The 57,671-nt window shown below is 36.6% G+C and carries 32 protein-coding genes, 3 tRNA genes and 1 pseudogene (1 of these 36 running past the window's edge); 18 read left to right on the top strand and 18 right to left on the bottom strand.

Annotated elements, in window-relative coordinates; genetic code table 11:
• Nucleotides 1-388 precede the first annotated feature (388 nt).
• Entirely contained in the window at nucleotides 389-1,396 is a 1,008-nt protein-coding gene (gpsA, locus tag ACFINR_RS02365) for an NAD(P)H-dependent glycerol-3-phosphate dehydrogenase (protein WP_375652409.1), read from the top strand.
• A gap of 1,940 nt (nucleotides 1,397-3,336) precedes the next feature.
• On the opposite strand, the gene fabI is transcribed toward gpsA, so the two are convergent.
• Genes fabI through fabA form a run of 3 tightly spaced genes read right to left on the bottom strand, consistent with a single transcriptional unit; the run spans nucleotide 3,337 to nucleotide 5,991 of the window.
• The gene (gene fabI / locus ACFINR_RS02370) at nucleotides 3,337-4,155 is read right to left on the bottom strand and encodes an enoyl-ACP reductase FabI (protein WP_375610038.1); all 819 of its coding nucleotides are present in this window, start codon (nucleotides 4,153-4,155) and stop codon (nucleotides 3,337-3,339) included.
• 48 nt (nucleotides 4,156-4,203) lie between these two features.
• Entirely contained in the window at nucleotides 4,204-5,424 is a 1,221-nt protein-coding gene (gene fabB, locus ACFINR_RS02375) for a beta-ketoacyl-ACP synthase I (RefSeq protein ID WP_375628420.1), read from the bottom strand.
• A gap of 57 nt (nucleotides 5,425-5,481) precedes the next feature.
• Nucleotides 5,482-5,991 (bottom strand): 3-hydroxyacyl-[acyl-carrier-protein] dehydratase FabA, encoded by a 510-nt coding sequence (fabA, locus tag ACFINR_RS02380; protein WP_375612836.1) that lies wholly within the window; start codon nucleotides 5,989-5,991, stop codon nucleotides 5,482-5,484.
• Nucleotides 5,992-6,223: 232 nt separating this feature from the next.
• On the opposite strand from fabA, the gene irrA reads away from it, so the two are divergent.
• A complete protein-coding gene (irrA, locus tag ACFINR_RS02385; RefSeq protein ID WP_375612837.1) occupies nucleotides 6,224-6,736 on the top strand; it encodes an iron response transcriptional regulator IrrA in 513 nt (170 codons plus the stop codon).
• Between the two features lie 46 nt (nucleotides 6,737-6,782).
• Here irrA and ACFINR_RS02390 read toward each other — a convergent pair whose 3' ends face one another.
• From ACFINR_RS02390 to ACFINR_RS02405, 4 genes are all read right to left on the bottom strand, one after another.
• Nucleotides 6,783-7,343: an SH3 domain-containing protein gene (locus ACFINR_RS02390; RefSeq protein ID WP_375652410.1), complete on the bottom strand. Its 561-nt coding sequence runs from the start codon at nucleotides 7,341-7,343 to the stop codon at nucleotides 6,783-6,785.
• A gap of 1,060 nt (nucleotides 7,344-8,403) precedes the next feature.
• Nucleotides 8,404-8,637, bottom strand: coding sequence for a 30S ribosomal protein S21 (rpsU, locus tag ACFINR_RS02395; protein WP_012754552.1), 234 nt, complete (start codon nucleotides 8,635-8,637; stop codon nucleotides 8,404-8,406).
• Nucleotides 8,638-8,822: 185 nt separating this feature from the next.
• The gene (locus ACFINR_RS02400) at nucleotides 8,823-10,496 is read right to left on the bottom strand and encodes a formate--tetrahydrofolate ligase (RefSeq protein ID WP_375652411.1); all 1,674 of its coding nucleotides are present in this window, start codon (nucleotides 10,494-10,496) and stop codon (nucleotides 8,823-8,825) included.
• A gap of 754 nt (nucleotides 10,497-11,250) precedes the next feature.
• Nucleotides 11,251-11,327: transfer RNA gene (locus tag ACFINR_RS02405), tRNA-Arg, on the bottom strand.
• A gap of 368 nt (nucleotides 11,328-11,695) precedes the next feature.
• On the opposite strand from ACFINR_RS02405, the gene ACFINR_RS02410 reads away from it, so the two are divergent.
• The 3 genes from ACFINR_RS02410 (at nucleotide 11,696) to pgi (ending at nucleotide 17,820) form a co-directional block, all read left to right on the top strand.
• Complete coding sequence (locus ACFINR_RS02410; protein ID WP_375612839.1) at nucleotides 11,696-12,835, top strand: efflux RND transporter periplasmic adaptor subunit; 1,140 nt, start codon at nucleotides 11,696-11,698, stop codon at nucleotides 12,833-12,835.
• On the top strand, nucleotides 12,832-15,966 hold the full coding sequence (locus ACFINR_RS02415; protein ID WP_375652412.1) for an efflux RND transporter permease subunit: 3,135 nt from the start codon (nucleotides 12,832-12,834) through the stop codon (nucleotides 15,964-15,966). The genes ACFINR_RS02410 and ACFINR_RS02415 overlap by 4 nt, the downstream gene beginning before the upstream one ends.
• A 189-nt stretch (nucleotides 15,967-16,155) precedes the next feature.
• Nucleotides 16,156-17,820, top strand: coding sequence for a glucose-6-phosphate isomerase (pgi, locus tag ACFINR_RS02420; RefSeq protein WP_375612841.1), 1,665 nt, complete (start codon nucleotides 16,156-16,158; stop codon nucleotides 17,818-17,820).
• A gap of 319 nt (nucleotides 17,821-18,139) precedes the next feature.
• Here the strand turns inward: pgi and ACFINR_RS02425 are convergent.
• A tRNA-Ser gene (locus tag ACFINR_RS02425) sits at nucleotides 18,140-18,229 on the bottom strand.
• Nucleotides 18,230-18,514: 285 nt separating this feature from the next.
• Here ACFINR_RS02425 and rplU point away from each other — a divergent pair.
• The 4 genes from rplU (at nucleotide 18,515) to ACFINR_RS02445 (ending at nucleotide 24,586) form a co-directional block, all read left to right on the top strand.
• Nucleotides 18,515-18,994 carry a 50S ribosomal protein L21 gene (gene rplU / locus ACFINR_RS02430; protein WP_375612842.1) on the top strand — a complete coding sequence of 160 codons (480 nt, stop codon included), beginning with the start codon at nucleotides 18,515-18,517 and terminating at the stop codon, nucleotides 18,992-18,994.
• 12 nt (nucleotides 18,995-19,006) lie between these two features.
• Nucleotides 19,007-19,276, top strand: a complete 270-nt coding sequence (rpmA, locus tag ACFINR_RS02435; protein ID WP_100130483.1) for a 50S ribosomal protein L27 — start codon at nucleotides 19,007-19,009, stop codon at nucleotides 19,274-19,276.
• Nucleotides 19,277-20,692: 1,416 nt separating this feature from the next.
• The gene (gene ptsP / locus ACFINR_RS02440; RefSeq protein ID WP_375652413.1) at nucleotides 20,693-23,224 is read left to right on the top strand and encodes a phosphoenolpyruvate--protein phosphotransferase; all 2,532 of its coding nucleotides are present in this window, start codon (nucleotides 20,693-20,695) and stop codon (nucleotides 23,222-23,224) included.
• 1,272 nt (nucleotides 23,225-24,496) lie between these two features.
• Nucleotides 24,497-24,586: transfer RNA gene (locus ACFINR_RS02445), tRNA-Ser, on the top strand.
• Between the two features lie 680 nt (nucleotides 24,587-25,266).
• Here ACFINR_RS02445 and ACFINR_RS02450 read toward each other — a convergent pair.
• The 7 genes and pseudogenes from ACFINR_RS02450 to ACFINR_RS02480 all read right to left on the bottom strand — a co-directional run.
• Nucleotides 25,267-25,837 (bottom strand): annotated as a pseudogene (locus ACFINR_RS02450) (integrase); the annotation flags it as partial.
• A gap of 850 nt (nucleotides 25,838-26,687) precedes the next feature.
• Nucleotides 26,688-27,887, bottom strand: coding sequence for an MFS transporter (locus ACFINR_RS02455; RefSeq protein ID WP_375652414.1), 1,200 nt, complete (start codon nucleotides 27,885-27,887; stop codon nucleotides 26,688-26,690).
• A gap of 385 nt (nucleotides 27,888-28,272) precedes the next feature.
• The gene (locus ACFINR_RS02460; RefSeq protein WP_375632536.1) at nucleotides 28,273-28,443 is read right to left on the bottom strand and encodes a hypothetical protein; all 171 of its coding nucleotides are present in this window, start codon (nucleotides 28,441-28,443) and stop codon (nucleotides 28,273-28,275) included.
• A 920-nt stretch (nucleotides 28,444-29,363) separates the two neighbouring features.
• A complete protein-coding gene (locus ACFINR_RS02465; RefSeq protein WP_375612870.1) occupies nucleotides 29,364-29,453 on the bottom strand; it encodes a YqcI/YcgG family protein in 90 nt (29 codons plus the stop codon).
• Between the two features lie 62 nt (nucleotides 29,454-29,515).
• Nucleotides 29,516-29,824, bottom strand: a complete 309-nt coding sequence (locus ACFINR_RS02470; protein WP_375632537.1) for a YqcI/YcgG family protein — start codon at nucleotides 29,822-29,824, stop codon at nucleotides 29,516-29,518.
• Between the two features lie 23 nt (nucleotides 29,825-29,847).
• Nucleotides 29,848-31,053: an ATP-grasp domain-containing protein gene (locus ACFINR_RS02475; protein ID WP_375652415.1), complete on the bottom strand. Its 1,206-nt coding sequence runs from the start codon at nucleotides 31,051-31,053 to the stop codon at nucleotides 29,848-29,850.
• Nucleotides 31,050-32,240, bottom strand: coding sequence for a hypothetical protein (locus tag ACFINR_RS02480; protein WP_375612887.1), 1,191 nt, complete (start codon nucleotides 32,238-32,240; stop codon nucleotides 31,050-31,052). Before ACFINR_RS02480 ends, ACFINR_RS02475 begins: the two co-directional genes overlap by 4 nt.
• Before the next feature lie 1,126 nt (nucleotides 32,241-33,366).
• Between ACFINR_RS02480 and tmk the strand changes: the two genes are divergently transcribed.
• Complete coding sequence (gene tmk / locus ACFINR_RS02485; protein ID WP_375652416.1) at nucleotides 33,367-33,915, top strand: dTMP kinase; 549 nt, start codon at nucleotides 33,367-33,369, stop codon at nucleotides 33,913-33,915.
• 600 nt (nucleotides 33,916-34,515) lie between these two features.
• Nucleotides 34,516-35,727: an MFS transporter gene (locus ACFINR_RS02490; protein ID WP_375652417.1), complete on the top strand. Its 1,212-nt coding sequence runs from the start codon at nucleotides 34,516-34,518 to the stop codon at nucleotides 35,725-35,727.
• Nucleotides 35,728-36,046: 319 nt separating this feature from the next.
• On the opposite strand, the gene ACFINR_RS02495 is transcribed toward ACFINR_RS02490, so the two are convergent.
• The 3 genes from ACFINR_RS02495 to ACFINR_RS02505 all read right to left on the bottom strand — a co-directional run bounded on the left by ACFINR_RS02495 (nucleotide 36,047) and on the right by ACFINR_RS02505 (nucleotide 37,109).
• Complete coding sequence (locus ACFINR_RS02495; RefSeq protein WP_012754562.1) at nucleotides 36,047-36,316, bottom strand: hypothetical protein; 270 nt, start codon at nucleotides 36,314-36,316, stop codon at nucleotides 36,047-36,049.
• 2 nt (nucleotides 36,317-36,318) lie between these two features.
• On the bottom strand, nucleotides 36,319-36,765 hold the full coding sequence (locus tag ACFINR_RS02500) for a hypothetical protein (RefSeq protein WP_375612874.1): 447 nt from the start codon (nucleotides 36,763-36,765) through the stop codon (nucleotides 36,319-36,321).
• A 104-nt stretch (nucleotides 36,766-36,869) separates the two neighbouring features.
• A complete protein-coding gene (locus tag ACFINR_RS02505) occupies nucleotides 36,870-37,109 on the bottom strand; it encodes a hypothetical protein (protein ID WP_375612875.1) in 240 nt (79 codons plus the stop codon).
• A 149-nt stretch (nucleotides 37,110-37,258) separates the two neighbouring features.
• Between ACFINR_RS02505 and ACFINR_RS02510 the strand changes: the two genes are divergently transcribed.
• The 7 genes from ACFINR_RS02510 to ACFINR_RS02540 all read left to right on the top strand — a co-directional run.
• Nucleotides 37,259-37,765, top strand: coding sequence for a helix-turn-helix domain-containing protein (locus ACFINR_RS02510; protein ID WP_375610047.1), 507 nt, complete (start codon nucleotides 37,259-37,261; stop codon nucleotides 37,763-37,765).
• 980 nt (nucleotides 37,766-38,745) lie between these two features.
• Nucleotides 38,746-45,078: a Vomp family autotransporter gene (locus tag ACFINR_RS02515; RefSeq protein ID WP_375652418.1), complete on the top strand. Its 6,333-nt coding sequence runs from the start codon at nucleotides 38,746-38,748 to the stop codon at nucleotides 45,076-45,078.
• A 629-nt stretch (nucleotides 45,079-45,707) separates the two neighbouring features.
• Entirely contained in the window at nucleotides 45,708-50,432 is a 4,725-nt protein-coding gene (locus ACFINR_RS02520) for a YadA-like family protein (protein ID WP_375652420.1), read from the top strand.
• A 415-nt stretch (nucleotides 50,433-50,847) separates the two neighbouring features.
• Entirely contained in the window at nucleotides 50,848-51,090 is a 243-nt protein-coding gene (locus tag ACFINR_RS02525) for a hypothetical protein (protein ID WP_375612878.1), read from the top strand.
• 238 nt (nucleotides 51,091-51,328) lie between these two features.
• Nucleotides 51,329-51,661 carry a hypothetical protein gene (locus ACFINR_RS02530; protein WP_375652421.1) on the top strand — a complete coding sequence of 111 codons (333 nt, stop codon included), beginning with the start codon at nucleotides 51,329-51,331 and terminating at the stop codon, nucleotides 51,659-51,661.
• Nucleotides 51,658-51,774 (top strand): hypothetical protein, encoded by a 117-nt coding sequence (locus ACFINR_RS02535; RefSeq protein ID WP_375652423.1) that lies wholly within the window; start codon nucleotides 51,658-51,660, stop codon nucleotides 51,772-51,774. The genes ACFINR_RS02530 and ACFINR_RS02535 overlap by 4 nt, the downstream gene beginning before the upstream one ends.
• 383 nt (nucleotides 51,775-52,157) lie before the next feature.
• A protein-coding gene (locus ACFINR_RS02540; protein WP_375652424.1) for a Vomp family autotransporter crosses the window boundary here: on the top strand, nucleotides 52,158-57,671 show its 5' portion. 603 nt of this gene lie beyond the right edge of the window; the window shows 5,514 of its 6,117 coding nt (coding positions 1-5,514); it begins with the start codon at nucleotides 52,158-52,160; the stop codon falls past the right edge of the window.

Genomic DNA, 57,671 nt, shown 5'->3' on the forward strand with positions numbered 1-57,671 from the left:
GGGCAGGGTCTAAGTACGCAAACTCCTGTAGATCAAGCACCTGGTTCAGAAATGCCCATGGGGCAGGGTCTAAGTACGCAAACTCCTGTAGATCAAGCACCTGGTTCAGAAATGCCCATGGAGCAAGATCCAAATACGCAGTTTCCTGTGGAGTAGTTGTTAGAAATATCTACGGAGCTGATGCGGCATGTATCAGCTTCGTAGAAGAAATTTGTAGGATATAAAGCAGGAGATAAGTACAAGATATCAGTGGAATGAGTATCATTATTTTGAATATACTTTTAATTTAAAAGAGAAAGTCCGTGGGGTATTTAGTATAGCATTAAAATTATTTGTAATAATAATATGCAATTGAAATCAAAAATTTAGAGAATAATCAGAAAATTTAATGAAAACCGTTGCAATGACAGTTATAGGTGCTGGTTCTTTTGGTACTGCATTAGCGATAGCTCTTGCCCGTAATGGTCATAATGTTTTACTTTGGGGATATAGTCCTCAACATATCAAAGAATTACAGGAACAACGTTGTAATCAAGTATATTTACCCGATGTTCGATTTCCTGAAAATTTATTACTTGAAGCTTCCCTTGAAACTGCAATAACGGCAAGTCACAATATATTAATCGCTGTTCCAAGCCATGTATTTCATCAAGTTTTGTATAATATTCAGCCTTATTTAGATCAGCATTCACGCGTTATTTGGGCTACAAAAGGTTTAGAACATGGTACTGGACGTTTCTTACAAGAGGTTGCTCGTGAGATTTTAGGTGAAAAAATTCCTTTAGCTGTTTTTTCTGGACCAACTTTTGCGCAAGAACTAGCTATTGGTTGGCCTACTGCAATGACGATAGCAGCTTCTGATGTTGAGTTTGGTAAAGAATTGCAGCAACTTTTTCATTGTGACAAAACTTTTAGAGTTTATAAAAGTTCAGATATGATTGGTGTTCAATTAGGGGGGGCAGTCAAAAATGTTATTGCTATTGGTGCAGGAATATCAGATGGCATAGGTTTTGGGGCAAATGCACGAATAGCTCTTATCACACGAGGACTAGCTGAAATCAGTCGTTTAGGGGGGGCTATGGGTGCTGAGCTTTCCACATTTATGGGAATGACAGGCTTAGGTGATCTGGTTTTGACATGTACTGATAATCAGTCGCGTAATCGCCGTTTTGGAATACTTCTTGGTAAAGGAATAGATATAAAAGAAGCAGAAAAACAAATTGGTCAGGTTGTGGAAGGATACTTAAATACCAAGGAAGTATATACGTTGGCGCAGCGTATTGGGGTAGAAATGCCCATTGTAGAACAAATTTATCAAATTCTCTATTGTGGTAAAAATATAACTGAAGCAGCAAACACATTACTAAGCCGCGCCCTCAAGGACGAAATTCAATGATATCCTGTTTTTTAATAATTCCAATCGTAAAAAATAGAAACATGTTATGATAGACATATAAAATAGATTTTATTGATGGTTGTATAAGGCGGTCATATTCCAGAAAATTATAGATTCATATCATTCGATTCTTTATGAAACATGGCTGAAATATAAAAGTTTTGGCTTTTGTCTCAGAGCTATCTCTTTGAAGATAAATTATCGTTTCCACTTACACATGTTTATGTAATGTAATGAACAAGATATTTTTATTGTCTCTTAAATTCATCTCACAATGATATTTGCAAACAGAATAGTACAAGACTCATTAGGTAGAAGCATCTTATTTATGTAACGTATAAGCTAAGAATATCGGGGCAGGGATATTGTGAATCTCTGTTTTTGTAATTCTTTAAAACAAGAAGACAATCTAATTTGGGAAGAAGATGAAATTTTAAAGCTGAAAATCTGTTCCCATTTCTACAATCATTTTTAAATTCAGTTTTACGCTATCTAAAGCAATATCTTTTAAATAATGGAGATTATCTCACACCTTTATTTTTCTCATTTTCTAATGAAAGCATTTCTCTGACGTGTCAGGTAAAATAGAACGTCCAAAAAAACACGATTGCTGTTATATATTCACGTGCTTGTTTTAAAGAGACCTCTCTTAAAACTCCTAAGTCCAATTTGCGACGGTGACCGTGAATAGTGTAACCGATAAAGCTATTGTGCACATCCCCATCTTTATGTTTATGAAGGAGGAAGACGAGCATCATTACACCCCCAAATGTTGTGAGACAGCTCTTGGCACTTGAAGCTGTTCAGTAGAGATATTTAAGCCTTTTATTTTCTCACATGTCAATTCTGTTTTTTATATGCAAGAAATGATTTTTGGAATTATAACTTTGAAAGTCTAAGATTGAAAAAATGTTATTGTACTTGTTTGTGGCTGTCATTTAAACTGAAAAATAATGTGATTATAAAGATAAAAAATTGATTTATATAAATGATTCATTTTATTTTTGTATTGAGTTAATTAAAAATATATGTTTGCTTGTCACAAGCGGGTTAGTATGTGGATAAAAATTATTAAAGATACTTCTAATGAATCATCTCAAGTGTCAAGGGTTGTTTCAATATTAGAACATGGCAAGTAAAATGACGGTGTCGGTTTGTCATCTGTATAAACATTAAAATGGTGGTAAAAAAAGGATTTTATGTACTTCACAAGGATTTTTTATACGTTCTACAGGTACCATTGTGAAATGGAATGGCGTGCATTGAGAGATATCTTTAAAAAATGCATGAAGGAGCAACAGCTATAGTGTTTTTGGGTGTTCTATTTTACCTGACATATCAGAGAAACGCTTTCATTAAAAAATGAGAAAAATAAAGGTGTGAGGTAAAGAGTAATCTCCATTATTAAAAAAACATTGATGTAGATGCTTTTAAAATCGTAAAGTCTCATTAAAGAATAATAGTAAGATTAATGATTGATTTCTTTACGCCTTCATATTCATCCTAAATTAGATTGTATTTGCGTTTCAAGAATAAATCAAACGGTAGGAATATTTTTTTCAATTTGCTACACAAAAGCTGAAACTAAGGGTTTTAATAATTCTCTAATCTCTGTTTCAAACTGCGGTGGCATGAGGGTTGGATATTGATTTATAAGCAATGGCAAAAGCGTATGCTTTAGTAAGGTAAATAACGTCATAAAATACAAAATTTATCAACCATGGATTGAAGAAATATTCCGGCTTTTATAAAATATTTTGCGAAACAAGGCATCGTACATCTGATTTTGTATTGACTTATTCTTACAAACATTTGCACATATTCCTTACGTCATATTATTATAAGTCAATATACTATTATATAGCTGAGAAAGTACTCAATACCCGATTAAAGCACTATGTACATGATTGATTTTCTTTTTTAGTGCAATGAAATAAATTTTATTCTTCTTGGGAATCGTCACTTTTTTTCAGTTCTTCAAGTATTGGCATAGACATGATGTTATAGCCTGAATCAACATAATGGATTTCACCTGTAACACCTGATGATAAGTCAGAGAGTAGATAAAGAGCAGATTTTCCAATTTCATGAATATCTACGGTACGCCGTAATGGGGCATTACGGCGTTGATGTGAAAATATTGCCCGTGCAGCTGCAATACCATTACCTGCTAAAGTTCTAACAGGACCAGCGGAAATCGCATTGACACGAATATTTTGAGGACCAAAGTCCGCTGCTAAATAACGTACCATAGCTTCTAAAGCTGCTTTAGCAACACCCATGATGTTATAATTAGGCACAACTTGCTGTGAAGCACCATAGGTAAGAGTTAAAAGTGTTCCTCCATTGGGCATAAGCTTACCCGCGCGCTGGGCAATTTCAGTAAAGGAATAAGCTGAAATAACCATCGTGCGTTGAAAGTTTTCACGTGTTGTAACATCAACGTAACGCCCTTTTAGCTGAGTTTTATCTGAAAAACCAATGGCATGGACAATAAAATCAATTGTTTTCCATTCTTTTTCAAGTTGCTCAAAGACGTAATCAATATTTTCACTTTTTTCAACGTCACACTCTAGCACTAATTTGCAGCCAAGTTTATCTGCTAGGGGATGAACACGTTTTCCAAAAGCATTTCCTTGATAAGTCAACGCTAATTCCGCTCCTGCTTGTGCGAGCTGACAGGCAATGCCCCAAGCAATTGAATGGTCATTCGCAATTCCCATAATAAGGCCGCGTTTGCCCTCCATCAAACCTTTCATATTATTCTCCGTAAGACCGTACTTTTTTCAATTACTAAGAGCTTTTGTTTATACATAACGTTGGAAAACAAGCGTTGCATTGGTACCGCCAAAGCCAAAAGTATTCGACAATACGGTATTCAGTTGTTGATGATCACGTCGTTCACGAACGATTGGCATATCAGCAAAAGCTGGATCAAGTTCTTCAATATGGGCACTTTCACAAATAAAATTATGATTCATCATTAACAATGTATAGATTGCTTCGTGAACACCTGCTGCTCCCAAGGAATGTCCTGTTAGAGACTTGGTAGCGGAAATGGGGGGGCATTGATCACCTGCTCCAAAGACACGACGGATAGCTTCTATCTCAGGAGGATCACCAACAGGAGTTGCTGTCGCATGGGGATTGATATAATCAATTTTATTATCGACTGTTGCAAGGGCCATGCGCATGCATCGTTCTGCTCCCTCTCCTGATGGGGCAACCATATCATGTCCATCGGATGTCGCACCGTATCCAACGATTTCTCCGTAGATTTTTGCACCACGTGCTTTAGCAAGTTCTAAATCTTCAAGGACTAAAACGCCAGCACCTCCAGCAATGACAAAACCATCACGATTAACATCATAAGCACGTGAAGCTTTGTGAGGAATGTCATTATATCTGCTGGACATAGCGCCCATGGCATCGAATAAAACAGATAGTGTCCAATCCAAATCTTCGCAGCCACCGGCAAAGATGCGCTTCTGTTTACCATATTGTATCATTTCGTAAGCATTACCAATACAATGATTGGAGGTAGCACAAGCTGAAGAGATTGAATAATTGATCCCCTTTATTTTAAAGAAAGTTGCTAATGTTGCAGATGCTGTGGAACTCATCGCTTTAGGGACAACAAAAGGTCCAACACGTTTTGGACCTTTTTGGCGTGTAATGTCAGCAGCTTCTACGATTGAATGTGTTGAAGCACCTCCAGAACCCATAATAATACCCGTGTGTTCGTTCGATACTTCATGCGGTTCTAGACCCGCATCAGCAATTGCTTGATCCATGGCGATGTGATTCCATGCTGTTCCACGTCCATGAAAACGTAGAGCACGTCGATCTACGAGTTCTTCTATATTAATATCGGGCTTGCCATAAACTCTGCTACGAAAGCCTAATTCAGCATATTGAGGTGCGTAAGAAATTCCGGATTTTGCTTCACGTAAACTGGTTAAAACAGCTCCAGGGTTATTTCCAATTGCGGAGACAATTCCCATTCCGGTTACAACAACTCGACGCATTCATACCTCCTCGTTCCATACAGAATAGTGAAAAGTTCTTTCTGACGGAAATAACGTTCAATCTTCTTTGAATAAAGCAACGCGTAAATCGTTCGCTTTATAAATAGTCTCTCCATCTGCTTTTAGCCACCCATCAGCTATTCCTAAGACTAAATTTCCACGTCGAATACGCTTAAAATCTATTTCATATTCAAGAATTTTGGTTTGTGGAGTTACCATCCCTGATAACTTTACTTCACCTGTTGATATTGCTCTTCCTTTGCCTGGTTCGCCTAGCCAACCAAGAAAAAAACCTGTTAATTGCCACATACCATCCAGTCCGAGACATCCTGGCATGACGGGATCGCCTATAAAGTGACAATTAAAGAACCACATGTCTGGTGTAATGTCAAATTCGGCGCGAACCATTCCTTTATTGTATTTACCATCAGTTTCACTAATTTGAGTGATTCGATGAATCATTAACATTGGCGGTGCTGGCAATTGCGCATTACCTCTACCAAACATTTCGCCGCGAGCGCAGCTTAGAAGCTCTTCATAAGTGTAGCGAGACTTTTGTTCAGCCATTGTTACTCCATTTATTTGCATATATCTTTATTTCTGCGCTTTTCCCAACCTACTTTTAGAGCAAATTTTAAAGAGAGGGAAATGATTTTATATCATTTTTAATGACAAAAGCCTTTTTTTATGTATTCTACATAGGTAATTATTTAAAAATGGAATACAAGATTACACCATACTATTCCCATTTTTTTGTATTTTGATCTTATTTAGCAGGAATATATTTGGGTTTGTAATTATGTCAGTGAGTGCAGACAATTTAGATATGAATGAAGAGCAGCAGTTCACAAAAGAGTGTGGAAAAATTGTGCAATATTATTCCATTTCTATGTTAGAAAAACATTTGCGTCAAAATGGTCTGCGTCCAACACGTCAGCGGTTGGAGCTTGCACATATGATTTTTTCTCAAGGAAATCGTCATATTACTGCTGAAGAGCTCTATGAGGAAGCGGTGAGGGCAGGTGTACCTGTATCTTTAGCAACGGTTTATAATACGCTTCATCAATTTACGGAAGCGGGATTATTACGGATTATTGCCGTAGAAGGTTCAAAAACTTGGTTTGATACCAATACCTCTGATCACTACCATTTTTATATAGAAGGTGAAAATCGTATTCTTGATATTCCTTATAATTTGGAAGAAGCTCCCATTATTAGAAATTTGCCTAAGCCACCAGAAGGTATGGAAATTTCACATGTTGATTTAATCGTGCGATTGAAACCAAAAAATCAATCTTGTGATAGGCAGTGAGGATATTTAATGAGGAATAAAAATTAAACTTGTTGAGTTTGAGTATTCACCAACCTTTTACTTTTTCATCAGGATAGATTCCCCATAACTGGGGTTGCTGAAGCCATCCGCGCGTATTATTAATGTTTAGTTCGCACCATTGTCCATCACATTGGCGGATGTTACCAATGACGTTAGGTTCTACTTCCGCCACAAGTTCTGCGTTGTCGGTGGGGTTTTTTCGTAGCATCAGCCTTTTTGTTTTATCTTTTTGCCATGGAATAGTTATAGCAGTTCGCTTTCCCGATAAAAGCGATTGATACACCCATCCCTCATCGCCTTCTGCATCACGAATTTTGCGCCATTGATCATATTCTTGAATGATTTCAATAGGTAAGCCCTTCTTTTTGTAGGTGAAAATGATAGAATAGTTGCTTCCTGGTCCGACGCGTACATTAACGCTGGTGGGTTTAATCGAAGCAAATCGCGGAAGTGGTAAACCACTGGGCCCTAAATTTTGATTAAATGTTTGTGCATGCAACAAATGAGGTGAACCCAATACAATGACTGTTGCTATTAAGATACATGATATGAGTATTGAAACGCGAAACCAACGAGAATTTTGCACACCGAACTCCTTTATTTCGTCATATATTGGAAATTTAAAATCTGAAAGATAAGACTGGAAACTGATAAAAAGTATGACACATTGCTCGTTAAAGAGATCTAAACGATGAAAAAATTGCTACAAAAATATCAAAATAAGGAAAACAAAAGGTTTGTATTTCTTAGTGCTTATCTTGTTTATGAGGGGGTAGATATAAATAAACATTAGATTTTTATGTAGCTGTAAGCGTGATAAAACAGTAAAGTATATTGGAGCCATAGGCAGTTTTTGTACAGGAAATTAGGGCTAAAGTATTGCATCTCTTTTCTGAGTTTGTTTCTCAAAGTAAAAGTGCATGTATGCATACTATGAACAAAGAGCTGTTCAGAAAGGGATTATTGTGTGGCTTGAAAAGAAGTTTTGAATGAACAAAATAATACGATAAATAAAACATTTAAGCGTAAAAATATGAGCAACATTATAGAGTAGATTGATATATGAAGGGCTAATTTTAACAGGACACTTTTTCGTGATAATTCATTTATAAAATTTTCTACACTCTAATCTTATGCCATGATAATGCTTATCCGTATGGTAGATAAGCTGGCTCCATCGTTCTATTTACCAGCTTTCAATGTTATGCAGTTCCTATTATTTATAGTGTTTATAAGAAGCATTTTTGTTTTGTAATCAGACCTAGGATGATCGAAAGATGTAGAATATTTAATGACAAAAAAGAAATTCATCATGAAATTTGCACATAAGAAGCAGTTATTTAAGAGATATCCAGAAGGAGAAAATTATAGCAAAAAGTGATAATAAAACACCCCGCACTCAATTTACATAGGAAAAAGTCGCTTAAATATCTCAAGTGTAGTTTGTTATCTATTTTTAAAATATAAGAGTGAAATAAAAACCACCTCTATGATAGAAACCTTATTATTTTCAAATAACTAACATATTAGATAACATTGTACATAAAAACCTACACAAGCAATTCATCGCAATTGCCTATGAAGATAAAATTTTCTAGTAGCTTACTATCTATTGCTTATGCAATTATATAATATCATAAAGCACATTACTTTACCGCAACAGTCCGTCCGTTACTAACAAAACCTTCTCTTTGTGCACGCTTACGAGCAAGCTTACGTGTACGACGAATAGCCTCAGCTTTTTCACGAGCACGCTTCTCAGATGGCTTCTCATAATAACTACGCATTTTCATTTCACGGAAGATACCTTCACGCTGCATCTTTTTTTTCAACGCGCGGAGCGCTTGATCAACATTATTATCACGAACGAGTACTTGCACTATTTATCCTGCTTTTTTCAGTGTCACAAATAATAGGAAAACCTACGTCCTTTTAAAGGCATATCCAAAAGGACAGAAACTTATATCATATAAATAAGACATTTGTCTATATCGCTTTTAAAAATTCTATTTTTTTTGTAATAAAATGCTTTTTAGAATGAATGATAGATTTCATGATTATAAACTTATGAAAGTCCTTGTATTTGATCATTTTCGTCAAGATGAATTTTTTCCGCCGTGGGATAATGGGGTAGTCCCGGCATGGTCATAACATCTCCACAAATGACAACAATAAAGCCGGCTCCCGCACAGAGACGAACTTCTCGTATGGGAATTTCAAAATCAACAGGAGCTCCGTATTGCTTGGGATCAGAAGAAAAAGAATAAGGTGTTTTGGCCATACAAATAGGGTAGACGCCAAAACCTTCTTTTTCCCAAGTTTCAAGTTGTTTGAGAATAGGGGCTGAGATGATGGCGCCACGTCCACCGTATAGCTTTGTTATAATACAATTAATTTTTCGAACGAGTGGAATATCATCTTGATAGAGAACTTTAAAATCAGAATCGTGCTTTTCAATCAAGGTAACGAGTTCTTGTGCAAGTTCTATAGCGCCTTTTCCACCTTGTTCCCAATGCTTACAGATAATAGCTTTGTGTCCAGTTGTTGCAACTATTTTTTGTAATGTTTTTATTTCAGCATCGCTATCGCTGTCAAAATGATTGATAGCCACAACACAAGGAATACCGTAGTGCTTCATATTTTTTATGTGTCGTAAAAGATTGGCAGCTCCTTTTTCTAAAGCGGTGATATTTTCTTCTGTCAGGTTATTTTTATCCAGACCACCATTCATTTTTAATGCACGAATAGTTGCGACGATCACTGTAGCATTTGGTACAATACCTGCTTGCCTACATTTGATATTGAAGAACTTTTCTGCTCCAAGATCTGCTCCAAACCCAGCTTCTGTGACAACATAATCAGCAAGTTTTAAAGCAGTTTTTGTTGCTATAACTGAATTGCAACCATGAGCAATGTTGGCAAAAGGTCCTCCATGAACGAGAACAGGATTATTTTCAATTGTCTGTACGAGATTGGGTTGTATAGCATCTTTGAGAAGAACTGCCATTGCACCTTCCGCATTGAGATCAGCAACGGTGATGGGCGTTTTATCATAACGATAAGCAACAATAATTTTTTTGAGTCTTTGTGTAAGGTTTTCTAAATTTTCAGAGAGACAAAGAAGCGCCATAATTTCTGATGCAACAGTAATATCAAAACCTGTTTGACGTGGAAAACCATTTGTTATGCCCCCCAATGAAATGACAATATCGCGCAATACACGGTCATTCATATCAAGAACGCGTTTCCAAACAATGCGACGTGGATCAATGTTTAAAGTATTTCCCCAATAAAGATGATTATCTATCATTGCGGCAAGAAGATTATGAGCAGCTGTAATAGCATGAAAATCACCGGTAAAATGTAAATTAAGGTCATCCATTGGAATGACTTGCGCATAACCACCACCAGCAGCACCACCTTTTACACCAAAACAGGGACCTAAAGATGGTTCTCTCAAGGTAGCTATTGTTTTTTTACCAATAAGATTAAGAGCATCACTTAGTCCAACTGTTGTTGTTGTTTTGCCTTCTCCGGCAGGTGTGGGATTGATAGCTGTGACAAGGATAAGTTTACCATCTGGATTTTTATTAAGCGATTTTATGTATTCAGAAGAAATTTTAGCTTTATCATGACCATAGGGAATGAGATTTTCATGTGAGATACCAATTTTTTGTGCAATTTCAATAATATGTTGCTTTTTAGCAGTGCGAGCAATTTCAATATCAGTTTTAGGCATGGAAAAATTCTTTAAATTCAGCTTTTATTAATGTTTGAGATCTGTATTCCATGGATTAATTAGAAAAATTCATAGAGAACAGAAAAATATTAAGATATCATAGAAATCGATGATATGCCATGCAAGAGATAATGCTAAAGAAGCACAAGAAGAGTTTTATTGTTTTTTAGGAAAAAGAATCTTTTTGCTTTTAAGCAGTAAAAATACGTTTAATTCAATTAAAAATATTGCGAAAAGAAGCTTTGGTTTGCAACAAATGCTGATGACATTAATGGATACCATAAGTGTTTCATAGTAGTACGTTTGAGAAGTAGTTTATTTATTCTTTCCAACAACACACTGAAAAAGTTTCACATGGTGGTAAACCGGAATTTATGGCGGCACATCTGAAGTCCCTCTTAAGATGGGACTGCTAGGAATAAAATATCCAGAAACATCCAGTTATGGAACAATTAGAAATAAGCACGTAAAAAATTACCTAACTGAGTAGAGAGTATAATCCGGAAGAGACCAAAAACAAGCGCATAGATTGATAAAAGAAAACAACAACATACGCTACTCATGCAATCGCTACGATTATAAGCTAATAAAAGCACCTTAGAGCTGAATTGAAGGACTCATAACATCTTATTCTAGCAAATGGCTAAAGAAACGACTCACAACAGAATGAAATAACAAAATACAAAGATAGGTAAAAATAAATCACAAAATAAAGAATTTAAAAAGTCTGACTTTATAAGAAGATATTGATAGATGGCGCACCCGAAGAGATTCGAACTCCTGACCCCCAGATTCGTAGTCTGGTGCTCTATCCAGCTGAGCTACGGGTGCATACATTTCAATTTTTTACATTGTCTAAGACAAAGGGTTCCTAATCGTTTCATTAAAGAAATGCAAGTGAAACTTGAGTCGTCATAAAAAAAATCTCTCTTTTTTTATGATATATTTTAAAAAAGGATATAATATATTATGGCTTCAGTTGGTTTTGATATGAACATTTTTTTGTCATGACCATACAAAGCAATATGAACGATAGTTAACTTGACGTTTTAATCTATGAAAGATAGTCAAGCAGAGATGAGATGTGTTTTTTGCGGTGGGGGTAAGATATATACACCCGCTGTTGGGTTTTTGTGTAAAACGCCGATATTACTGTTGAAAACTATTTCAGATGAACATGACACAGCAAGGGCGGATGTATGGCGTTATTAAAAAAGAGCTTTCCATTAGTGTTTTTAATCGTTGTTTTAACGGTTACTTATTGGGCTGGAAAAAAGAGTGCAGACCAACCCATTTCTATGGTGGATAAAACAAGAGTATCGGATAAAGCTTCAAATGAAAAAATGGGAAGGCCACCGGTAAATGTTGTCGTTGATCTTGTAAAAGTTCAAGATCTTTATGAACAACTTAACGTTCTTGGGAGTGGAAAAGCTCTTGCAGAAGTCGAGCTTACCCCTTTATCCTCAGGTGTTATTGATAAGCTTTTTGTATCAGCGGGTACAAAAGTACAAGCTGATGATGTGATTGCAAAGCTTGATTCTAAAAAAGAAGAAATAGCGGCTGCAAAAGCAAAAGTGCAACGTGATAACAATGCGTTGACGCTTTCGCGTATTCTTAAATTACGCGCCAGCAATACAGCAACGGAAGTTCAAGAAATTATGGCACGCTTAGAGTTGGATAACGCAAATTTAGTTCTGCGTAATGCTGAATTAGATCTCGATCGGCGAACAATTCGAGCACCGATTCCTGGAGTTGTTGGTATTTTGCCCGTTGATGCGGGGAATAACGTGACCCTTAATACTGTAATAGGCCGTATTGAGAATAGAGAACGTATTTTGGTCGATATATGGGCCCCTGAACGATATGTGTCGCGCATCCATAAAGGAGATGAGGTAACGGCAACGTTAATCGCGCAGCCAGATAGATCTTTTGTTGGTCATATTTATGCGATTGATAATATCGTTGATCCAGAAAGTCGCACACTTCATGTTCAGGTTGAAATCAATAATGAAAAAGATACGCTCATGTCTGGTATGTCCTTTTCTGTTTCCTTGCAGTTTCATGGTGGTTCTTTTCCTGTCGTTAATCCTCTTGCAGTTCAATGGAATAGTAAAGGGTCATTCGTTTGGCGTGTGAGAGAAGGAAAAGTAGAGTCTATTCCCGTAACAATTATTCAGCATAAAGCCGATCATGTTTTCGTGAAAGCTCCCCTAGAAAATGGTGATCAAGTTGTCATTCAAGGGGTGCAAATGCTTTATCCAGGAAGTAAAGTAACTATTGATGATCCAAAGTCTCATCAACAGCAATTATCAGTAGGTTATGGAACGGATATACAATGAGCCAAGAATTGAGCACAAAACAGCCTACGTCAAAGGTGGAGCAAGGTGGTCTCATTACCTTATTTATTCGCAGACCGGTTTTTACTCTTGTTTTGAATGCTATGATCATCATTGCAGGATTTGCAGCATGGTTAAATGTTGATGTAAGAGAATTACCCGATGTTGATACTCCTGTAACAACGATTGTGACGATGTTTTCTGGTGCATCGGCAGAAACAATTGATCGTGAAGTTACAAAAGTTATAGAAGATGCTGTTTCTCGTGTTTCAGGTGTTAAGACGATTTCTTCAACGTCTTCTTTTGGACGCTCCCGTGTGAAGATTAACTTTAATGTCGGTGTTGATTTGAATGTTGCAGCATCTGATATTCGTGATGCTCTCTCTCGTGTTACCTATTCTTTACCGAAAGATGCGGATTCGCCTTTGATTATTAAAGCAGATTCGAATGCTGCTGCCATGATGTATTTGGTTGTGACGTCACCAACAATGAGTGTTGATGATTTAACCACGATTGTAAACGATCAGATTGTTGATGCTATTTCTGCTGTTGATGGTGTTGGTGATGTACAGGTCGATAGTGCTCGCACAAAGATTTTTCAGATTGATATAGATCAAGCAAAACTTGCAAGTTATGGATTAACTGTAGCAGATATTTCACGTGTTCTTGCTGATATGACAACAGATGTGCCAGTAGGGTCATTACGCAATTCTAAGCAAACTTTAGTTGTACGTGCTACTGCACGTTTAACAACACCAGAATCTTTTGAACAAGTTGTTTTAAAGCCTCATGTGCATCTTGGTGATGTTGCGCATGTTACTTTATCGCCGGATATAGAAACAGTTATTCTTCGTATCAATGGAAAGACAGGTATTGGATTAGGTATCGTGCGTAAAGCACAATCCAACACTCTTAATATTTCTGAAGGTGTGAGAGCCGTTGTTGATAATCTCAAAAGTATTGTTCCTTCTTCTGTAAATATAGACGTTATTAATGACGATGCAATTTTTATTAAAAGCGCTCTTCATGAGGTTGAAGTTGCGTTGGTCATTGCTATTTTGAGCGTTATCTTGGTCATTTTTCTTTTTCTCAGAGACATTCGTGTAACGCTGATACCTGCTTTATCTCTTCCTGTCGCTTTGATTGGTACCATTGCGGCTATTTATCTTGTAGGGTTTTCATTGAATATTCTCACATTTTTAGGACTTGTTTTAGCAACAGGGCTTGTTGTGGATGATGCCATTGTTGTTCTTGAGAATATTGTTCGGTGGCGCAATATGGGATTAGGTTCCAGAGCAGCAGCGGTGATAGGAACACGTGAAGTGTTTTTTGCTGTTTTAGCAACAACATTGACATTAGTGGCTGTGTTTGTTCCTATTTCCTTTCTTCCTGGGCAAGTTGGAGGTCTTTTTAGAGAATTTGGTTTTGTTTTGGCAATTTCTATTTTGCTTTCTTCAGTTGTTGCCTTAACGCTTTGTCCAATGTTGGCTTCGCGTTTTCTCAAAGAACATATTGAGGAAAAAGAGGAAAAGTCCCATCATTTTGCTTTTTTATATAAATTAGGTACTTTTTTTCATAAGGCATATACTTACAGTTTGCATAAGTGTTTAGAAAAGCCTTGGGCTGTTGTTTTTGCTTCACTTATTTTTGCGGGTCTTTGTGTTGGAGGCTATACGAAGCTACAACAGGAATTAACGCCAGCAGAAGACAGAGCTGTGATCTTTTTGGTTATTAATGGACCACAAGGTATTTCAACACAATATTTGAACGAGCAAATAGAGCAAATTGAAGCAAGTCTACAGCCATTACGTGATGCAGGGGAGATTGCTAACAGTTACTCTATTGCGGGTGCTGGCGGTTCACCCAATACTGCTTTTTTGATTTTATTGCTTTCATCTTGGGATAAACGTTTACGGAGTCAGCAAGAAATCGTGAAAGATATTAATGCAAAGGTTAAACAGTTTCCCGCAGTTTTTGTGTTTGCTGCGCAGGGAAATTCTCTAGGTGTGAGCGGAACTGGGCAAGGGTTGCAATTTGCAATTCTTGGCAATGATTATGCAATATTACAACCCATTGCTGATAAGCTGGTAAGTGCTTTACAAGATGATCCGCGTTTTATTCGCCCACGCCTTACTGTTGATGCAACACAACCGCAATTTTTTATTGAAATCAATCGAAAAAAAGCCTCCGATTTAGGGATTGATATCACCAATTTGGGCGATACATTACAAACAATGTTGGATGGTAAAAAGATTGGTTCCATTAACGTGGATGATCATTCTTACGATGTTAAATTGATATCGCGTACAAATTCTATGAAGAGTCCTAGCGATTTAGAAAATATTTTTTTAAAAACCAAAGACAATCGATATGTTCCTTTATCGGTTATTGCGCGTTTACATGAAAAAGCTATTGCTCCTCAATTAAAACGGGAAAAACGCATGAGTGCTGTTATTTTAAGCGCAAATCTTACTCCAGATATCGCTTTAGGGGAAGCTTACCAAACTGTACAGAAAATTGCTTCTCCTTTGTTATCAAAAGGAACCTATTTGGTTCCCTTAGGGGAAGCCGAAACGCTTAATGAAACATCTTCCAATTTTATGATTGTTTTTGGCATTGCCTTTTTGATTATTTTATTGATTTTGGCTGCTCAGTTTGAAAGCTTTATTTCAGGATTCATTATCATGGCCACTGTCCCATTAGGGATTGGTTGTGCTGTAATTGCTATGCTATTAAGTGGTGTGAGTCTTAATATTTACAGCCAAATTGGATTAATTTTGTTAATTGGTGTTATGGCAAAAAATGGTATTCTCATTGTTGAATTTGCAGATCAATTACGTGATCAGGGAAGAAGCGTGCGTGAAGCCGTAGAAGAAGCAGCAAACATTCGCCTTCGTCCAGTTTGTATGACAATGATTTGTGCCATTTTAGGAGGTATTCCTTTGGTTTTGGCCAAAGGTGCTGGCGCAGAAGCTCGTATAGCCTTAGGTTGGGTTATCGTTGGTGGCTTAGGTTTAGCAACTATTTTTACGCTTTATGTCACACCGGTTGTTTATCTTTTTTTAGGGCGTTTTATAAGACCAAAAGCAGAAGAAGATTTACGTTTAACAAAAGAACTCAATCAAGTTAAATGATGTATATGATAGAAAAGATTTGAAAGTTTATTCTTGTAAAAATATCATTTTCGGATCTTATCCTTTTATTTTGTATATTCCTTCATTTTTATGTGAGCAGTGAAAATAGCGAGCAATAAAGGAGGTGTTTTCTGCTTTGTTATTATTTGGGCATAGATTTCATTATCAATAACCGTATAGGATAAGCTTATGGGAGATAGCTTTTCGATTCGAAATGAAATGGCTTTTGAAGCCACATTAAAAGCTTTAAGAAACCATGCCGCAAAGGATGGGGTCTATGATATTCGTCGGCATTTTGTAGAAGATGAACAGCGTTTTTCCCATTTTTCCCTCAGACTTGATGATCTTCTTTTCGATTTTTCAAAATGTGGTGTGACATTTAAAACATTGCAACTTCTAGATGATTTAGCGGTCGCAGCAGATGTGTTAGGCCGGCGTGATGCAATGTTTTCTGGTAAGGCGATTAATACAACTGAAAAACGCTCAGTTCTTCATATTGCATTACGTTTACCTGCTGATGAAATTTTCATGTTGGATGGTCATAATCTTATTCGCGATATTCAAGACGTCCTTGAAGATATGGAAAGATTTTCTGAAAAGGTGCGTGATGGAAGCTATAAGGGAAGCAGTGGCGAGAGAATAAGTGATATTGTCAATATTGGTATTGGTGGTTCTGATCTTGGTCCTGCAATGGTCACATATGCTTTAAAACCTTATCATGATGGTCCACAGTGTCATTTTGTTTCGAATGCTGACAGTGCCCATATTTCTGATACTCTCTCTATTTTGAATCCAGCAACAACGCTGTTTGTCATTGCTTCTAAAACTTTTACAACGGCTGAAACAATGGTCAATGCTCAAGTTGCACGTCAGTGGATTTGTTCACATTTAGGAGAAGAAGCCGTTTGTACGCATTTTGTTGCTGTTTCAAGTGCGCTTGATAAAGTGGCAGAATTTGGCATAGATTCCACAAGAGTTTTTAAATTTTGGAATTGGGTTGGAGGACGTTATTCAATTTGGTCAGCCATTGGACTTGTTGTTATGTTTGCAATAGGTGGTGGAAATTTTCGCCAATTTCTCAATGGTGCTTTGCAAATGGATCAACATTTTAAAACTATGCCTTTGCATAAAAATATTCCTATTCGTTTTGCTCTTTTAGGATTCTGGCATCGTGTTATTTGTGGTTATTCATCACGTTCGATCATTCCTTATGCACAGCGTTTAATACATTTTCCAGCTTATTTACAACAGCTTGATATGGAATCAAATGGTAAACAAGTCTCGCTGGATGGAAAACCATTAAGTTTTTCAAGTGGTCCAATTGTTTGGGGGGATTCAGGAACAAATAGTCAACATGCTTTTTTTCAGCTTCTGCATCAAGGAACAGATATTATTCCTGTAGAATTTATTTTATTTATAAAAGGGCATGAGAAAAAATTACATTCTATGTATGAGATGTTGCTAGCAAACGGTTTAGCACAATCAAAAGCCTTGATGAAGGGGCGTAGTCTTGAAGATGCTCGGCATATCTTGATAAAAAATGGAGTTGATGAGGGTGAAGCAGACCATTTAGCACGTCATAGAAGTTTTAAAGGAAACCGTCCCAGCATTACGCTGGTTCAAGATTCATTAACACCTTTTGCACTCGGTCGTCTTATTGCGCTTTATGAACATCGCACTTTTGTTGAAGGGATTTTAATGAATATTAATTCATTTGATCAATGGGGTGTTGAACTTGGTAAAGAATTAGCAAACGAGTTACTACCAATTCTTCGTGGAGAAAGTAAAGCGGATAATCGTGATAGTTCAACATTAGGGTTGCTAGCACATATTCAAGCAAGACGTGCAAAATAATATAATTTTACAGTAGGTTTTGTACTAACTAAGCAAAAGTAGAATGAGAGAGAAATATGAGATAATTCTTTAATTTTACTATGCCTGCTCTTATTATCTGGATTAGATTTATGTAACAGAAAATCAAAAAAGTGCAAAAATTGTAAAAATGAGAATTTATTCGCAAAAACGATAAAGACCTTTGAGAGGTCTTTGAAGACCCTTTGAGCTCCCCCTTAAAATCCTTCGAAAAAAATAAATTGGTACAAAACCTAGTGGCAAAATATACAAAACCCGCTGGCAAGCTACAACAGTTTTAATAATATCGCTTTATAAACTGTGGCGGAGAGAGAGGGATTTGAACCCCCGATAGAGTTGCCCCTATGCCGCATTTCGAGTGCGGTGCTTTCAACCACTCAGCCATCTCTCCATAATAAAGTGAAACAAAAATCGGCACTATTTGAGTGTATAAGGGGTAGATAACCTTCAATTGTTTTTGGTACAACCTTTTTTTCTTTTTTATGGGACTTTATTGACAGAGAATAGAAATTCCTTCATATATACAAAATATAAGCGTGGGGAAATCTGCGCATATTTGTGTTGAAGAAGGTTTTATCCTTCTTTGGGATCTATTACGACTGATAAAAAGCAGCCTATTTTCCCTTATTTCAAGGCAGAAATTAAATAAGAGCTGGAGTGAACGGAAGGATAAAAAATGTTCGCAGTCATTAAAACTGGTGGTAAGCAATACCGCATTGTTGCTAATCAAGTGGTAAAAGTTGAAAAAGTTAGTGGAAATGCGGGTGATGTTGTTGAATTCAATGACATATTAATGGTTGGGCAAGAAGGTAATGCGGTTATTGGTACCCCTGTCGTTGCTGATGCATTGGTGACAGCTGAGATTTTAGAACAGGCACGTGGGCGCAAGGTTATCGCATTTAAGAAGCGCCGTCGTCAAAATTCTAAACGCACGCGTGGCCATCGTCAAGAATTTACGAGGCTTCGTGTTTTAGAAATATTAATGGGTGGTTCAAAACCTAAAAAAGTTGCTGCAAAACCGATAAAAGAAGAAGCAATTACACCAAAAGAAACAAAAGCTGCTGCTTCTGTTGAGAAGACGGCTAAAAAAACAGTTGAAAAAAAGACTGCGCCGCAGAAGAAAGCGTCTGTAGCATCAAAGAGTAAGAAAGATTAAAGGAGAGCGTCTATGGCACATAAAAAAGCTGGTGGTTCCTCGCGTAATGGTCGTGATTCAGAATCGAAACGTCTAGGCGTTAAAAAATTTGGTGGTGAAACCGTTATTGCCGGAAATATTATTATTCGCCAGCGTGGTACACGTTGGCATCCTGGTAACAATGTTGGTATTGGAAAAGATCATACGCTTTTTGCATTATCAAATGGAAAGGTTTCTTTTCAACGCAAAGCGGGTAATCGTTCCTATGTTTCAGTCATTCCTATGCTGGAGGCAGCAGAGTAATCTGTAACACTCTCTAGAAATCAACAGGATTTCATTGAATTATAGTTGTGGTTTTATAAGTATTAAAAGGGAAAGATAGAGTCTTATCTTTCCCTTTTTGCGTTGGTACTATAATAAATGTAGAAGATATACGAAAAAGGTAGAATTGAGGAAATGGCTTTTCTCAATGAGGGAAAAAGTTTCTGCGCTGTTATGTTAGTATTTAGTACTGAACATATTGATATTATGATAGAGTTTGTTGATAAGTTTCTGTATAATAATAGTGAGGAGAGACTTTCTTTTTATGTATGAAGAAGCGTCGAGTAATTTCTTATAAGAGAAGCAGTTTGTTTTCAGAAAATTATGAGAAATTTAATGAGAGCATTATTGATGTAATCATTTTGATAAAGATGGATCTTTTTATCGGCATTGTGGTATTGATGAGTTGTCATACTGTTTTTAGGTGGTAGTGTGGATAGGTGGGGCTATTCATTTAAAAAGACATAGGGATAAAAAATCCATAAAAAGGTAGTCAAAACTACTTTGAAAGTGACGTGCATTAAGGAATTTTCGGTAAATCGAGAGTGAAATTATATTTTTAAGGAGGACGGTGTTTAAAGATATAAAAATAACCAACGTGCAATCAGCGCCCTTCAAGAATATTTTTTCTGATTTCACTATTATTGTGTATTGTTGAAAATAAACAAGCATAAGAGCTAGAGTTAAGGCAATAATTGCGTTTCATTTTTTACTTTATTTATCTTATTTGTAGAGTTTTTCTTGATTTTAGTTGTTGGTGATGGTGCTTGGAGGGTGTCGTACTTTGCAAATGTGCGACAGAGGGCATTGTGTATTTACGATATTGATTGAAGTAAAGGTGTGGCTTAAAATATATAAATATTATATATCGAGGGTTTGATATCATAAGATGGGCAGCACGGAATTTTAAAGATGATAAGTTGCATGGAGCAATTTGTAATTATGTAATGAATTTATAAAGAGGGATAATAGGTTAAATAAACTTTGAGGAATCAATCAAAATATTAGCTGAAGTTACGGATGATTGGGAAGGATGCTTTCTTGTAGGAAAAATAATGAAAAGTTATGTTGGATAACTTAGGATCAACTTAGGATAATAAGAGCATTTTGAAAGCATAGTTTTTCAGGTGATTGGTGCTGTAAAAAACGGGGTTTTGTCTTTGTAAAGTAAAAGAGTAAGAGGCAGACTTGTTTATGATGGTTTTAAGCACTTAGGTGGATAATAATATCTAATTGTTTTATCGGTTATATTGAGGTATTTAAGCACCTCACTTAGCTATATTCTGTAAAATATAAAGAGAGCTGTGGTGGTATTTATAGCTTGTATTTTGGGAAATGCAGCTTTGAAAAGGAATGTATCAGAGATATTGGTGTTCAAATGTGAGGCAATTTGAATTCATGATGAGATATGAGAAAGCAGAAGCAATGAATGTAGATTTTGCTGATGGTGAAATCTTGTCTATAAGATCTGTACAACTTGCAGCTGCTTTTGATCATAAAAATGATGCAATTTATGCTGCTGCTGAATTGCTTGTGCAGGTTGGTGCAGTTGATAAGTGTTATCTGGCAAGCATGCTTGAACGTGAAGAAACAACCAATACTTGGCTTGGAAATGGTATAGCCATTCCTCATGGTATGGCTGAAAATCGTGATTTAATTATCAAGGATGCTGTTGCTGTTATACAGGTTCCTGCTGGTGTTGAGTGGCAGGATGGCAAGAAAGCATATTTGGTTATTGCCATTGCAGCGTGTCCAGATCGCTATAGAGAAATTTGTAAAAAATTGACGTCTCTTTTATTTGATAAAAAACAGCTTGAAGTACTTGCAACAACTATGGACAAACAACAAATTGTTACAACTTTGTTTGACCAAAATATGAAGATAGAAAAAACTTTTATTGGTGACCTTTCTGTGTGTCAGGAATGGACTTTAGATTATCCAAGTGGTCTTCATGCACGACCAGCTTCTCTTTGGGTTGATTTTGCGAAAAAGGCTCAAAGTTCCATCAGAGTTCGCCATGGTCAATATACCGTTGAAATGAAAAATTTGGTTGGTTTATTGCAATTAGGAGTAAAAAACGGTGATGTTCTGATTTTTTCTACAGATGCTGCAGAAGGAGCACAACTTCTCAATGATGCCATTGCTATTGCAAAAAAAGTGAGTATTAGTGAAAAATGTCTGATGAGAGCAATGGAATCTCAAACAAAGGCTTTTCATGGTTGGTATCCACGCTCTATGCAAAAAGGCATTTCTGGTGTTGGAGCGAGTTCAGGATTAGCATTTGGTAAGATTTTTGTTTTAAGGCAAAATGATATTTCCATAATAGATCAGCCAATTGATTTTGCAGTTGGTGCAGCATGTCTTGAAAATGCTCTTACAAAAACAAAACATAAAATGGCATCTGTGATTTCTGATATTACAGTGCGTATGGGAGCAGATTCTGCTGCGATTTTTTCTGCGCAAATGGTTTTGCTTGAAGATGAAAATTTAATAGCTCAAGCTTGTCGTTTTATAGCGGAAGGTCATGGTGTCGCTTGGTCTTGGGATAGAGCGGTTCGTCAATTTTCAGATATGTTTTTTAAGGTAGATAATCCTTTGTTAGCAGCACGTGCTGTTAATTTAGTTGATGTTGGTCGACGTGTTTTAGGTGAAATCAATCCATCCTATAGATCGTTCTTTTTAAATGATATTCCACATGGTGTAATTCTGGTTACAAATGACCTTTCTCCTTCTGATGTAGCACAACTTGATTGTACAAGGGTAAAAGGATTAGCAACAGCATGGGGAGGTCCATTATCTCATACAGCTATTTTGGCGCGTACTCTTGGTATTCCAATGGTTGTTGCTGCAGGTGATGATATTTTAGCAATTCAGTCTGATATTCAGGCTATTATTGATGGCGATAACGGGTTTATTTACCTTAATCCTACGCTTGAAGACGTTGAAGATGCTCAAAAGCATATTGATACTGTTGCGCAAAAACGTGTCAGTGAAATAAATGCATGTAGGTTACCAGCGCAAACGACAGATGGTCAAAGAATTCGTATCATGGCTAATGTCAACTACGCAAATCAGGTTCCTGTTGCGCTTGATTTAGGGGCTGAAGGTGTTGGACTCATGCGCACGGAATTTTTGTTTTTAGAGAATCCATATATTCCGGATGAAGAGCTACAATTTAATATATATCGGGCGATGATTACAGCTGTAGGAGATAAGCCATTAATTATTCGTGCACTTGATATTGGTGGAGATAAACAGGTTACGCATTTACATTTATCTAAAGAGGACAATCCTTTTTTAGGTGTTCGAGGAACGCGGCTTTTGTTACGTCGACGTGATCTTTTGGTGCCTCAATTACGTGCTTTATATCGAGCGGCAAAAGAGGGTGGAGATCTATGGATTGTGTTTCCGATGGTCATGTCTGTTTCAGAGATTGTCGCTATAAAAAAGATTGCAGAGGAAATCCGCAACGATGTTGGTGCACCAAAATTAAAACTTGGTATTATGATCGAAGTTCCAGCAGCGGCCATTATGGCAGATGTATTAAGCGCCCATGTTGATTTTTTTTCAATTGGAACCAATGACCTAACACAGTATACAATGGCTGTTGATCGGCAAAATCCGTACCTTGTGTCTGAAGCTGATAGCCTTGATCCAGCAGTTTTGCGTATGATTTATCAGACTATTCAGGGAGCTGCACAACATAAGTGTTGGGTGAGTGTATGTGGTGGTATGGCTGGAGATCCTTTTGGTGCAATGATTTTGACTGGATTGGGAATTAATGAGCTTTCTATGATATCTTGCGATATTTCTCCAGTAAAGGCGTGTTTACAGACTCATAGTTTTGAAGATATGAAAATTTTAGCACAAAAAGCATTACAATGTGAAACTGCACGAGCTGTACGTGCTCTAAGCAAGGATATAAGGTAATAAAGAACATTAAGGGGAAAGAACGAGCTCATTTTGCAGAGTAATCAGATCTTTAGTGCTGTAAAACATTATCCTTTAAGACGATTATTAACAACATATTAATTTATAATGGTAATTTATCGTTTTACATAATGAGAACTCTAAATATCGTAAGGTTTTTTCGTTTTAAATTTCTCTATATTAAATTAATAAAAATTATTCTTTTATACATTACAAGGAGGAGTAATGTATGGATAAAAACACTTTAGGAAAGAATAAATGCCTTTTATGCATTCTCTTAAATAGCAGGGGATGTTGCAACATTAGGGGATAAATAGCGTGATCGTACTTGGCTTTTCCTTTTTATTTAAGAAAAGATGATGCTATCCAATAGATTTTATACCACTCATAGACACCGTATGAGGTAGATGTGACAAGCTTTAAGAGATGTTTTTTAACAAACGTGTGGATGAGAAAGAAAATATATTTTTAGAGTATTCTGTTTTGTTATGAGACCATATCCCACTTAAAGAATGCGATAATCAAAAGTATGAAGTAATACGTAATTTTTTTAAATAATGGAGACTACTTTAGATATTTTGAAAACTGTAACGCTGAATTTAAAAATATATGGTAAAAATGAAAACAGGTTTGCATTTTTATGATTTTGTATTTGATCAAAATGAGACTATTTTTTCATTTTAGAAAATAAAATATATTCATACATATTAAATTAAAAATGCAAAGTTTTTTTCTGAATTTTATTTTCTTTAGTATCAACTAAATATAGAAGTGTGAAATTGAATAGAGGATTTAGAATAGGGCTTATTATGTAATCCTATGAAAGAGAAAACTGATACCATCACACTATTTTACAGCTCTCAATGTTGCAAAAATTCGTGCTATTTAAGAAAATGCATAAGAGCCGCTTATCCTCTCTTAAAATGTTCTTCCCCCACATACCATCCCTTCCTATGACGTATAAGTAAGTGATTTTAATTATTTGGTTGTGTAAAACTATGGACTGTATGCCAATTTTAAGAGAAGTATTTTTTTGTGAAGCAGAAAGTGCGTAAATGAGCATGAAAGTTTATAACTGGTGACAATCTTTTTATTCTCATTATTGTATTCTACAAACCTATCCACGAAAAAAGTTTTTTCTTAAAAAGAAGGGATGTGCTTGTTATTCAACAGATAAAAGCTCTTACTTTAATAAATGAATTTGTTTTTTGGGTTTTGAATGTATAGTTTAGACTTGCACGTTATTTCTTTCTGGGTATAGTGCGAACTTCTGGAGAGGTGGCCGAGTGGTTGAAGGCGCACGCCTGGAACGCGTGTATATGGGAAACCATATCGAGGGTTCGAATCCCTCTCTCTCCGCCATTGATGATAAACAAACCTTTATATAGATTTTATCACATAACCTTTAAATCCTAGAATGTACGAAATTTTTTGATATTTTTTGTTGATCGGATCTCTATAAAAACTCTTTAATTTTTCTTTTATTGCTTCTTTTCTGAAAAGATTTGTACTTGGAAACAGGAAGTGCGGAATCTTTAGACAAGAAACATCAATCGCTTGTGAACAGGGCAGTTCGTGTCTATCTAATAGTATAGCATTGTTAACGAGCGGGCTCTACAACTGCGTGAAGGGTAAAGAAGGGTTTATAATATTTTTTGAGACAAGGAAATTGGATCTTCCGAGAGATTGAAAGTTTGTTTGGACTTGTTAGTCAAATTTTGTTTTTTATTGTATTTCTCCCATGGGGACATTGATCTTGTCCAGTGCTTGTAAGGCTACCTACAGAGTTGTTTTTTCAGATTTTTATCTTTAAGTGTTCCGGTTTTCGCTGTTTTTGGCATTTCTACAGGACACAAACAGCATTTTTTCTGCTGTAAATTCAATTTTAAATTGTTTGTATTTTATAGCGGCTGATGTAGGGCAGTGATATTTATCATTTGGTTTTACGAATTGCGAGAACACCGTTTTTAACCAGTTGGTAACCATTGTCTGATACTGTTTTTGAGTGCGATCTCCAAAAATGAGCACAAGGAGCTTTGACTGATGGCTCTCCAATCCATTTCTGGAAAGTTTTGTGTTTTATGGCGTTGTTTCCCTAACAAAGTCTGCGCTTTTGTTATTGCTTGTAAATAAACATCTACATCTAATGCCGCAGCATGTTTTAGACAAGGATTAAGGCGGATGAGTGCTTTCTCTGCTGTTTCAGATTTTGTATGCCAAATAGGAGCAAATGTGTTATATATCTCTTTGGGTAATTTCTAAAACGAGCAGATAGCCTAATTTAGAGAGAATATGAAGTTTTAAGGATAGAAAACACTTCCCATCTCCTTTTAATTCTGCTTTACGACTTTTAAAGATCTCAAGTAATATATTTTAAATAATGAAGATTATGCATTGATTCATGCTTTTTTTATTGCGTTCTTGAATGAGGGAACACCCCTCACGTAAAACAGAACGCCATTGGTTTGCCAATTCACGGTTTTTTAAAAGAAACATCTCTCAAAGAGCACCCAGGCCCATTTTACGGCGATGTCCGTGAATGGTATAACGATAAAGCTATTGAGCAGTGCCATCTTTAAGTTTATGAAAGAGCAAGCCGGCACCATCACACATTTTGCCAGCTCGTGGATGTTGCGACAGCCCTTAGTACGTAAGACGATTCATGAGAGGTATTTTTAGTCTTTTCTTAATAGTTTTTTACCTACATGCTAGTCTTGCTTGTGGTGTGTAAACAAGTGATTTTAATTGATTCAACATACATAGATTTGAAATGAGGAAACCTTACGATATTCGGGTCTTTAATTCAATATGAATAACGATATATTATCATTATAAATCAATGTCTTGTCCAATAGTTGATGGGTCGTATGTTTACTTTTTTTTCTTGTTTATTCACGAAGCTGCATTTCTGCAATCAATTTTCATCAGGTGAGAATCTACTTTATGATCAAAGTTGGCCACATTGGAAGGAGGAATCTTGACCATGTGGTTACGTTCAGTATGCTCAAACTTAACAGGAAAGCTCTATCAATCGACCATAATGGAGAAATGCACCGTCACTCAACCGATGAAGCCAAGAGATCATTCAAGCATAGCTTTTGTTTGTCATTATGTGTCCCTAAAAATTTGTGTTGGATTTCCATAAGTTTTATAATTTTTATCTCCTTTCCCTCTTTAGATTATCTGATGCAGCATAAAATATTTTTTCGAATATTATTGAAGGATTTTTGCCATTATCACTAACTTCTGGTAGAGCTTTTAGAATTAATGGTGATCATAGTGCTATTTGCAATTTCGTTGATTAACGGGCTAAATGCGTTTTATCCACATGAGAGGTAACGAACACCTCAGCTTTTCTCACGCAATGTGCTCATTTAAAATTAATGTCATGAATATTTGTACAAAATTTTTATCCATACGATAATCAAAAAAAGGCTGACGTAATATAATAATTGAACATCATTCATAAGGCGCTTTCTTTTATCTCTAAGCTTTGTATGTAAATAGATAGTCCGTGCAAAATAAATAAAGGGGCGCAAAAGCCTATAAATACACACAGGACGTATAATATAGAAAATGAAAAAAATTTTCCTGCATATAAAAGTACAATAGAGAATAAAGCTGTTATGATGCGTACACTGGCATCGCCTGCCAAAATCACCTCGGCTAAATTTTCACTAGGTGTGATAGCTTGTCCAATTGTTATTCCCGATACCCTAAAATAAAATTGCCCAATACCTAATAAAAATCCCATAATATAAAGGGAATATTGAGTAAAATTTAAATATAAAACAAAAGAGATTGCGATCACGGCAAAAGCCGGTGCCCCCCATACAAAAAAACGAATTAAAGATGGAAATTTCCGTAAATAATAAGATGAGATAAGACCATTGATCACAAAACCCAGTGCTGACAAAGCAAAAATAGAATTTTGAATAGCTGTAAATTTTATATTATCTGATGTTATAGAAGCAAGAACAAGTGGCAATAAAACAATAGGCCCCGTATAGAGAGAATTATTCAAAATACGATTAATCGTTAAAAACCGCAACGCAGAAATCCGCCAAAGGCATCTAAAACCAATTCCATAAGCCTTTTGAGATGGCTTTTTTAATAGCTCTTTTACTCTGTTTAGGTGTTGTATAGACTTTATACGAAACCATAAGCTGGCATTCAAAAGATAGATAAATACAATAAAGGCTATGGCTATTTTGTGCCCCAAATGCGCAATTATAAAATATATAAGCAACGGGGATATAATAACAAAAAACTGACAGCAACTAGTATAAAATGCAAAAATTCCAGCTTTTTGTTTGGGAGCTGGAACCAGCAGATTCAAGGCACTATTGTTATTTGGATTATCAGCCCCCATCAAGAGAGCAAGTAAAAAAAATACAAATAAAATAAGTACTGGATTGTTCATAAATAATAAGAAAGACAATAAACAAGCGCAAGTAATTTGACTATAAAACCCAATTATAAAGCCTTGATAGTGCGCCAACACGTTTCCCAAACATAAGCCAGCAATTCCAATTGCGATTAAATTAACGACATTTAAAGTAGCAGACGCTTCTCCCGTTGTATCTTGGAATTGTAACAAAGAAAGGCCAATAGATAATACACCACTAGCACAAAAACTCGTCAAACAACCAATCACAATCATAAGAAAAACAGAATTACGCAATAGCCTCCTCCCTCTTAAACAGAGACTCAAGCCATTTTATGATTTTCTCCATTGTCGAATATGGTTCGGTACTAAATTCCAGTTTTTCATAAAAGTTTAGTTCAAATGCGTTATAGGCACTTATTTTTTGAAAGTCATCTGTCAGCATGAATTCTATACTTGGCAACGTTGTACCCATAGATTGAGACAAATAATAGGAAATTACTTTCCAATACATATAGGTACGCTCTCTTGCCAAATAATTTTCCAAGGCATATTTCAAGTGACAACTACTTAAAATATATTTCGGACAATGGTGCAACGGATAATAAATACAAATAGCACCGGCTTCATGTCTGGGACAAGAAGAAATATTAATATTTTATCATTTCATAATATTATAAAAACGCTCAGTGAGCAGATCTTCCAAATTTAGTCTAGTCACAACAAGATTGGTTGCTAATTTTTGAGAAACATGAGACCAAGCCAATCTTACTACTAAAGTTCCAATAACCTTTAAGTCAGATTCTGGATAAGCTTTTTTAAAATTTTCCACCCATATGTCTCTGTGACATATAATAATTGGCTCATCTCGTCTGAATGAACAAGATGTAATTCTAAACCAATATTATCACAAAGTTTTGAGCTCTTGAATTCTCCGTATCCTAATCTGGTATTCTTAAATCATCATAGGAACTAAGAATTTTTAAGTATTCCAACTTTTATTAAACTTTGTAACAATCTATTGGAATCTCCCCTTCATTGACTTCGACAATTATTTTCTCACCACTACAAGAACAAAAAATTATCTTTGAATTTACTTACTTTTAGAAAAAAAATGAGCAACACTCTTTCTTAACTAAAAGAAACACGCTCTCTACCTTTTTCTTTATGATTATCAAAAACCTATCCCGTTATAATTTAACCATCCATTATTAGGAGAATATTCTGCGTTTAGCCTAATAAACTGTTATAATCAATGTTTCTCTCTGTTCTAAAAATCAGCGTTTTTTCTCCTAGAGATACTCATAATTTCTGTACAATCTTTCCCAAAAAGGCCCCCCTAAACATTGCTATTAACACGATCATCCTGAGAAGTTTTATACATACACACTGCATTATACGGAGTGCTATGTATTTTTTGGAAAATCCCTTTGAATCTCTATCGAGCCTTGTTTTGGCAGTATCATTTTTAATATATCATAAATATTTTTATTTAATTTAATTTTAGAAAACTTAGTCATTATCGTGTTTCATTAGATGATATGAGCAAGGTAGGGATTCAATAGTGTTGCCTTGCAGAAAATATTGCGTCCATTCTCTATTTTGGAGTTTGCTATATTTTCTTAAAAAAGGAGATTTTGTGATAATATCAAAAGGTTCAGGCCTTTTTCCTACAACGAGAATACATTTTGTTCTGTAGAGAGAAGACTTAGAAAAAACACTTAAGCTGGAAAGTTAACATAAATATAGAACTTACTTAATTCTGTTTATATGAGACGGGATATTGCAAACTATAAACATAGGTTCGCCATGAAAGCAGAACTCCCATAGACGATTGTACATATTTTTTGTATATACTTAGGTCATTCTCGGTTGTCAAAATCTCGCAAATTTTTAAGCATAGATCAGAATTTTTCTCTATAAACTTCGATACTTTGTACGGGGGCAGGCTTCTCGAATGCAACAAAAGATGTGTTCTTTCCAAAACTTTTATAGTTATCGCAATAAGTTATCAGGTCTTCCATCATATTTTTTGCGGTCAACTTATTGTAGAACCCAAATCTAAGCATATTTTTTGAGTATCCATTTACACCGAATAGGCAGGGAAAAGGTCTAATTGTGTTATTCATGGTTGCATCGAATTCTTTAAAAACGACCTGCTTCCATTTTTCATATTTGTCTATATTTTCAATTATTTGCGCTGCTGAATCCATGTTTTCCTCCCAATTGTTGTATTTTATAAGAAATTGCTACGAATGACCCTCTCCAAAGCTGATAATTCATCATCACTGTGTCCCCAAATTGCTATAATGGCAGGGCAGGTATTTAAATCGATGGTTAGGGGGAGGGGCTCGTTTTCTTTAAAAAAGAGCGTAAAATGAACCACATTTTCCCAAGAATGAAGCTTTTGCCGCCATACGTTAACATCTTTTATAATATGACCGTCGATCTCGTTGATAAGGAAGATAATACGCCCTTTTTTCTTAAAGCGACTTGGGGTTTGCGAAAACACGCCTGCAATAAGGTTAACGGAGCTTTCAAGTAAATTATCTTCATAGCAATGCGCGAACAAGGTGGGTGCAATTCCTCCGTGGAGACGGGCTCCTACTTCGATCATTACTGGACCACGAGCTGTTTGCATGATTTCCATATGCGCAGGTCCATATTCAATCCCCAGTGCGCGAATGCATTGTTTTGCATAAGAGATAAGAGGGGCATAAGAGGGATCTTGAGCATCAAGTACATCAAGCGTTTCATAAACAAAAGTACTTCCATTATGAATACCTTTTTTATATCGTGACAAACTACATATTTTTATAGCCTCTCCCTTTACAACGGCATCGACGATGTATTCCTCTCCCTCCAATCTTTCTTGAAGCAAATAGGCCTCGTTAGGTGCGCTAAAAATATTTTTTTTCTTCCAGTCGATTTCAGAGGCCCACGTTACTACTTCCTCAAGATTAGAGAAAAACAAAACACCATCACTCCCTGCAGAATCATTTGGCTTTACCACATAGCCGCTGTGGCTTTCAAAACCATCGAGAGTACAATCGTTTTTTGTAAGAATTTTTGATCGGATGTAAGATAAACCATTTTCACAAAGACGTTTTTGCATCGCTGCTTTTTTCCGTCGCCAATCGGTAGTCAAGGGGTTATTCCCAAGACAACCATAATAAGCCGCCAATTGCTCTGCACAATAGATACCTCTTTCGGCACCCGCTATTACAGCCTCTATCGTGCCGATAGGAAAGCGTTTCTTTATCTCATCTACACTATGAAGCTTCGCTTCTGCCATGCCCTTTCCCTGATAAGAAAGCATAAAGTGTGAAAAAGGAGCTTGTTGAGAGACAACACCATAACAAGCATAGCCTAATTTTTGCAAAGCAGGGCCATAGAGGGCACCCGTGGAGAAAGGGTCGACAATAAGAATAGGTTTTCTCATACTTTGTTCCGCTGTGATAAAAGGAAAAGAACATAAATAAAGATTATTAGCCCTATAAGGGGGAGAAGATAAACAGCTGCTTGAGGACCCATAAGGGCAGAGCTTGTAAGAAGACCAAGAATGACATAACCTGCCGACTGGGAGAGAGTATAAAGCATGCCGCTATAGCTTCCCACCAGCTCTGCTTGAGCCTCTGTTTTGGTCGCTTCAATCGTATGTTTGCGGGCATTAATTCGCATGGTATTCATTGAAAAGCCAATAAAAAAGCAAAAGACCACAGCCAAATAGGGCGATTGTGTGGTGCTAAAAATAAGATCAGCTACGCTCAACATAAGGGCTGGGAGAATAAATTCAAAACGAGGGATTTTGATAAAAGCAGCCAAAAAAGCGCCCATGCCCGCAACCGCACTGCAAAGCCCATAGTATTCAGAGCCAAAATTTTTCACACTCTGAAAAAGAATGGTTGCCAGCGTATTATAAGCGCAAATATGAAAGCCAATAAGTCCTATGCAGACGCATAAAAGTTTAAGCTCACGGGAGAGTCCATCCGCTTGCGGTGTAGGTGCTGGCTTCTTACCAGTTGCAAGTGCTGTGGTATCTGTAGCGTTGTATTCATCGCAAAATATAATATATCCGGCTATAAGGCTTATAATGATGTCAAACACACAAAGTGTCACAATCAAACCATTATAACCGATTTCAGCCGCTGCCCCTCGAGGGCTGGTCGCTTCTAAGAGATAACCACTCAATGCTGCTCCCAAAAATGCGCCAATTTGCACCACTGTTTGCATAATGCGGGAAGCCTTTTGGGCGCTAATATAACCACTAAGTGCTAGTTTAGTATTATAAGTCTCGAGTGTGCTTAAGGTAATCAAAGAGAGATAGCCGATAGAGATAGAGACAGCGATAAAACCAAAGGGGGAATCAGCGTAATGGAAAAGAGCAATCAATAAAAGAAGGCTATAGATAATGATCCGCCTTTTGTATAAATCGACCAACCGCAGTGAGGCTTTAATGCGCACAAGACCGCTTTTTTTCAAAAGATAGGGCATAAGGGTGCCCAAAGCCATGGTTACGCCCAGGAAAACCGATGAGGATGTTATGCGATAAGCATTCCAAAGATTACTTAAAAATAAAACCATATCAGAAAGATACAGCAGGACAACAAGCCCATAAAACCGAAACATCAGTTGTTTGTGCACATTATCCCCCCATGTTAAATACACATGCTATACATTATACATTTTTACAAAAAGCTAATATATGTGTTGTTAGGCATGTCAAGTTTTTTCGATAGAAGCATGATACAGATTTGAACGATAACGTTTATCATAGGGATAGCTAATTTTGGAGAAACTGAGAGCGGAGGCGGTTGGTATTTTTACTGTATCTCTTGTGAGGTGCTTTTCCAATGAGGAGTTTCTTCGCTAAATGACCAGTATAGCTATGTTCTTGGGAGGGCTGTGTTTGCACTCTTAAGATTTCCTCCATTTATACTCAAGGTTTAGGTTTTTCTATTGACCGTTGTTAGATGTTGTTGTGACAATAAACTTCGTTATCTATCAGAAACATTTATGGCATTAGCGCTAAGGTATTGTATTAAAACCTTTACATGGTAGTCTGTCTGATAGAGAGGTATTATTGGTTCAGTTTTAGGAGGCTTTATTACGGCTGATTTGGGCGTCGTCGTTGTTTGAGGTCTTATTATAATATTCTTAATTTCAGTTTATGAATATACCGAAAAATATAGTGAAACATTTGATTTAAACGCTTTTGCAAGGCATATTTCAATATCTCAGCGATGTTTTCCAAGAATTGCTCTGCTGCTTTTTGACGGAATTGAATATCAAATGCTTATAGCGAGGGCAGTGGTTTGAGAAAAGATAGAGTTGATTTCATTAGATTTCTATGTAGCGCAATCCAGTACCAGCTCTTAAGGGACAATAATATACTGAGATCGAACTCATTTCTATACATTTACACGACGCTATAGGAGTAATCCTCAGAAACTCTACTAGAATTCGTTAAAAAATGGCAGGTTATGGAGTGTGATCAAAAAATATATTTTTTACAAATACTTAATCTCATTTTAAGTTGTCTAAAATATAACCTTATCTTAAAACTAAGTCTATATACCGCCATTTATCATAAAGTTAATAAGTTATACAAAATGCGGGAGTATTGTGTTTTTCTGTTTAGAGACGAGTTAAAAAACACCTTATTAAACATTAAGAGATTTCAGATATAAAACAATTTAACTTATGGAAAGTATATAGACAAAATGTATCTTGATAAAAAAGTTTATAACTCCATGTGGTCTTCAAAGAAATTGCTCGCCATTACTCAACAGAAAAACATATAATAAGAACTTCTCAACCCAGTTATTGGTATAGAAATAATCCAGAAATTAGAGATTACTTAGATAATGGAAAAGCAATTGATCCGTTGCTTTTAGCACTCTTATCAGCGACAGATAGACGCAAATATACGCTTGAAATTATTGAACCTTCCTTAACGTCATCGCAAAATTTATTAATTAGCGATCGATATGTTTATTCTAGTCTTGCTTATTTTTATGCTCAAGAGCTTTCTGTTGAAAGTGTCGTTAAATTAAATCAATCTATTCCAAGACCTCATATTACATTTTATTTTCATTTACCGCCCATTACTATACTGGAACGGTTGCAGAAAAGGGATGGTTTAAACTTAAAATACGAAGAAAAACTCTCTTTTATTGAAAAAATTTACAAAGTATACAAAGTTTTATCGGAAATAGATGAGCGGTTTATAACAATTGATGGAACTACTCCTGTTTCTTTAATTCATCATCAAATACGACATCATATAGATAAGTTTTTTTGATTATGAATAAAATCATTTATTAATCAATTTATCCACGATAAATCCTCCTTTATGTATTCTTACTCTAAATCTGAAACTTTAGAGATGTGATTGCAATAATTTAACTGCTCAGGAAAAATATCACGTTATATATTTTAATTAGAAAACTAACTGTAATGGGCTTGTTTTAAAAGATTTAGAGAAGGGGAGTAGAAAAGTTAGCAATATTTATTGTGAGGATAATAGTATGTTTATTCTTTTAGAGACGAAGTGTGGTGATAGAAGAACGACATGGAGGAATATACTCGAGCATATTTTAGTGCACAGAATAATAAGGACAATAATGTGAGTGAAGCTTCCATACCGTAAAATTGTTTCACATATGTATAAAGGTGTAGCTTCTGAATAAAACGCACATAAAATATTAATTTTGTTTTTGTCCATAAATGTTCCGTTTTCATAGAAGAATTAATCATAAAACAGCACAAAGATTGTAAAAGCCTCAAAAAAGAAATTTTGCTTTCTTAAATTTAATGATCTAAAATAAAAATTGTAAGAATGCCTGTTTTTAAACAGGATGTATTATGCATATCGACTGGTATTCATTTTAGAGGATAATTTATGTTCACTTCAAATTTGAAGGAACGCATTGCTTTATTTGAAAATAGAACTTTTCTCTATTTTACTTTGAGCGGCTTATTTGCTACATTTGGAAGTGGACTAAATTATATTACATTGTCATGGCTCGCTTACAATCAGACGGGCTCAATCCGTGGTGTAGCGTTGATGATGCTTTTTCTTTGGACGCCTGGCATTATTTTTGCGCCTATTTTTGGCATATTGGCAGATAAATATAACCGTAAAACGCAGATTATTATTTCAAATCTTGTGAGAGGTTTGGTAATCGTGGGCTGGGTAATGCTTTGGCATTTTGGTATAGAAATTGAATTGATGGTCTTATCTGCTCTTTTGGGTATTTTTATTCCTTTTTATATGCCATCAGCTATTTCTTTAATTCAAAGTATTGTGCTGAAGGAACAGCTCATCAATGCAAATGCGACCATCGATATGGTTTATGAACTTGGCACTATCGTAGGTATGGGCTTAAGTGGATTTATACTATCCTATGCAGGAACAAAAGGAACTCTTCTAATAGGTGGTATATTCTTTATCCTTGCTGGTTTATTTAATTTTGCAATGAAGGTACCTAAAAACCGAAAATCTAAAAATCAAAACCAGCAAAATTGGTGGGAAAATTATACAGCATCCCTTCATTATTTTAAACAGAATCCGGCTCTTTTTGTACCTTATATAAGCCAGATGATTATTATGACTCTTTTGATGACCATTCCTGTTATTCTCGTTCCTTATATACAAGAGGTTTTACATGCGGATAGCAGGATCTTTGCAATATTTGAGGTGCTTTATTCTATGGGCGTATTGACAGGTGCGTTTTTTTCACCACTTCTTTGTAAAGTTTTATCTATCAGGAAAACATTAGCCATTTTATTAGCTTTTATGGCTATTGGCCTCGCTATTTTATCTGTTAATACACACAATTTTGTTGTTTTTCCTGTTTACTTTATGATTGGATTTGGACTTTCGAGTTGGGCTCTTTCGATTTCTTTATCACAACTCTCTTGTGATCCTGAATACCAAGGAAGATTGCAGGCAAGTTTTAATGGTATCTCTGGATGCTTGATCCTCGGAGTCTATCTCATCATGGCAAGCGATAACAGTAACATATCACCTCAATCGATATATTTTTTTCAAAGCATTGTTGCGTTTGTTGGAATACTCATAGTGCTGTTTTATAAACATGAAAAACAATAAATTACATTTAAGTGTGGACAACATACGCTATTTTATAAATATTTACGCTGCAGTACATTTCACATTTTGCTTTTAAAGGAGAGTTGAGAAAATGTAAAAGTTGGTGCTTAATGAACAAAGCATAAATTGATGTATGCTAGAGAATACTCTCTATTTTTTGATAATGATCTAAAAGAATTGATGCGTTTCTTTAATTCATCTCACTGTTGTTAAGAAGACGAAAACGTAACACTTTAAATCTTCTTGAAAGTTTTTTGTCTAAGCGTAGCAGAAAGTAAAGCGATGAGGTAATATCGTATCATATGGGGAGATTATTGTATTATTTTTGTTTTTCAAAATCCATATGAAAAATTGTATCAATTTCATCTTCATTGGAATGAGTATTTCTACGACGATGCAAGGTTTGCACAATCTCTTTTTTTAAAACAGCATCTGTTTCACTTAAACGGTGAATACTGAGTTCCAATTCAAGAGATAACGCCAAATCCACGCACAGTTTAAGCTCTTCTCCAATGTCGAAACCGCGTTGATAGTCGTCATAAAGACCAACCAGTGTATCAGATAATTCTTTATCGCATAAAGAGGTCATGCTTAATTCCTCAACGTTGCGGGTTTCCATGCAGCTTTTTTAAGTATCACTCCACTATCATCACTTAAAATTGCCATGTATACGAACCTCATGGTTTTGTCAATTTTCTGCAAAATACGCGCTTTTAAATCAAAGCCTATTAAAGATTTTATTACTCCAAGATTTTGAAGCGCCCAATTGTAAATATGGATGGCAATGTGTTTACTATAGAATTTATAGCATTTAAAATACATTGCCAAAAGGCTTTTAATATGCGTAGAGGAAGAGTATTCTGACGATAAACCAAACACCCTGAAATCTCTATTGCCAGTTACAGCTAAATCAGTGCTATTAATATATAAAATAAGCAAACAGGGTTTGTAAACGTCTAACTTTTTAATAACGAGTGATAATCTCATTTTTTGTAGAATACCAATTATTTTGCCTATTTTATATTGATTTTTAGACATTGATAAACTTTTTACCTTATAAAAACCTATGGGAAATGCATTAGCATATTTTTGTAATAAGATTTCAGTGGTATATTACACAGCATGAAATGAAGAGAATCGTATTAGGCTTTTTGCTTTTGAAAGAATATGACTGCAACTTTTGAGAAAGCAGTTGGCAAGAATTGGCTTGGCATGCAAACTGATAGAGTTGGCAGTGGCGCATTTAGTTTTTTCATTGGCCTGTGTCCAAATGTTTTTGACTCTGGAAAATAGCCTCTGATAGGCTTGAGTTTTTCCAAGGTTATATTACAGGGGCGCAGCTCAGAGAAATACCACGGCGATTGCATTTTTGTAATTGTCATAATTTTCGCTCCTGCTTGAATGGATGCTGTAACATCCGTTTTTGTGGGGTTATGTATGTGATAACTGCTCTTCTTAAGGGGCAGTAATGATAGATGTAAATCAATATAATTATTTAGTCAACAATTATATTGATTTTGGAGTGTTTTTTTTGGCTCGTCCGGAAGCAAAACCTAAAACTGAGTTGGCAAAACGTTTTCGTAAAGTGCGTCACGCTCTTGGTTTTACAGAGCGTAAGCAGTTTGCTGAACATCTTGGTATCACTGCTGGCTCTATAGGAACTTATGAAACTGGTATAAGTGAGCCTACAGCCTCTGCGCTCTCCAAATATCAAGAAATTTGTGGTGTTTCATTAGATTGGCTAGTAACGGGAAATGGCGAGATGTTTTCAGATGTGGCAAAGGCGAAAGCAGCTGGTTTTAAACCGCAGGCGATTCCTACTGGGCTGATGAAAAAGCTGGGACATTTAGTTTATACGACCTATCATGATGCAAAAATAACACTTTCTCCTGAAGATGTTGCGGAATTAGCAGCAGAGCTTTATGGAAGATTGCAAGAGCTTATTCAAAACCTCAATGATATAGAAGAAGTCGAAGCCACTTTGCCACTTTTAAAATTACATTTAAAGCGTAAAATCGAAACTGAAAAGCACATCTAGAATTTCATAAGATACGAATGAACAGCCTTTAAAAAAATAAAACTTTTTTGATTTTCTGCTGTATAACCAAGTTTGGAATGTGAAAATCTCACGATTTTCGAGTCTCTTATTCGATCTGAAAAACGAGAAACTATCATTATAAATCAATATATTTCTCTGATTAAAGATAAAATGGTTCATAAAAAGAATGACGAGTAGTGATACAAACAAAATTTCTTCAAAAAGAAGCTAATATAGTGCCATTCCTGAAATATTTGTTGGTTGAAGAAAAGATACGGACAACAGTGAAAATACAATGACGATGTTTTGTTCCTATAGAAGGGTAACAGATATATAAGAGAGAAGAACGAAAGACTATTTATAGGCGCGCTTTTGTCTTTTTATGAAGATGATAAGATGAGCACGTTAAAACTTTTTACAGAGCGTGCATCATTATATTTAAGACAGATTTCTTTCAAAGAGATGTATAATATATTGAAACAGTTTACCTCGCAACAAAAAGTGAGATTATCATGATAATCGTCATTATTACATTATGCTATAAGTTAAAAAATCATAAATTTGTGCTTATAAGAACAGCTAATTTATTGAGAAGTATTTTTATAAATTTATAAAAAATAATTTTTACACTCTTGCCATTCTTCTGATGCGCTTTATTTGAAAAGTAGAATTGCTCTTTAGTGAAACTATTTTTGTTAAGAGATAAATCGCAGTATTTTTGAATGGAGATAACAGTATATTTTCAAAGTTTTGTGTTTTTATTTATTTTTTAGCTTGAATCCCTCTAGCTAAAAGGGTTGGGGACTTTTCTAGATTCGATGTTGTTGCAGAGATTTTAGGTCGATGTCGGATAAGTATCGGTATCGTAGGGGGGGAGTTTTGTCTTGATTTATTGGTTTTTGAAATGCGCAAACTAAGGGTTTTGCCATGTGTGTTTTCGCGCGTTGTGATGATGTTGAACTCTGTAGGAGGAGATTCTTATGAAAAAAAAATATTCCACACCAAATTTAATTAAAGTTGTCTCTCTTAGTACGGTAATGGCCACACTCTTATCGAGTGTTTCTCCTGTTTTTGCTGCGAATCTCTCAATAACAGGACAGACAGTTAGGAGCACAAATGGTGGTAATGTCATGTATCCACATGGTAGTCATGGTAGTGTTGTGTTGGCTGGTGATGATGATTTCTGTGGTGTAGACAACGTTATTGGTCGTGGCGGCAAACAACAACAAGGAATTGCTGATAGTCAACGAATAACCGCAGAGCAACAATATGAGAGATTTATTGGTGAGAAAGTTTTTGGAGGTCGTAGTCCTTACGGCACGACCACTGAACAGGTTAATTGGGCGGGTGATGGATACACGAGTAGCGCTAATGGTAGAGTTTTAGGTGGTTATATGGGGACACCGACTGGTGGTATCGTTAATGCAATGCCTGAGGCTTATGGTGTTTATTCTTTTGCAACGGGTTGTGGATCTGCAGCGACGGGTAATTATTCAACCGTATTTGGTGCAGGTGCGACAGCAAAGGCAGGGGGTGCACAAGCTTTTGGTGTTTCCGCACTTGCAAGTGGTATAGCAAGTGTTGCTATGGGTGTAGGCTCAGAAGCATCGGGCAAATCTTCAGTTTCTATTGGAGGGCTTGCAACTGCATTAGGTACAAATAGCATTGCTTTAGGTACAAAGGTAAAGGCAGAAAAGAGTTATACGATTGCTATAGGTACAGATGCTGAAGCTAAAGCTTCAGGTGCTATTGCAATAGGGGGCAGGCGCTCTGACAGAACCGAAGAAAATGATCCTAACAGAAAAGTAATCGCGAATGCTGAAAATGCGATTGCTATAGGCACGCAAGCTTATGCTGAAAAAGAAGATTCGGTTGCCATTGGTGTAAATTCGCAAGTGCTTGTTAAAGATGGTGTTGCTGTAGGTGGTGGGGCTATCTCTGATAGAAACAAGAATGTTGCTGGTTATGATCCTGCAACAGGTAAAGGGACAACAAAAACCAGTATAGCATGGAAGAGCACCACAGGCGCTTTTAGCGTTGGTGAAGTTGGTGGTCGTGGTAATGGTACGCTAACACGACAAATTACAGGGGTTGCAGCTGGAAGTGAAGATACTGATGCGGTAAACGTGGCGCAACTAAAAGCTATGAAAGATATCATAGCAGGGGGAGGGGGGTGGAAACTTTCTGCTAACGATACCGATCCGACAGATGTGAATTCAGGCAATACCGTAGATTTTTCAGTGAAAAGTGAAAAAGAAGCGGGAAAAGACAACTTAAAGATTGCAAAAAACACTGCAGATAATAAGCATAAAATTGAATTTACTTTAAATGATCATCTTAAATTGACGCAAGTCACCACAGGCCAAAGCACGATGAGTGATGATGGCTTTTTTGTTAACGGTGAAAGCGGCTCACGCATGACTGTAGACGGCTTTTTTATTAATGGTAATGATGGTCCAAGCATGACTATTGATGGTATTGATGCAGCCAAGCAAAAGATCACAAACGTAGCAGATGGGTCTGAACCTAACGATGCAGTGAATTATAAACAGTTGCAAGAGGTGAAAAACGCGAACAAAACGAGTTGGCAGCTTGCTGTTAACGGTGGAAATGCTACGGCTATTGGTCCAAATGGTACAGTAAATTTTCAGTCAGTTGACAATAAAGGTACAAAAAATATCAAGATCGAAAAAGATAATGATCACAATGTCACATTTGATCTAGCTGATGATATTCAGGTAATGACTGTCACAGCAGGAGACAGCATTATGGATGCTGCTGGCTTTAGATTTGACGGTGATGAGGGGCCGAGCATAACTGTTAATGGCATTCATGCTGGTAATAAAACGATTAAAGGGGTAGCGGCAGGGGAAGAAGATACTGATGCTGTAAATTATAAGCAGTTGACGGAGGTAAGAACACTTGCTGAAGCAGGCTGGAAACTTTCTGTTGATGGGAACAATGCTACAGATGTTAAAGCTGGGAGTACAGTAGATCTTGTTGCGGATGCGGGTGAGGACGGAAGCAAAAATATAAAAATTGCAAAAGACAGTAATAAAGTTACATTTTCTTTGAATGATAACCTTAAGCTTACGAGTGTCACGACAGGCAACAGCATTATGAGTGATGAGGGCTTTAAGTTTATTGATGGTAATGGACCAAGCATAACTTTGAATGGTATTAATGCTGGTGATAAAAAAATTACAGGAGTAGCTAAGGCAGAAGGCAATACTGATGCTGTAAATTATGAACAGCTGAAAGAGGTAAGGACACTTGCAGAAAATGGCTGGAAACTTTCTGTTGATGGTAACAATGCTACAGATGTTAAAGCTGGGAGTACAGTAGATTTTGTTGCTGGTGAAAATGAAGATGGTAGCAAAAATATAAAGATTGCAAAAGACAGTAATAAAGTTACATTTTCTTTGAATGATACTCTTAAGCTCACGAGTGTCACGACAGGCAACAGCATTATGAGCAACGATGGCTTTAAGTTTGTTGATGGTGGTCCAAGCATAACTGTGAAAGGTATTGATGCTGGTGGCAAAAAGATTACAAAAGTGAAAGCTGGTACTGATGATACTGATGCAGTAAATTATAAACAGCTGAAAGACTTTACAGCGGGGATGGAAACGGGCTGGAAACTTGCTGTTGAAGATGAAGAAGCTACAGATGTTGAAGCAGGAAGTACAGTAAAGTTTGTTGCAGTTAAGCAGAAGGACGATGATAATAATGAGAGTGAGAACACAAATATAAAAATTACCAGAGGTGATAACAATGAAGTGAAGTTTGATTTAAGCGAATATATTAAAGTTGGTCGTGTAGAAACAGGGGACAGCAGAATGAGTAATGCCGGTTTCATGATCAAAGATGGCCCAAGAATGACCAAGGGTGGTATTCATGCCGCCAATACAAAAATTACAGGAGTCGCAGATGGTAGCAATGAGCATGATGCTGTTAATCTTTCACAATTATATAAAATGAAGTTTGAGATAGAAGACAATAGTCTTGTTAAATGGAGTAAAAGTAAAAAAAATATTACCATTGGTGCTGAAAAAGAAGGTATCGAAATCAATATTGCGAACTCTGAAGGCAAGGATCGAATTATTTCTGGCGTTGCAGTTGGAAAAGTCAGTTCCGATTCAACAGAAGCAATAAATGGCCATCAGCTGTTTAGTTATATTACTAATATAGTGGATTTTTTTGGTGGTAAGGAGACAGATATACTTAATGGTATCAAACCAACTTTTATGGTTCAGAATACAAAACACGACAATGTAACGGATGCTTTCGCTGCTGTTGATACTTCTATCACAGATATTTATAGTCAGATTAATAATGTAACAGAAAATAGTCTTGTTAAATGGAAAGAAGATCAGAAGCTTATCACTATTGGTGCTGAAAAAGGCGGTACGAAAATTGATATCACAGGTACTGAGGGAGAGCGAACCATTACAGGTGTAAAAAATGGTGAAATTTCCAAAGACTCCATGGAAGCTGTAAATGGTAGTCAAATTAATACAATAGCTGGAGATGTTGCAAAATTCTTTGGTGGTGGTACTTCATTTGAAAATGGTGTTTTTGTTGGACCACAGTATAATTTATCTACGGTTTCTGCAGATGGTAAGGTAGAACAGAAAACCTTTGAAAATGTTGGTGATGCTTTGACTGGGCTTGATGCGAATGTCAAAAATGTGAATAGTCGTTTAACACATGTAGTCAATAATTTTACTGAGGAAATTCAGGGTCTCTCTAAAGATGCTTTATTGTGGAGCAGTTCTGAGAGTGCATTTGTTGCACTTCATGAAAAAGATGGACAGAAGACAGATAGTAAGATTAAGTTCCTTGCGGATGGCGATATTTCAGGAGATTCAACAGATGCAATAAATGGTTCTCAACTTTATAAGATGGGCGATAAGATTGCGAATTATTTTGGCGGTGGTGCTCGCTATGAGAATGGAGAGTGGATAGATCCTACTTTCAAAGTTTCTCAGCGTAATGAGGATGGCACTATTGTTGAGAAAAAGCATCATAATGTCGCTGATGCTTTTGAAGGTGTCAATAATTCTATTACGGATATCTATAATCAGATTAACAATGTAACAGAAAATAGCCTTGTAAAGCAGGAGGGAGAAGATGGTCTTATTACTGTGGGTAAAGCAACTGGTGGTACTGAAATCAGCCTTGTAAATAAAGATAATCAAGAAAGAACACTTTCCGGTGTGAAAGATGGAGAACTTTCTCAAACATCAACGCAAGCGGTAAATGGTTCACAGCTTTTTGCTACGGATAAGAAGGTTACAACTGTTACTGACAATCTTAAAACAGTCGCTCAAAATACATCGAAATATTTTGGGGGTAGTACAGATGTACTGAATGGTGTAGAACCAGCTTTCCTTATTCAGGGGAAGACCTATCATAATGTTACGGAAGCGTTTACAGGTGTTAATACTTCTATCACAAATATTGATAATAAGATTTCCGATGTGGTAAAAAATAGTCTTGTTAAGCAAGATGGAGGTGCATCAGGTATTATTACTATTGGTAAGGATACCGCTGGTACTGAGATCAATATTGCAGGTGTTGGTGGTTCAGGACGTAAAATTTCTGGCGTGCGGGAGGCAGAAAATGGTGATGAAGCTGTTAACAAAGACCAACTTGATAAAAGCATAGATAAGATTTCTAAAGATATTGAGACAGTAACTGCTGCTGCGGTTCTCTATGATAAGAATGACGATAATAGTGTTAATTATGGTAGTGTAACTTTGGGCGGCGATAAGAACAACGGACCAGTTGCTCTTCATAACGTAAAAGATGGTAGCATTTCTGAAAATTCCAACGATGCAATCAATGGTAGTCAGATTAATAAAATATCAGCAGATATTGCAAAGTTTTTTGGCGGTGGTGCAAAGTTCATTAACGGTGCTTTTGAAGGGCTGAAATATACTTTATCCGCTATTGTAGGTGGTGAAGTAGGGAAGGCTAATTTTTACAATGTTGGTGATGCTTTAACAGGTCTTGATAATAATGTTCAAGATGTGAATCAACGCTTAACGAATGTATCCAATGAGTTTAATCAGAAAATTGAAAATTTCTCTAAAGATGCTTTACTGTGGGATGATGAGGAAGAAGCATTTGTAGCACGTCATGAAAAAGATGGCAAGAAAACAAACAGCAAATTGAAGTATCTTTTAGATGGTGAGATTGCTCAAGGTTCAACAGATGCCATTACGGGCAACCAACTTTATTCCATGAATAACCAACTTGCGAATTATTTCGGTGGCGGTGCCAAATATGAGAATGGCAAATGGACAGATCCTACTTTTAAGATTGTTCAAGTCAATGCTGATGGTACGACTGTTGAGACAGAGCATCATAATGTCGCTGATGCTTTTGGTGACGTCAATAAAAATATGTCAAATATTAATAACCGTATTGATGATGTCATCAACAAGGTCGATTCAGATGCTTTAAAGTGGAATGATAAAGAAAAAGCCTATGATGCTGGTCGCGATGGAAAGCCGAATAAAATTATCAATGTAGCTGATGGTAAAGTTGAAAAAGGCTCGAAAGATGCCGTCAATGGTGGGCAACTTTGGGAAACCAATGAACGTGTCACTGGTGTCGAAAAAGATGTGAAGCATCTTACCAACAGAGTTGATACCATTTCCAATACGATTGCTGATATTGGTGATACAGTTATCAATATTGATGCCAAAGTTGATAACATCAATAATAGAGTTGACGGCATTGAAGAGGATGCTGTTCGTTATGATAGAGATGAAAACGGCAAAAAAACCAATAAAATCACATTAGCGGGGGGGGATGCCAGTGAACCTGTTCTGATTGATAATGTAGCTGATGGTAAAATTGAAAAAGGCTCGAAAGAGGCTGTAAATGGTGGTCAACTTCATGATTATACTAAAGAACAGATGAAGATTATTCTTGATGAATCCAAGCAGTATACAGATCAACGGGTTAATAATATTGTGATTGATGCGATTGATGATGCTGTTGATCGGGCTAAGCAATATACAGATATGAAGTTTGATATTTTAAACTATAGTATTGAGAGTGTGAAAAAAGAGGCAAGACAAGCAGCGGCTATTGGTCTTGCAGTGTCTAACTTACGCTACAATGATACACCTGGAAAATTAAGCGTTGGATTTGGTACTGGTTTATGGCGTAGTCAGTCTGCATTTGCCTTTGGTGCAGGTTACACCTCAGAAAATGGAAAATACCGCTCTAACATATCCGCAACAACTTCTGGAGGTCACTGGGGTGTAGGTGCGGGATTCAATATGACATTGAATTGATAATAAACAAAATACATAAAAATTCCTTTTCACCCCTGTCTCATGAGGCAGGGGTGAATTGTTGTTACGTATGTAAAAAAAAATATATATAAATTGATAAGCGCTAACGATAAATACAGGTTTAAAAAACAGAAAAACCGGACGCTTTCAACAAAATGAACTTCTTATTTCAAAATAAGATAATGAGTTTTTTCATAAATTATAAGTTTATTATTTTCTTCTTTAATTTTTAAATCTGAAAAATCTGTAGCACTCTACAGATAAAAAACCTTTTGCTCTCTACAAATCTATTAAAAAGCTTTTAAGACAAAAATCTCCATTCAAATGTATTTCAACTTTACTGGAAGAAGCTATAAAACAATATGCTAAATTAACTCTACCCCTTGCAAAAAACAACCAATAAGTTTAAAGGTTTAAAAAAAACCAATCACCACAAAAAAATTACTTTCTTAGGAAATGTAAAAGAGCAAAACGCATTAACCATAAAACCTAAAACACAACTTCTCTATCTTTTCAGTCAGGTACTAAATTTTTGAATACGTTTAGAAAAACCAATTTTAGGGGACCTAATAGCGTTTAAATGTGTCTTTTTTGTGTTTATAGTTATTTCTTTCATTGGGGAGTTCATTATGAAAAAATTATATACAAAATTAGCAGGGAGCAGTTTAAAATTTTCTCGTTTTCCTTTTATTAAAGTCCTATCCTTGACTTCAATAGCGGCACTTTTAGCCAGTGTTTTCCCTGTTTTTTCGAATGATTTGGATTCTTCTAGTTCATCACAGGAAAATTATTTAACAGCGCTGAATGTTGCTTTGACATCCAAGGTAAGTGCTGCTGATGACTATGAAAATTTTTTAACCAAAACTCTTACTGGTGTAAGTGATTATAGTCCTATAGTGAATGTTTTGGCAGAAACCAGCGATTCGATACGTTCAATTGATATGAATGCTGGAAGTAAAAAAATAACAAGAGCAGCTTTAACTCCAGGAGTTGTAAAGGGAGATCAGATAACTAGCAGTCAGGATTTGGGTAATTCTCTTATTTATGGTGAACGAGCTCAGGGAGAAGCGCATGATGCTATTGTTTCCGGGCAGGTAGCGCAGACGAAGGCTGACCAAGGGATTGCTATCGGCTTAACTGCTTTAGCTGGTAGTAGTAGAAATACTAAAAATAGCATTGCAATCGGCTCTTCTCTAACCGATAGTTCTGATGAAAAAGAGAGAACAGTTTCATTTGGTGATTATAGTAAGGGTATAACCAGACAAATTACAGGCGTAGCAGCTGGTTCTAATGTTACCGATGCAGTGAACCTTAGACAGTTGCAGGACTTAGAACAAGTTGTAAGACAAAACGGTTGGAAATTCTCTGTTGGAGATAAAAATGCTACAACCGTTTTTATGGATAGCGCGGTAGATTTTTCCGCAGGAAGTAGCAACCTAAATATTACAAAGGGCGAAGATAACAATAAAGTAAAATTTGATCTGGCTCAAGACATTACGTTAACAAGCTTAAAAGCAGGTACAAATACCTTCGATGCCACGGGCTTAGTAATTACTGATGGTCCGAAAATAACCACCGGTGGTATTGATGCTGGAAATAAAAAGGTAATGGGTGTTACATTTGGTGATCTTAGTGCAGATTCACAAGAGGCGGTAAATGGTAGTCAGTTGAATGTTGTAGCTACCCATATAGCTGGATATTTAGGCGGTGGTGTTAAATTTACGAATGGTCAATGGGATAATCCAGAGTTCAAAATTAAAACTTTAAATCCTGAGACGAATGAGATGGAAGAAGAAAGTTTTCCAAATGTAGCCAAAGCCTTTGAGGGTGTGGGTAAGTCTTATGTAAATCTTCACAATGAGATTAAAAAAGCTGCCGATGATAGTGTCTTTAAATGGCATGCCGAAACGGAGAGCATTACAATTGCTGCCAGTGAGGGAAAAGGTGGGCAAGAAAGTATTGCTATAGGTAAGCTTTCAAGTGCAACTGCTAACAATGGTATTGCATTAGGTGGTTCTGCAAATGTATCTGGTGAAAATAGTATTGCATTAGGTGGTTTTGCAAATGCATCTGGTGAAAATAGTATTGCATTAGGTGGACTTTCAGCTGCAACAGCTAAAAATAGTATGGCATTAGGTTCAAATGTACAAGTACTTCCTGAGGGTGGTGTTGCTGTGGGTTATAAATCTGTTTCTCGTAACTCAGTGTCCGCAGTTGGCTATGATCCTTCCATAGGGAGCCAGTCAACGGATGATGGTGTGATATGGAAGAGCACTCAAGGAGCTTTTAGTGTTGGTGATACTCCGAATAAGATAACACGACAGCTTACAGGTGTGGCAGCGGGTTATGCAGACACTGATGCCGTCAACATTGCACAGCTGAAAAAATTAAGAGAATTTGTAGCACAAGGGTGGACACTTTCTCTTAATGATAAGGCTGTTTCAAACTTTCAGCCGGGTGATATATTAAATTTGGTTTCTGGAAGCAAAAACTTTGAGATTAAAAATAGTGATACAACAGACAATAAAGACAAAAAAATAACATTTGATTTGGCACAAGATGTCACATTGAACAGTGTAAAATTAAAAGACATCACTTTAGATAAAACGGGCTTAACTATTGAAAATGGTCCCAAAGTAATAGCGGATGGTATTGATGCTGCAGGTAAAAAAATAACAGGTCTTGCGGGTGGAGATCTTAGCACAAATTCGACAGATGCCGTTAATGGTGGCCAGCTTCATACAATCACTGGGGATTTATCAAAAATTTTAGGTGGAGATGTATCCTTTGATGGAAAAAACTTTAAAGTACCAGAGTATAAATTATCGAATATTGATGAAAAAGGTGTTGTAACAGATAAACCGCATACCGATGTTGGTTCTGCCTTTAAAGGACTTGATGACAATATCAAGAATGTGAATGCTCGCATTAAGAAAGTCTCAGAAGGAGTTGCACAAGATTCTTTATCTTGGAGCGATGCTGACAAAGCTTTTGTCGCTCAGCATGGGGAAGGTGATGACAGAAAGGCAAGTAAAATCACATCGCTTGCTGTAGGAGATATTACGAAAGAATCGATGGATGCCGTAAATGGTTCTCAACTTTATTCACTGGGCGATAAGGTTGCAAAATATTTTTCTGATGATGCTGAATATAAGGATGGGGAATTGAAAGTTCCTGATTTTAAGCTAAAAATTATCAATGATGATGGCACTGAAGCTGAATCAAGCTATAAGAATGTATCAGATGCATTTTCAGGTGTGGGTAAACTTTTCACAAAGGTTCAAACTGCGATCAGCGATGTAATCAGTAATTTGCTTGTTACGAAAAATGAAGGTATTATCAACATTGGTAAAGGAGTAGAAGGTAGTGAAATCAATATCGCAAACAAGGGTGGTAAGGATCGAACTCTTTCTGGTGTAAAGGCAGCAGAAAAAGCCAATGAAGCTGTGAACAAAGAACAATTTGATAAAGGTTTGAAGGATCTTTCTGATACCCTTCTGTCGGATAGTTCTTCTGTTGTTCTTTACGATAAAACAACAGATAATCAAACTGATTATACAAATGTAACTTTTGGGAAAGGGAAGGATGCTACACCTGTTGCGCTCCATAATGTAGCCGCCGGATCGATTGCGGAAAACTCAACGGATGTTATCAATGGAGGACAGGTTCACATTCTTTCAATGGATATAGCAAAATTGTTGGGTGGAGATGCTGAATTTAAGGATGGTGCTTTTAAAGGGCCAACTTATAATTTATCCAGTATTGATAAAGGTGGTGAAGTAACAGATAAACCGCATACCGATGTTGGTTCTGCCTTTAAAGGGCTTGATGAGAATATCAAGAATGTGAACGCTCGCATTAAGGAGGTCTCAGAGGGAGTTGCACAAGATTCTTTATCTTGGAGCGATGGTGACAAAGCTTTTGTCGCTCTGCATGGGGAAGGTGAAGACAGAAAAGCAAGCAAGATCACATCACTTGCGGCTGGCTCTATAGTATCAGGCTCGAGTGATGCGGTTAATGGTGGACAGATTTATGATCTGAATCAGTCGCTAGCAAAGTATTTTGGTGGTGATGCTAAGTATGATGGTGATGGCTGGGTCCTTCCAGGTTTCAAGATAATGACTTTCCAAGAAGATGGAAGCTTTGTAGAGGAGGATTATGATAGCATTGCAGCCGCGTTTGCCGGTGTAAATAAGGTTTTCAAGAATCTTCATAATGAGATTTCAGACAACATTGAGCAAAATGCGTTGTTGTGGAGTGATGATGCAGGTGCGTTTGTAGCACAGCATGAGGAAGAAGGTAAAAAGGAAAACAGCAAGATCACGTTCCTTGCAAAAGGAAAGATATCAGAAGATTCGACTGATGCGATTAATGGTGGTCAGATTTATACTCTTCAACAGACATTTGCCTCATATTTTGGTGGAGGAGCTGGTTATGATAAGGAAGGAAACTGGCAAGGACCAAAATTCACCGTTCAGGTCTTTAATAAGGATGGTACGAAAGGTGATAAAGAGGAGCGTAATAATGTCTCTGAAGCATTTGATGTTGTTAATGACAGCATGAGCACTATCAACGATCGTATAAAAGAAGTTGAAAAAGGTACCTCTTCGAATAGTCTGAATTGGAATGAAGAAAAAGGAAGCTATGATGCGTCTCATGTTGATGCTCAGGGTGTTAAGAGTCCAAGTAAGATTATCAATGTAGAGGATGGCAAGGTAGACAGAGATTCAAAAGAAGCTGTGAATGGAGGACAGCTTTGGGAAACTCAGCAGATGATTACAGATCAGGTCAAGGATATTGAAAATAAAGTTACGGAGGGATCTGTACAATACGATAAAGATAAAAAAACGGGCAAAAAGACCAATAAGGTTAGCTTAGTTGGTGGAGATGAAAGTTCTCCAGTATTAATAGCCAATGTAGCCGATGGAAAGATTGAAAAGGATTCGAAAGAAGCGATTAATGGCGGTCAATTAAAAGATAAGATAGATTTTGTGCTTGAAAGTGCCAATAAGTATACGGATGAGAAAATTTCTCATCTTGTAAAAGATGGAGTTAATGAGGCTAATTCGTATACGGATATGAAGTTTTCGACATTAAGTTATGCTGTTGAGGATGTTCGAAAAGAGGCAAGACAAGCAGCAGCTGTTGGTTTAGCGGTAGCTGGTTTACGCTATAGTGATATTCCTGGAAAATTAACAATCGCATTTGGTAGTGGTTTATGGCGTAGTCAATCTGCTTTTGCTTTTGGTGCAGGTTATACTTCAGAGAACGGTGATATTGGTTCCAACTTGTCAATTACCACTTCTGGAGGTCACTGGGGTATAAGTACAGGGGTTAATGTGATACTCAACTAATAAACGACTAAATCCATAAAATTGATTTGCCTTTTTCTTATTTAAGAAAAGGGCAAATTTTTTACTTTCTTCCAGAACTCTCTAAAGCTATTCTAAATGTATAAAACTCCCGTAATTATATAAAATCCGAATATAAAAAGCTTATTACAACTTTTGTTGAGAATAAAAGAGCTTAGTGGTAAAGATTCAAAAAATTGATTGCTATTATTTTTATTTGTTAAAATGCTTCACGCAATGTAAATACGAATATACCCTTTATTAAAAGAAGACAGTTTTAGCTTTTATTTTCGTATAGTTTTAAACGTATGCTTTATAATGCAACGCTCTACAGATATGCAACGTACTCCAAACACAAGTATTGCTTTAGGGTAGTGGAGCGCAAACGGAAAAAGAATGGAGCGTTGCTGTAGGCAATATGGCTCATGTTTTAGAGAAAAGCAGTGTCGCAGTAGGTGGTGAATATAATAAGAAGAGCGAACACGGGGAAAATGATTATACTCTTTCGAAGAGTGATTATTCAACAGTAGTAGCAGCTGTTTCTAAAGCTTTAGAATATGGTTCGATTGCTCTTGGTCACTCCGTACATAAGCATTTGCTCAAGAAGCTATTTCTATGGGCTTCTATTCAAAAGCAAAAGGGGTTGGAAGTATCGCTTTAGGTTCCTATTCTAAAGTGATGGTTGATGGGGGGCTATCGGGAACAGCTCTGTGTCTGGTAGGACTGCTGGCGTTTTTGGGGATACGTCTGTTCTGCAAGGACTGGCTAAAAACACCTAATCTCAATGGAAAAGTACGAAAGTTTCAGTAAGTATTGGTGTTCCTAGTAAGAACATAACGCGACAAATTATAGGCGTAGCAGCTGATAGCAAATCTGCCGATGCAGTGAACCTGAGACAGTTGCAAGATTTAGAAGAAGTCGTAAGAAAAAAGGGTGGAAACTGTCTATTTCTGGTGAGGCAGCTAAAGATATGGGTGCTAGATAGTACAATGAATTTTTCATCGGGAGGAAGTAACTTCAGGGTTGAAAGAGATAAGGACGATGAAAATAAGCTCATATTTGGTTTGGCTAATGATATAGCATTGAAAAGCATAACATTAGGAGAGAAAACAAAAGTCGATGCAACAGGCTTAGTAATTACTGATGTCCCGCAAATAACCACCGGTAGTATTAATGCGGCAAGTAAAAAAGTAACAAATGTTGAAAAGGAACTAGCAATACTGATGCAGTGAATTTTTCACAACTGAAGGGAATAAAAGAACAAGTAGCAGTGAGTATTTTTGTAAAACAGGATACAGCAACGAGACACATTACCATTAGTAAGGATATAGATGGGGCATTTTAGTAAAAAGCTTTCATAAATCCCCTTATGAAATAAAAAAATCTTATTCACGAAAAATAAACTAATGCTTAAACGGATGATCAATAGGCACAAAAAATTATACCTCTTTCAAAGAGATCAAAGCTAAAAACGACACACAACCTTTGATAGAAAAACGAAATCCATTCTAATATTAAGTATTTTTTTACCTTCCTCAAATTGACTTTCACGAACCTACCCCTAATTACCCTCTAAAGACACTGTAGAAACAACAGTTTATGTCTTAATTTTATTTATGTCCTAAAACACGCTGTAAAAGCAGGAACACGCAAAGGAAATAAGAAAGCTTTAGAGTTCTAGAGCATACATTTTTTGTGTTTTTAATCTATTATTATGAAGGGGGTATTATGAAAAAATTATATACTACACAAAATCTGCGTGATTTGAGTTTTTCTCGCTCACATCGTCGATCATCATTGTTTAAAGTAGCTTCGTTGGGAACTGCGGTTGCCTTGTTTTTATCGAATGCTGCTCCTGTTTTTTCAGCAAATCTCGATTTAACAAAGGCATCTCTTGAAAATGTGAAGAATGCCGCTGTAGTTTATCCGCAAAGTACTATTTCTGCGTATGATGATTATAACAGTGGTATAGATGGTTATAATTCTGTAATAAATGTTTTAACAGTCGACGGAAGATTTGCATGGGAAGATGCGCAAAACATCTTCACAGTGAATAGCACGCTCGTTCCTGATTCAAAAAGGGATAAGAAGGCTAAAAAAGCTGTTGTTTTAGATCCAGAGAAATATAGGGCAAAAGAGAAAAGTTTTGCCATAAACTCTATGGCTCGCACTTCAGGGCTAGACGGTATTGCGATAGGTTCCGTATATGATAATCAAGATAGCATTGAGGAATATACATTCGCGAATGGTTACTCCTCAAAAGTGAGGGCTGATCGTAATGGAGCTATTGTTATAGATAAGAATGCTGAAACGCGTGCGGCTGAAACACGGGCGTATGGCAATGTTGTTCTTGGGGACGGTTCTGCGACTACATCGCTTGCTGGCGCTGACGGTTACAGTCCTATCGAGCTAAGCGAAAAAAATAAAAACAGTGAGGTATGGAAAGGTACTGCAAATGCAGCGACTATTGGTGATTATAAAAATAAGGTAACACGCCAGCTTGAAGGAGTGGCTGCTGGTAGTTATTCTACTGATGCTGTTAATGTTGCACAGCTAAAAGCGTTAAAAACTTATGTAGACCAAGGTTGGCAGCTGTCTATTGGAGGTAAAAATGCCACAACGATTGGTATAAAGAGTACGGTAGATTTGTCGGCTGAAAGTAACAACCTTAAGATCACAAAAGGTGCGGAAAACAATAATGTAACATTTGATCTAGCTAACAATATTACAGTGGAACGAGTTACCGCTGGGAGAAGCTCTATAAGTGATGATGGCATTCTGTTTGCTGATGGCGCTCGTATAACTGTGGATGGTATTGATGCTGGCAATCAGCAGATTACAGGAGTGGCAGCTGGGGAAGAACCTGATGATGCAGTGAATTTTGCGCAGCTACAAGAGATAAAAAATCAAATAGCAGCAAATAGTCTTGTTAAGCAAGATGGTGGAGAAGAAGGTCGTATCACCATTGGTATAGAAACAGGTGGTTCTGAAATCAATGTTGCAAACAAATCGGGTGAAGATAGGATAATTTCCGGTGTGAAGGCTGCTGTAAACAATAACGACGCTGTTAATAAACAACAGCTCGATGGTCAGATTGCAGATGTTGTTGACACTATAAAAAGCAATAGCCTTGTTAAGCGAGAAGAAGAGACAAATCGTATCATCATCGGTAAGGAAATAGAAGGCACAGAGATTAATATTGCAAACAAATCAGGTGATGCTCGTGCAATTTCCGGTGTGAAAGAAGCAGTTAAGGATGATGAAGCCGTTAATAAAAAACAACTTGATGGTGAAATTGCAGATATCACGGACAGTATTAAGGTCATTAAAGAAGCAAATAACTTTGCGGTTCTTTATGATAAAAATGCAGATGGCACCATTAATTATAATAGCGTGACTTTGGGTGGTGATAAGACTACGGCACCAGTTTCTCTCCATAATGTACAAGCTGGTACAATTGCAAAAGGGTCGAATGATGCAATTAATGGTAGCCAGATTGAAAAAATATCTGGAGATATAGCAGGTATTTTTGGTGGTGATGCGGACTTTCACGACGGTATCTTGTTTGGTCCGCACTATCATTTATCGCACATTTCTGAAGATGGTGCAGCAGTAACTAAGGACCATAATAATGTTGGTACAGCTTTGACAGGGCTTGATGAGAATATAAACAATGTGAATGGTCGCTTAACACATGTAGCTAATGAGTTCACTCAGAAAATTGAGGGTGTTTCTAAAGATTCTCTATTGTGGAGTAATGATGAGCAGGCATTTTTGGCACAGTATGGAGAAAACAAAGAAAACAACAAAATTAAATTTCTTGCCAATGGAGATATTGCTGAAGATTCAACCGATGCAGTGAATGGTTCGCAGCTCTTTGCTACTAATCAGAATGTTACCACTGTTACGAATGATCTAGCAAAAATTTCTCAAAATACATCTAAATATTTTGGTGGTGGTGCAGATATATCTAACGGTAAGGCTCCCACTTACACTATTCAGGGTAAGCCACATAATGATTTTGAATCTACTTTTAATGCTGTTGATACTTCTATCACGAATATCCAAAATCAAATCACTAATGCAGCAAAGAATAGCCTTGTTAAGCAGGAAGGAGATGCAGGTACTATTACCATTGGTGTGATAACGGGGGGGACAGAAATTAATGTTGCAAACAAATCTGGTGATGCTCGTACAATTTCTGGTGTAAAAGCTGCAGAGCGAAATGATGAAGCTGTTAACAAAGCCCAGCTTGATAAAAGTATCGAGAAGATTTCTAATGATATTAATCTTACAAGTGCTGCTGCAGTTCTTTATGATAAAGAAAACGGTACCGTTAATTATGGTAGCGTAACTTTAGGTGGGATGGATAACCAAGTCCCTGTTGCTCTACATAATGTTAAAGATGGGAAAATTGCTGAAGATTCGCATGATGCGATCAATGGGAACCAAATTAATAAAATATCTGGAGATATAGCAAATTATTTTGGTGGTGGTGCCTCGTTCGAAAATGGTGCTTTTAAAGGACCAAACTATAGTTTATCTGTTATTGTTGAAGATGGTCAGGTGGCAAAAGCCAATTATCATGATGTTGGCTCAGCTTTGAGTGGTCTCGATGCAAATGTGAAGAGTGTGAATAGTCATCTCACGAATGTGGTCAATAATTTTACACAACAAATCAATGATATTACACAAGAAGTCAAAGGGGATGCTTTGTTGTGGAGCAATGATGAGCAGGCATTTGTAGCACAGCATGGAGAGGAAAAAACCAATAGCAAAATTAAGTTTCTTGCTAATGGAGATATTTCTGCTAATTCAACCGATGCAGTAAATGGTTCGCAGCTCTTTGCTACTAATCAGAATGTTATCACTGTTACAAATAATCTGACAACAATTGCTAAAAATATATCAAAGTATTTTGGTGGAGGTGCAGATGTATCTAACGGTAAAGCACCAACTTACACAATTCAGGGTAATTCTCATAATGATGTTGGTTCTGCTTTTAATGCTGTTGATACTTCTATCACGAATATCCAAAATCAGATTACGAATGCGACAAAAAATAGCCTTGTTAAGCAGGAAGGAGATGCAGGTACTATTACCATTGGTGTGACAACAGGGGGTACAGAAATTAATGTTGCAAACAAATCTGGTGAAGCTCGTACAATTTCTGGTGTAAAAGCTGCAGAGCGAAATGATGAAGCTGTTAACAAAGCTCAGCTTGATAAAAGTATAGAGAAGATTTCTAATGATATTAATCTTACAAGTGCTGCTGCAGTTCTCTATGATAAAGAAAAAGATACCGTTAATTATAATAGCATAACTTTGGGTGGTGATAAGACTACAGCACCCGTTTCCCTCCATAATGTTAAAGATGGGAAAATTGCTGAAGATTCGCATGATGCGATCAATGGTAGGCAGATTGAAAAAATATCTGGAGATGTAGCAAACATTTTGGGTGGGAATGCGGAATTTAGCGACGGTATTTTGTTCGGTCCGCTCTATCATTTATCGCGCATTTCTGAAGATGGCGTAGCAGTATCTAAAGACCATAATAATGTTGGTGACGCTTTGACAGGGCTTGATGACGATATCAACAATGTGAATAGCCGCTTAACACATGTAACAAATGAATTTACTCAGAAAATTGAGGGTGTTTCTAAAGATTCTCTATTGTGGAGCAATGATGAGCAGGCATTTGTAGCACAGCATGGAGAGGAAAAAACCAATAGCAAAATTAAGTTTCTTGCTAATGGAGATATTTCTGCTAATTCAACCGATGCAGTAAATGGTTCGCAGCTCTTTGCTACTAATCAGAATGTTATCACTGTTACAAATAATCTGACAACAATTGCTAAAAATATATCAAAGTATTTTGGTGGAGGTGCAGATGTATCTAACGGTAAAGCACCAACTTACACAATTCAGGGTAATTCTCATAATGATGTTGGTTCTGCTTTTAATGCTGTTGATACTTCTATCACGAATATCCAAAATCAGATTACGAATGCGACAAAAAATAGCCTTGTTAAGCAGGAAGGAGATGCAGGTACTATTACCATTGGTGTGACAACAGGGGGTACAGAAATTAATGTTGCAAACAAATCTGGTGAAGCTCGTACAATTTCTGGTGTAAAAGCTGCAGAGCGAAATGATGAAGCTGTTAACAAAGCTCAGCTTGATAAAAGTATAGAGAAGATTTCTAATGATATTAATCTTACAAGTGCTGCTGCAGTTCTTTATGATAAAGAAAACGGTACCGTTAATTATGGTAGCGTAACTTTAGGTGGGATGGATAACCAAGTCCCTGTTGCTCTACATAATGTTAAAGATGGGAAAATTGCTGAAGATTCGCATGATGCGATCAATGGGAACCAAATTAATAAAATATCTGGAGATATAGCAAATTATTTTGGTGGTGGTGCCTCGTTCGAAAATGGTGCTTTTAAAGGACCAAACTATAGTTTATCTGTTATTGTTGAAGATGGTCAGGTGGCAAAAGCCAATTATCATGATGTTGGCTCAGCTTTGAGTGGTCTCGATGCAAATGTGAAGAGTGTGAATAGTCATCTCACGAATGTGGTCAATAATTTTACACAACAAATCAATGATATTACACAAGAAGTCAAAGGGGATGCTTTGTTGTGGAGTAATGATGAGCAGGCATTTGTAGCACAGCATGGAGCAGACAAAGAAAATAGCAAAATTAAGTTTCTTGCTAATGGAGATATTTCTGCTAACTCAACCGATGCTATAAATGGTTCGCAACTTTATTTGATGAGTAATCAGCTTGCTGCATATTTTGGTGGTGGCGCTGGCTATAATAATGGAGAATGGACTGCTCCTACTTTCAAGATAGCACAATTCAAGGCTGACGGGAGCTCTGGTGAAAAGAAGGATTATCATAACGTTGCCAGTGCTTTTGACGGCGTAAGTGAGAGTATGTCTAAGATAAACGACCGTATTCAAAGTGTTGAAAACAATGTCTCGTCCAATGGTTTAAATTGGAATGAGCAGAAAAAAGCTTATGACGCTAGCCATGATGGTCAACCAAGTAAGATTATCAATGTAGCAGATGGTAAAATTGCAGAAGGTTCAAAAGATGCAGTCAATGGTGGACAGCTTTGGGAAACCAACGAACGTATCACTGGCGTTGAAAAAGATATTAAGCATATTGAAAACAGAGTCGACAATATTTCCACTACGGTTACGAATATTGGTGAAACGGTTTTCAATATTGAA

The organism is Bartonella sp. AP19HLJMH, from assembly GCF_042196245.1.
Classification (GTDB): Bacteria; Pseudomonadota; Alphaproteobacteria; order Rhizobiales; family Rhizobiaceae; genus Bartonella.

Coding starts and splice junctions, on each gene's coding strand:
- fabA (WP_375612836.1), bottom strand. CDS start 5,991: ATGGCTGAACAAAAGTCTCGCTACACTTATGAAGAGCTTCTAAGCTGC.
- ACFINR_RS02465 (WP_375612870.1), bottom strand. CDS start 29,453: ATGTACAATCGTCTATGGGAGTTCTGCTTTCATGGCGAACCTATGTTT.
- rpmA (WP_100130483.1), top strand. CDS start 19,007: ATGGCACATAAAAAAGCTGGTGGTTCCTCGCGTAATGGTCGTGATTCA.
- pgi (WP_375612841.1), top strand. CDS start 16,156: ATGGGAGATAGCTTTTCGATTCGAAATGAAATGGCTTTTGAAGCCACA.
- gpsA (WP_375652409.1), top strand. CDS start 389: ATGAAAACCGTTGCAATGACAGTTATAGGTGCTGGTTCTTTTGGTACT.
- ACFINR_RS02410 (WP_375612839.1), top strand. CDS start 11,696: ATGGCGTTATTAAAAAAGAGCTTTCCATTAGTGTTTTTAATCGTTGTT.
- ptsP (WP_375652413.1), top strand. CDS start 20,693: ATGATGAGATATGAGAAAGCAGAAGCAATGAATGTAGATTTTGCTGAT.
- ACFINR_RS02490 (WP_375652417.1), top strand. CDS start 34,516: ATGTTCACTTCAAATTTGAAGGAACGCATTGCTTTATTTGAAAATAGA.
- ACFINR_RS02470 (WP_375632537.1), bottom strand. CDS start 29,824: ATGGATTCAGCAGCGCAAATAATTGAAAATATAGACAAATATGAAAAA.
- fabB (WP_375628420.1), bottom strand. CDS start 5,424: ATGCGTCGAGTTGTTGTAACCGGAATGGGAATTGTCTCCGCAATTGGA.
- ACFINR_RS02400 (WP_375652411.1), bottom strand. CDS start 10,496: ATGCCTAAAACTGATATTGAAATTGCTCGCACTGCTAAAAAGCAACAT.
- ACFINR_RS02505 (WP_375612875.1), bottom strand. CDS start 37,109: ATGACAATTACAAAAATGCAATCGCCGTGGTATTTCTCTGAGCTGCGC.
- fabI (WP_375610038.1), bottom strand. CDS start 4,155: ATGAAAGGTTTGATGGAGGGCAAACGCGGCCTTATTATGGGAATTGCG.
- ACFINR_RS02520 (WP_375652420.1), top strand. CDS start 45,708: ATGAAAAAATTATATACAAAATTAGCAGGGAGCAGTTTAAAATTTTCT.
- ACFINR_RS02525 (WP_375612878.1), top strand. CDS start 50,848: ATGGCTCATGTTTTAGAGAAAAGCAGTGTCGCAGTAGGTGGTGAATAT.
- ACFINR_RS02500 (WP_375612874.1), bottom strand. CDS start 36,765: ATGTCTAAAAATCAATATAAAATAGGCAAAATAATTGGTATTCTACAA.
- ACFINR_RS02415 (WP_375652412.1), top strand. CDS start 12,832: ATGAGCCAAGAATTGAGCACAAAACAGCCTACGTCAAAGGTGGAGCAA.
- ACFINR_RS02480 (WP_375612887.1), bottom strand. CDS start 32,240: ATGTTTCGGTTTTATGGGCTTGTTGTCCTGCTGTATCTTTCTGATATG.
- ACFINR_RS02475 (WP_375652415.1), bottom strand. CDS start 31,053: ATGAGAAAACCTATTCTTATTGTCGACCCTTTCTCCACGGGTGCCCTC.
- ACFINR_RS02455 (WP_375652414.1), bottom strand. CDS start 27,887: ATGATTGTGATTGGTTGTTTGACGAGTTTTTGTGCTAGTGGTGTATTA.
- ACFINR_RS02495 (WP_012754562.1), bottom strand. CDS start 36,316: ATGACCTCTTTATGCGATAAAGAATTATCTGATACACTGGTTGGTCTT.
- ACFINR_RS02515 (WP_375652418.1), top strand. CDS start 38,746: ATGAAAAAAAAATATTCCACACCAAATTTAATTAAAGTTGTCTCTCTT.
- irrA (WP_375612837.1), top strand. CDS start 6,224: ATGTCAGTGAGTGCAGACAATTTAGATATGAATGAAGAGCAGCAGTTC.
- rplU (WP_375612842.1), top strand. CDS start 18,515: ATGTTCGCAGTCATTAAAACTGGTGGTAAGCAATACCGCATTGTTGCT.